At 45.7% G+C, this 57,047-nt stretch carries 57 protein-coding genes, 1 tRNA gene, 1 pseudogene and 1 riboswitch (2 of these 60 running past the window's edge); of the genes and pseudogenes, 23 read left to right on the top strand and 36 right to left on the bottom strand.

Features of this window, described 5'->3' with window-relative positions:
- The 6 genes from dapB to ribH form a co-directional block, all read right to left on the bottom strand.
- Positions 1-628, bottom strand: partial view of a 4-hydroxy-tetrahydrodipicolinate reductase gene (gene dapB, locus P7M01_RS01365; protein ID WP_317482813.1) — the 5' portion only. It extends 185 nt beyond the left edge of the window; only the first 628 of its 813 coding nucleotides appear in the window; its start codon is at positions 626-628; its stop codon lies beyond the left edge, outside the window.
- Positions 629-645: 17 nt separating this feature from the next.
- Positions 646-1,278 carry a LysE family transporter gene (locus tag P7M01_RS01360; protein WP_317482812.1) on the bottom strand — a complete coding sequence of 211 codons (633 nt, stop codon included), beginning with the start codon at positions 1,276-1,278 and terminating at the stop codon, positions 646-648.
- A gap of 3 nt (positions 1,279-1,281) precedes the next feature.
- Positions 1,282-1,776: a phosphatidylglycerophosphatase A family protein gene (locus tag P7M01_RS01355; RefSeq protein WP_317482811.1), complete on the bottom strand. Its 495-nt coding sequence runs from the start codon at positions 1,774-1,776 to the stop codon at positions 1,282-1,284.
- A 92-nt stretch (positions 1,777-1,868) separates the two neighbouring features.
- Positions 1,869-2,864, bottom strand: a complete 996-nt coding sequence (thiL, locus tag P7M01_RS01350; protein ID WP_317482810.1) for a thiamine-phosphate kinase — start codon at positions 2,862-2,864, stop codon at positions 1,869-1,871.
- A gap of 105 nt (positions 2,865-2,969) precedes the next feature.
- Positions 2,970-3,398 carry a transcription antitermination factor NusB gene (gene nusB / locus P7M01_RS01345; protein WP_317482809.1) on the bottom strand — a complete coding sequence of 143 codons (429 nt, stop codon included), beginning with the start codon at positions 3,396-3,398 and terminating at the stop codon, positions 2,970-2,972.
- A gap of 2 nt (positions 3,399-3,400) precedes the next feature.
- On the bottom strand, positions 3,401-3,874 hold the full coding sequence (ribH, locus tag P7M01_RS01340) for a 6,7-dimethyl-8-ribityllumazine synthase (protein WP_202937466.1): 474 nt from the start codon (positions 3,872-3,874) through the stop codon (positions 3,401-3,403).
- Positions 3,875-4,065: 191 nt separating this feature from the next.
- Between ribH and P7M01_RS01335 the strand changes: the two genes are divergently transcribed.
- On the top strand, positions 4,066-5,271 hold the full coding sequence (locus tag P7M01_RS01335; protein WP_317477465.1) for an aromatic amino acid transport family protein: 1,206 nt from the start codon (positions 4,066-4,068) through the stop codon (positions 5,269-5,271).
- A 133-nt stretch (positions 5,272-5,404) separates the two neighbouring features.
- On the top strand, positions 5,405-8,311 hold the full coding sequence (glnE, locus tag P7M01_RS01330) for a bifunctional [glutamate--ammonia ligase]-adenylyl-L-tyrosine phosphorylase/[glutamate--ammonia-ligase] adenylyltransferase (RefSeq protein WP_317482808.1): 2,907 nt from the start codon (positions 5,405-5,407) through the stop codon (positions 8,309-8,311).
- Positions 8,312-8,356: 45 nt separating this feature from the next.
- Here glnE and P7M01_RS01325 read toward each other — a convergent pair whose 3' ends face one another.
- The 5 genes from P7M01_RS01325 to P7M01_RS01305 all read right to left on the bottom strand — a co-directional run bounded on the left by P7M01_RS01325 (position 8,357) and on the right by P7M01_RS01305 (position 10,927).
- A complete protein-coding gene (locus P7M01_RS01325) occupies positions 8,357-8,809 on the bottom strand; it encodes a ClpXP protease specificity-enhancing factor (RefSeq protein WP_317477467.1) in 453 nt (150 codons plus the stop codon).
- On the bottom strand, positions 8,809-9,447 hold the full coding sequence (gene sspA / locus P7M01_RS01320) for a stringent starvation protein SspA (protein ID WP_202937462.1): 639 nt from the start codon (positions 9,445-9,447) through the stop codon (positions 8,809-8,811). Before sspA ends, P7M01_RS01325 begins: the two co-directional genes overlap by 1 nt.
- Positions 9,448-9,656: 209 nt before the next feature.
- The gene (gene rpsI / locus P7M01_RS01315; protein ID WP_202937461.1) at positions 9,657-10,052 is read right to left on the bottom strand and encodes a 30S ribosomal protein S9; all 396 of its coding nucleotides are present in this window, start codon (positions 10,050-10,052) and stop codon (positions 9,657-9,659) included.
- Positions 10,053-10,067: 15 nt separating this feature from the next.
- On the bottom strand, positions 10,068-10,496 hold the full coding sequence (rplM, locus tag P7M01_RS01310; protein ID WP_115637689.1) for a 50S ribosomal protein L13: 429 nt from the start codon (positions 10,494-10,496) through the stop codon (positions 10,068-10,070).
- Between the two features lie 345 nt (positions 10,497-10,841).
- Positions 10,842-10,927, bottom strand: a tRNA-Leu gene (locus tag P7M01_RS01305).
- 360 nt (positions 10,928-11,287) lie between these two features.
- On the opposite strand from P7M01_RS01305, the gene P7M01_RS01300 reads away from it, so the two are divergent.
- Together P7M01_RS01300 and ddc are read left to right on the top strand one after the other, a co-directional pair.
- Positions 11,288-12,652 (top strand): diaminobutyrate--2-oxoglutarate transaminase, encoded by a 1,365-nt coding sequence (locus P7M01_RS01300; RefSeq protein ID WP_317482807.1) that lies wholly within the window; start codon positions 11,288-11,290, stop codon positions 12,650-12,652.
- Between the two features lie 142 nt (positions 12,653-12,794).
- Positions 12,795-14,330 (top strand): L-2,4-diaminobutyrate decarboxylase, encoded by a 1,536-nt coding sequence (gene ddc, locus P7M01_RS01295; RefSeq protein WP_317482806.1) that lies wholly within the window; start codon positions 12,795-12,797, stop codon positions 14,328-14,330.
- A 118-nt stretch (positions 14,331-14,448) separates the two neighbouring features.
- On the opposite strand, the gene P7M01_RS01290 is transcribed toward ddc, so the two are convergent.
- The 5 genes and pseudogenes from P7M01_RS01290 to P7M01_RS01270 form a co-directional block, all read right to left on the bottom strand.
- Entirely contained in the window at positions 14,449-15,114 is a 666-nt protein-coding gene (locus P7M01_RS01290) for a HEPN domain-containing protein (protein WP_317482805.1), read from the bottom strand.
- 612 nt (positions 15,115-15,726) lie between these two features.
- Complete coding sequence (locus P7M01_RS01285; RefSeq protein ID WP_317482804.1) at positions 15,727-16,674, bottom strand: hypothetical protein; 948 nt, start codon at positions 16,672-16,674, stop codon at positions 15,727-15,729.
- Positions 16,675-16,684: 10 nt separating this feature from the next.
- Positions 16,685-18,268, bottom strand: a complete 1,584-nt coding sequence (locus P7M01_RS01280; protein WP_317485947.1) for a hypothetical protein — start codon at positions 18,266-18,268, stop codon at positions 16,685-16,687.
- A gap of 11 nt (positions 18,269-18,279) precedes the next feature.
- Positions 18,280-18,765 (bottom strand): annotated as a pseudogene (locus P7M01_RS01275) (SMI1/KNR4 family protein).
- Between the two features lie 13 nt (positions 18,766-18,778).
- Positions 18,779-19,675 carry a helix-turn-helix transcriptional regulator gene (locus P7M01_RS01270; protein ID WP_317482801.1) on the bottom strand — a complete coding sequence of 299 codons (897 nt, stop codon included), beginning with the start codon at positions 19,673-19,675 and terminating at the stop codon, positions 18,779-18,781.
- A 361-nt stretch (positions 19,676-20,036) separates the two neighbouring features.
- On the opposite strand from P7M01_RS01270, the gene P7M01_RS01265 reads away from it, so the two are divergent.
- Together P7M01_RS01265 and P7M01_RS01260 are read left to right on the top strand one after the other, a co-directional pair.
- On the top strand, positions 20,037-20,444 hold the full coding sequence (locus P7M01_RS01265) for a YhcB family protein (protein ID WP_317477470.1): 408 nt from the start codon (positions 20,037-20,039) through the stop codon (positions 20,442-20,444).
- Positions 20,445-20,568: 124 nt separating this feature from the next.
- Complete coding sequence (locus tag P7M01_RS01260) at positions 20,569-21,054, top strand: cupin domain-containing protein (protein ID WP_317482800.1); 486 nt, start codon at positions 20,569-20,571, stop codon at positions 21,052-21,054.
- A 95-nt stretch (positions 21,055-21,149) separates the two neighbouring features.
- On the opposite strand, the gene hypE is transcribed toward P7M01_RS01260, so the two are convergent.
- The 4 genes from hypE to ribA form a co-directional block, all read right to left on the bottom strand.
- Positions 21,150-22,163 carry a hydrogenase expression/formation protein HypE gene (gene hypE / locus P7M01_RS01255; protein ID WP_317482799.1) on the bottom strand — a complete coding sequence of 338 codons (1,014 nt, stop codon included), beginning with the start codon at positions 22,161-22,163 and terminating at the stop codon, positions 21,150-21,152.
- Between the two features lie 94 nt (positions 22,164-22,257).
- Entirely contained in the window at positions 22,258-23,370 is a 1,113-nt protein-coding gene (hypD, locus tag P7M01_RS01250) for a hydrogenase formation protein HypD (protein WP_317482798.1), read from the bottom strand.
- A gap of 1 nt (position 23,371) precedes the next feature.
- Complete coding sequence (gene hypB / locus P7M01_RS01245; RefSeq protein ID WP_317482797.1) at positions 23,372-24,163, bottom strand: hydrogenase nickel incorporation protein HypB; 792 nt, start codon at positions 24,161-24,163, stop codon at positions 23,372-23,374.
- A 102-nt stretch (positions 24,164-24,265) separates the two neighbouring features.
- The gene (ribA, locus tag P7M01_RS01240; protein ID WP_202937452.1) at positions 24,266-24,919 is read right to left on the bottom strand and encodes a GTP cyclohydrolase II; all 654 of its coding nucleotides are present in this window, start codon (positions 24,917-24,919) and stop codon (positions 24,266-24,268) included.
- An 83-nt stretch (positions 24,920-25,002) separates the two neighbouring features.
- Here ribA and P7M01_RS01235 point away from each other — a divergent pair, with 83 nt between their 5' ends.
- From P7M01_RS01235 to P7M01_RS01205, 7 genes are all read left to right on the top strand, one after another.
- Entirely contained in the window at positions 25,003-25,728 is a 726-nt protein-coding gene (locus P7M01_RS01235) for a phosphatase PAP2 family protein (RefSeq protein ID WP_202937451.1), read from the top strand.
- A 51-nt stretch (positions 25,729-25,779) separates the two neighbouring features.
- Positions 25,780-26,694 (top strand): N-acetylglucosamine kinase, encoded by a 915-nt coding sequence (nagK, locus tag P7M01_RS01230; RefSeq protein WP_202937450.1) that lies wholly within the window; start codon positions 25,780-25,782, stop codon positions 26,692-26,694.
- A 91-nt stretch (positions 26,695-26,785) separates the two neighbouring features.
- The gene (locus P7M01_RS01225) at positions 26,786-27,553 is read left to right on the top strand and encodes an MmcQ/YjbR family DNA-binding protein (RefSeq protein WP_317477476.1); all 768 of its coding nucleotides are present in this window, start codon (positions 26,786-26,788) and stop codon (positions 27,551-27,553) included.
- Between the two features lie 96 nt (positions 27,554-27,649).
- Positions 27,650-27,743, top strand: a riboswitch (TPP riboswitch).
- Between the two features lie 104 nt (positions 27,744-27,847).
- Positions 27,848-28,651, top strand: a complete 804-nt coding sequence (gene thiM, locus P7M01_RS01220) for a hydroxyethylthiazole kinase (protein WP_317482796.1) — start codon at positions 27,848-27,850, stop codon at positions 28,649-28,651.
- 10 nt (positions 28,652-28,661) lie between these two features.
- Entirely contained in the window at positions 28,662-29,465 is an 804-nt protein-coding gene (thiD, locus tag P7M01_RS01215; protein ID WP_317482795.1) for a bifunctional hydroxymethylpyrimidine kinase/phosphomethylpyrimidine kinase, read from the top strand.
- The gene (thiE, locus tag P7M01_RS01210; RefSeq protein ID WP_317486319.1) at positions 29,458-30,150 is read left to right on the top strand and encodes a thiamine phosphate synthase; all 693 of its coding nucleotides are present in this window, start codon (positions 29,458-29,460) and stop codon (positions 30,148-30,150) included. The genes thiD and thiE overlap by 8 nt, the downstream gene beginning before the upstream one ends.
- A 111-nt stretch (positions 30,151-30,261) precedes the next feature.
- Positions 30,262-31,266 carry an ornithine carbamoyltransferase gene (locus P7M01_RS01205; protein ID WP_317481945.1) on the top strand — a complete coding sequence of 335 codons (1,005 nt, stop codon included), beginning with the start codon at positions 30,262-30,264 and terminating at the stop codon, positions 31,264-31,266.
- Between the two features lie 119 nt (positions 31,267-31,385).
- Here the strand turns inward: P7M01_RS01205 and P7M01_RS01200 are convergent, their stop codons facing one another.
- From P7M01_RS01200 to dsbC, 4 genes are all read right to left on the bottom strand, one after another.
- A complete protein-coding gene (locus P7M01_RS01200; protein WP_317477481.1) occupies positions 31,386-32,078 on the bottom strand; it encodes a 5'-methylthioadenosine/adenosylhomocysteine nucleosidase in 693 nt (230 codons plus the stop codon).
- The gene (locus tag P7M01_RS01195; RefSeq protein WP_317481943.1) at positions 32,075-32,737 is read right to left on the bottom strand and encodes a thiol:disulfide interchange protein DsbA/DsbL; all 663 of its coding nucleotides are present in this window, start codon (positions 32,735-32,737) and stop codon (positions 32,075-32,077) included. The genes P7M01_RS01200 and P7M01_RS01195 overlap by 4 nt, the downstream gene beginning before the upstream one ends.
- A gap of 3 nt (positions 32,738-32,740) precedes the next feature.
- Positions 32,741-34,483 (bottom strand): single-stranded-DNA-specific exonuclease RecJ, encoded by a 1,743-nt coding sequence (gene recJ / locus P7M01_RS01190; RefSeq protein ID WP_317482793.1) that lies wholly within the window; start codon positions 34,481-34,483, stop codon positions 32,741-32,743.
- A gap of 204 nt (positions 34,484-34,687) precedes the next feature.
- The gene (dsbC, locus tag P7M01_RS01185; RefSeq protein ID WP_317486318.1) at positions 34,688-35,377 is read right to left on the bottom strand and encodes a bifunctional protein-disulfide isomerase/oxidoreductase DsbC; all 690 of its coding nucleotides are present in this window, start codon (positions 35,375-35,377) and stop codon (positions 34,688-34,690) included.
- Positions 35,378-35,555: 178 nt separating this feature from the next.
- Between dsbC and prfB the strand changes: the two genes are divergently transcribed.
- The 3 genes from prfB (at position 35,556) to hypA (ending at position 38,677) form a co-directional block, all read left to right on the top strand.
- Positions 35,556-36,654, top strand: a protein-coding gene (prfB, locus tag P7M01_RS01180) for a peptide chain release factor 2 (protein ID WP_317482791.1) whose coding sequence is annotated in 2 segments (ribosomal slippage) — positions 35,556-35,630 and positions 35,632-36,654 — 1,098 coding nt in all. Because the reading frame shifts where the segments join, the coding sequence is not laid out codon by codon here.
- A 106-nt stretch (positions 36,655-36,760) separates the two neighbouring features.
- On the top strand, positions 36,761-38,272 hold the full coding sequence (gene lysS / locus P7M01_RS01175; protein WP_317482790.1) for a lysine--tRNA ligase: 1,512 nt from the start codon (positions 36,761-36,763) through the stop codon (positions 38,270-38,272).
- Between the two features lie 63 nt (positions 38,273-38,335).
- Positions 38,336-38,677 carry a hydrogenase maturation nickel metallochaperone HypA gene (hypA, locus tag P7M01_RS01170; RefSeq protein WP_317480230.1) on the top strand — a complete coding sequence of 114 codons (342 nt, stop codon included), beginning with the start codon at positions 38,336-38,338 and terminating at the stop codon, positions 38,675-38,677.
- A gap of 53 nt (positions 38,678-38,730) precedes the next feature.
- Here the strand turns inward: hypA and yedF are convergent, their stop codons facing one another.
- From yedF to P7M01_RS01140, 6 genes are all read right to left on the bottom strand, one after another.
- Positions 38,731-39,000 carry a sulfurtransferase-like selenium metabolism protein YedF gene (gene yedF / locus P7M01_RS01165; protein ID WP_317477488.1) on the bottom strand — a complete coding sequence of 90 codons (270 nt, stop codon included), beginning with the start codon at positions 38,998-39,000 and terminating at the stop codon, positions 38,731-38,733.
- Between the two features lie 18 nt (positions 39,001-39,018).
- The gene (yedE, locus tag P7M01_RS01160) at positions 39,019-40,236 is read right to left on the bottom strand and encodes a selenium metabolism membrane protein YedE/FdhT (RefSeq protein WP_317477489.1); all 1,218 of its coding nucleotides are present in this window, start codon (positions 40,234-40,236) and stop codon (positions 39,019-39,021) included.
- A 267-nt stretch (positions 40,237-40,503) separates the two neighbouring features.
- Complete coding sequence (fdhF, locus tag P7M01_RS01155; protein ID WP_317482789.1) at positions 40,504-42,657, bottom strand: formate dehydrogenase subunit alpha; 2,154 nt, start codon at positions 42,655-42,657, stop codon at positions 40,504-40,506.
- A 149-nt stretch (positions 42,658-42,806) separates the two neighbouring features.
- Positions 42,807-43,265, bottom strand: coding sequence for a hydrogenase maturation peptidase HycI (gene hycI, locus P7M01_RS01150; protein ID WP_317482788.1), 459 nt, complete (start codon positions 43,263-43,265; stop codon positions 42,807-42,809).
- Positions 43,265-43,675 carry a formate hydrogenlyase maturation HycH family protein gene (locus P7M01_RS01145; protein ID WP_317482787.1) on the bottom strand — a complete coding sequence of 137 codons (411 nt, stop codon included), beginning with the start codon at positions 43,673-43,675 and terminating at the stop codon, positions 43,265-43,267. Before P7M01_RS01145 ends, hycI begins: the two co-directional genes overlap by 1 nt.
- Positions 43,676-43,812: 137 nt before the next feature.
- Positions 43,813-45,051, bottom strand: coding sequence for a Zn-dependent hydrolase (locus P7M01_RS01140; protein ID WP_317482786.1), 1,239 nt, complete (start codon positions 45,049-45,051; stop codon positions 43,813-43,815).
- Positions 45,052-45,188: 137 nt separating this feature from the next.
- Between P7M01_RS01140 and pepE the strand changes: the two genes are divergently transcribed.
- The 3 genes from pepE (at position 45,189) to P7M01_RS01125 (ending at position 48,544) form a co-directional block, all read left to right on the top strand.
- On the top strand, positions 45,189-45,893 hold the full coding sequence (pepE, locus tag P7M01_RS01135; RefSeq protein WP_317482785.1) for a dipeptidase PepE: 705 nt from the start codon (positions 45,189-45,191) through the stop codon (positions 45,891-45,893).
- A gap of 11 nt (positions 45,894-45,904) precedes the next feature.
- The gene (dcuC, locus tag P7M01_RS01130) at positions 45,905-47,200 is read left to right on the top strand and encodes a C4-dicarboxylate transporter DcuC (RefSeq protein WP_317475377.1); all 1,296 of its coding nucleotides are present in this window, start codon (positions 45,905-45,907) and stop codon (positions 47,198-47,200) included.
- Positions 47,201-47,275: 75 nt separating this feature from the next.
- Positions 47,276-48,544, top strand: a complete 1,269-nt coding sequence (locus tag P7M01_RS01125; RefSeq protein WP_317482784.1) for a M20 family metallo-hydrolase — start codon at positions 47,276-47,278, stop codon at positions 48,542-48,544.
- A gap of 273 nt (positions 48,545-48,817) precedes the next feature.
- Here P7M01_RS01125 and P7M01_RS01120 read toward each other — a convergent pair whose 3' ends face one another.
- A complete protein-coding gene (locus P7M01_RS01120) occupies positions 48,818-49,435 on the bottom strand; it encodes a cation diffusion facilitator family transporter (protein ID WP_317477496.1) in 618 nt (205 codons plus the stop codon).
- A 90-nt stretch (positions 49,436-49,525) separates the two neighbouring features.
- Between P7M01_RS01120 and P7M01_RS01115 the strand changes: the two genes are divergently transcribed.
- Positions 49,526-49,897 (top strand): MerR family transcriptional regulator, encoded by a 372-nt coding sequence (locus P7M01_RS01115; RefSeq protein ID WP_317475380.1) that lies wholly within the window; start codon positions 49,526-49,528, stop codon positions 49,895-49,897.
- Positions 49,898-50,029: 132 nt separating this feature from the next.
- Here P7M01_RS01115 and P7M01_RS01110 read toward each other — a convergent pair whose 3' ends face one another.
- The 5 genes from P7M01_RS01110 to deoC all read right to left on the bottom strand — a co-directional run bounded on the left by P7M01_RS01110 (position 50,030) and on the right by deoC (position 55,034).
- Positions 50,030-51,112 carry an extracellular solute-binding protein gene (locus P7M01_RS01110; protein WP_317482783.1) on the bottom strand — a complete coding sequence of 361 codons (1,083 nt, stop codon included), beginning with the start codon at positions 51,110-51,112 and terminating at the stop codon, positions 50,030-50,032.
- Positions 51,113-51,139: 27 nt separating this feature from the next.
- Positions 51,140-51,988, bottom strand: a complete 849-nt coding sequence (locus P7M01_RS01105) for an ABC transporter permease (RefSeq protein WP_317475383.1) — start codon at positions 51,986-51,988, stop codon at positions 51,140-51,142.
- Positions 51,985-52,854 (bottom strand): ABC transporter permease, encoded by an 870-nt coding sequence (locus tag P7M01_RS01100; RefSeq protein ID WP_317475384.1) that lies wholly within the window; start codon positions 52,852-52,854, stop codon positions 51,985-51,987. Before P7M01_RS01100 ends, P7M01_RS01105 begins: the two co-directional genes overlap by 4 nt.
- Positions 52,851-53,924 carry an ABC transporter ATP-binding protein gene (locus P7M01_RS01095; protein ID WP_317481044.1) on the bottom strand — a complete coding sequence of 358 codons (1,074 nt, stop codon included), beginning with the start codon at positions 53,922-53,924 and terminating at the stop codon, positions 52,851-52,853. Before P7M01_RS01095 ends, P7M01_RS01100 begins: the two co-directional genes overlap by 4 nt.
- A gap of 468 nt (positions 53,925-54,392) precedes the next feature.
- On the bottom strand, positions 54,393-55,034 hold the full coding sequence (gene deoC, locus P7M01_RS01090; RefSeq protein WP_317481045.1) for a deoxyribose-phosphate aldolase: 642 nt from the start codon (positions 55,032-55,034) through the stop codon (positions 54,393-54,395).
- A 42-nt stretch (positions 55,035-55,076) separates the two neighbouring features.
- On the opposite strand from deoC, the gene P7M01_RS01085 reads away from it, so the two are divergent.
- From P7M01_RS01085 to P7M01_RS01075, 3 genes are all read left to right on the top strand, one after another.
- Positions 55,077-55,328: a hypothetical protein gene (locus tag P7M01_RS01085; RefSeq protein WP_317481046.1), complete on the top strand. Its 252-nt coding sequence runs from the start codon at positions 55,077-55,079 to the stop codon at positions 55,326-55,328.
- Complete coding sequence (locus P7M01_RS01080) at positions 55,325-56,173, top strand: AraC family transcriptional regulator (protein WP_317481047.1); 849 nt, start codon at positions 55,325-55,327, stop codon at positions 56,171-56,173. Before P7M01_RS01085 ends, P7M01_RS01080 begins: the two co-directional genes overlap by 4 nt.
- Positions 56,174-56,549: 376 nt before the next feature.
- A protein-coding gene (locus P7M01_RS01075; RefSeq protein WP_317481048.1) for an Acg family FMN-binding oxidoreductase crosses the window boundary here: on the top strand, positions 56,550-57,047 show its 5' portion. The gene runs 468 nt beyond the window's last position; the window shows 498 of its 966 coding nt (coding positions 1-498); it begins with the start codon at positions 56,550-56,552; its stop codon lies off the right edge, out of view.

Raw genomic sequence — 57,047 nt, 5'->3', positions numbered from 1 at the left:
CACGAATGGTGGAAAAACCGATTTCATCACGTTTACGTTCGCCGGTAATCCCTTCGCGACAAAACACGCCGTGGGTTTTTAAATCGCGACCAAGGGTTTTGGCGATATGTTCGCCCATAGATAGGGCCGTACCGGAAGGCGCATCCACTTTATGACGATGGTGAGCCTCGATAATTTCGATATCGCAATAATCTCCCATCACTTTCGCCGCTTTTTCCAACAGTTTGAACACTAAATTCACGCCTACGCTGTAATTGGAGGCGAATACAATCCCGATCTTCTCCGCCGCCGCCTGAATCGCCGCTTTGCCTGCATCATCGAAACCGGTAGTGCCTAAAATCACGTTTTTGCCTTTTTCTACGCAGCACGCCAAATGTTCAAGGGATCCTTCCGGACGAGTAAAATCAATCAATACATCAAAATTATCGGCACAAGCCGCAAGGCTTTCCTCCACGCTAACGCCGATATGACCGATTCCCGCCAATTCACCGGCATCGGAACCAATCAATGTCGAGCCTTTACGTTCAAACGCCGCCCCCAGCTCTACGCCGTCCGCAGCCTGTACCGCCTGAATAAGCTGGCGTCCCATGCGACCGCCGGCGCCTACTATACCAATTCTTAATGCCATGTTTTGTTTCCTTCTAATTACAGATGACTAAAAATACTGACAATTCCCTGATAAATTAAGTCTGTGCCGAATAATAAAAAAATCACGCCGGCAAAGTTATCAATATATCGGGTATATTTTGTATAAAAATCACGCACCAACTTGCGGGAAAAGAAAAAAGCAATCAAGCAGAAATACAGAAAAGTCTCGACACCGAGCAGAAAAATCACAACATAACTTTCCAGCAGTGAACTAATCTGTGCGGTAAACCCGGATAAAACGCTGGTAAAAAACACCACCGCTTTACCGTTACTCAAATTAATCATTAATCCTTTGCCGATTTCTTTCACCAGATTCGTGCGTTGTTCATAGCGATTGCCATTGAGCTGAAGCGGCGTATTTTGAGTGATTTGCAACATTTTAATGCCGGAATAAGCCAAATAAGCGCCGCCCAAACACATGATGATATAACTGGATAAAGGCGTAATATCATTCAGCACGGATAACCCGAAAACCGCAATAGTCGCCCAAAACCAAATGCCGATACCAATCCCGGCTGCGCCGGCAATAGCATTAGGCGTCGTATCCGAGGCGGCTTTACGGCTCACATAGAAAAAATCCGGTCCGGGAGTGGCAAGCCCCACTAAATTCACTAACAATACCGCCCACATAAGTTACATTACCACCCCGGCAATCAATCGTAACACAATCATAGCATAAACCGCCGCCAGTATATCATCGATCATAATACCGAATCCGCTTTCCAGTTTTCGGTCAAAAATTTTGATTGGATAAGGCTTCAGAATATCGAAAAAACGAAAAACCGCAAATGCCGCCGCGACCCAATACCAACTTAATGTCGGCACCGCCAGCAAACAAAGCCACATGCCGACAAATTCATCCCACACGATGGAACCGTGATCATGCACGCCCATATCCTCTGCGGTTTTTTGGCAAATATAGCACCCTAAAACGAAAGAAAGCGCGGTCAAAATTAAGAAAGAATTTGGTGTTAAGAAGTGTAAAAAAATTACGCCCGCTATTGCTCCCGCCGCACTGCCCCAGGTGCCGGGCGCCTTACGAATCAGGCCGGTTCCAAAACCCAAGGCCAGCAAATGAACGGGATTGGTTAAACGAACGCGTGATAAAGGATGATTAGAATCTGTCATAAGAAATATCGGTGAAAAGCATTGCGTTTCATACTACTACAAAGCGGATGGCCTTTCAAACGCCTATCCGCTCAAATTTCAGATGATGAAAATCAGAAAAAATGTTCGAAACTTGAAATCTGTAATTCGATATCTTTTCCCTGACGCCGAAACCGAATAGGCTTCTCCTCGTTTGCGGCGACAATGCGACCAATGCGAGTGAGCGGCACATCAAATTCCTGGGCGTATTGTTCCAACAACGGCTTTTTATCCGGCGACAAAGTAAAGCATAATTCATAATCTTCGCCGCCCTGCAACGCCAACCGCTCCGCCTGCTCTCTCCCGTATAAGCGTATCAAGGCGTCGGAACAAGGCAAGGCATCCAGATCCAAGATGGCGCTTAGCCGGCTGCGTTCTAAAATATGTCCAAGATCGCCCACCAAGCCGTCCGACAAATCCAACGCGCAGCGGGAAATCCGACGGCGCGCCAATGCTTGTCCTAATTGAATTCGGGGCGTCGGATGAAGATTTCGGCGAATCAAAAATTCTTCGTAAAAATCGACCGCACTTTTGCGTTCGTGAAACAAATCGGAAAGTAAATGAAAACCGGCTAATCCGTCTCCCAACGTGCCGGACACATAAATTTCGTCGCCTTCCCGTGCCTGATGACGACAAAGTTCGGTCGATTTTTCCACAAATCCGTGCGCCGTAATGGTCACGCTTAACGCCGCACCATAAGTCGTATCGCCGCCAATCAACTGAATCTGGCGGGCGTTTAACAGTTCAAACATCCCGCGCGAAAACTCCGACAACCAAGTTTCATCGGCACGCGGCAACGTTAACGCCAGTGAAATCCAGGCCGGCTCCGCGCCCATTGCCGCCAAATCGCTCAAATTCGTCGCCACCGCTTTATAACCCAAATCATAGGGAGCAATATTCGGATAAAAATGCGAATTTTCCACCATGGTATCCGTCGTCACCACCAGCGTTTTGCCCGCCGGGACGGTTAACATGGCGCAATCGTCACCGATGGACAACGCCACATCGTCACGCCGCACGGATTGCGGTCGTTCAAAAAACTGCCGAATAAGATTAAATTCCGAAGGCATAGATTTCTCAATGAAATTATCGCTTAGACCAGACTTTACATCCTTAAAACAGGTTGCCAAGAGTGATAAAAATAGCGGGCCGGAAGCCCGCTTTACGAATATTGATTATTTACGACCTAGCGCCGGCGCAATTCGGTCTAACACACCGTTGATATATTTATGGCTGTCTTCCGCACCGAAGGTTTTTGCCACCTCAATGGCTTCGTTGATAGCCACTTTGTAAGGCACATCCGGTTCGTATTTCAGCTCATAAGTCGCCAAACGCAACACGGCTTTTTCAATGGGTGTCAGTTCGTCTGCGGCACGATCTAAAAACGGCGCGATTGTGGCGTCAATCGGCTCTAAGTAAGCGACCGTATTACGGAATAATTTACGAAAATAAGGCACATCCGCACCTTTTATGTCCTGCTCGGCGATAAAATTTAATTCTACTTCCGCCGCGTCGTTATTAGATATCGCCCAGGAATATAACGCCTGAACGGCACATTCGCGCGCCCGGCGACGCGGTGAAGATTTTTTCTTTTGTTCTGTCATGTTTATGCCGTTTTGATTTGATTTAACAGGTTCACCATTTCTAACGCAACCATTGCCGCTTCCGCGCCTTTGTTACCCGCTTTGGTACCGGCGCGCTCAATCGCCTGTTCGATGTTTTCGGTGGTGAGCACACCGAACGCTACCGGAATATCGGAATTCAGCGAAACGTTGCCCAATCCGCTGCTGGCTTCACCCGCTACGTATTCGAAATGCGCCGTGCCGCCGCGAATCACGGTGCCTAAGGCTACAATCGCGTCGAATTTTTTCGTTTCCGCCAAACGGCGCACGGCCAGAGGTAATTCGTATGCGCCCGGCACTTTTACTAAGGTAATGTTTTCGTCTTTCACTTCGCCCACGCGTTTTAACGCATCAACGGCGCCTTCCACCAAACTGTCGTTAATGAAATGATTGAAACGCGCAACCACCACGGCGATTTTGGCTGTCGGTGCGGCTAATTTACCTTCTAAAATCTTCATATTCTTTCCTTTTTTCTCAAATGGGACAATTAGGGCTGGATTCTATCATAAAAAAATGGCTCTATCAGCAGTTATCTTCGCGGCGGCGCGTTTCCGGCAAAGATTATTGCCAAGCCTGTAAAATTAAGGTTACAACTTAAAAAATTCCCGCTAAAATAACCGCACTTTAACACTCTATAAGGAACCGCTTTATGCGTAATAAAACTTTTGGTAGCGCCTTGATTGTTGCAGGCACCACCATCGGCGCGGGCATGGTATCAATGCCGCTGACTTCGGCGGGAATGGGCTTCGGTCTCACCTTGTTGCTGCTAGTGATTCTATGGGCGTTACTTGCTTACAGTGCGCTGCTTTTTGTTGAAGTCTATCAAAAAGCGGAGCGTCGCGATGCCGGGATCGCCACACTGGCAGAACAATATTTCGGCATGGCCGGTCGCGCCCTGGCAACGGTCGCACTTGTGGTATTTATGTTTGCAATCTTAACCGTTTACGTGTTGATGAGCAGCGATTTGATTTCGACCGTTCTGCCTTCTTTACGGGAATACGGACAGGAAATTTCCATTATTTTCACGGTTTTCTTCGGTATTTTTATCATCGCCGGAACCGGTAAAGTGGATCTGGCAACCCGCATGCTGTTTATTGCCAAACTGGCGGCATTAGTGGTGCTGCTGTTCTTCATGCTGCCGAAAGTAACTATGGAAAACCTGATGGCCCTACCGTTAGATAAAGCTTTATTAATTTCGGCCAGCCCGTATTTCTTCACGTCTTTCGGCTTTCATGTGGTTATTCCAAGCATTAACAGTTATCTCGAAGGTGACATCAAACGCCTGCGCATTGCCATTCTGGGCGGTACGGCATTGCCTTTATTTGTTTATATTTTATGGCAAATGGCGACCCACGGCGTTCTGAGCCAAACGGAATTCATCCAAATTCTGAATAACGATCCGACTTTAGGCGGTTTGGTCAGTGCCGTCACCCAAATTACCGGCAGTGAAATGATCGGTTGGTCCGTGCGTTTGTTCTCATTATTCGCTTTAGCAACCTCGTTTTTAGGCGTTGCATTAGCCCTGTTCGATTGCCTGGACGACTTACTTCAACGGGTCAATATCCGTGCGGGACGTATCGCCTTAGGCATGTTCACCTTCCTGCCGACGCTCTTTTTCGCCTTATTCTATCGCGATTTTTTAGCCGTGTTAGCCTTGGCCGGTCAAATGTTCACTTTCTACGGCTTAATATTGCCGGTGGGCATGGCGTGGATGGTGCGTAAACGTTATCCCGATTTGCCTTATCGGGTAAAAGGCGGCAACATCACGTTATTGCTCGCCCTGATTCTCGGCTTGCTCATCATGAACGTGCCGTTCTTAATCGATATGGGTTATTTGCCGAAAGTTATCGGTTAATCGTTTTAAAGCCTCAATGTTCGTTGAGGCTTTTTATTGTTCGCCGTTCATAAAAAAACATGCGATTTTTTGACCGCACTTTTCCGATCCGTTACAATCCCAGAACGTCTTTTTTGCTTTTTAAGAAATTCTTATGCTTTCACTTTCCGCTTTCGAACCATCACTCAATCGACTCGCCGCCGGCTTAACCGAACGTTTTCCCGAACAGTTTCCGGCGGATTTTGCCGCCCGAAACGCCAATACTCCGCTCATGCTACAAACCATTGCCATGTCGGATTTCGTGGAAAAAGTGTGGCAAAATCAACCGCACTTTTTAGCCGAATGCTGGCAAACGCTTCCCACTTTGGCGGATTGCGAAAAATATTCCGAACGCTTATCGGCCTTGCTGGCGCAGACGGAAACGGAAGAACAACTTTATCGCGTTTTGCGCCGGTTCCGTAATCGAGAAATGGCGAAACTCAGTTTATGCCAAAGCCTGAATCGCGGAACGGTGGAAGAAATTTTTATTCGCTTGTCTCAGCTGGCGGAAAGTCTGATTATCGGCGCGCGAGACTGGCTTTACGCGCAAGCCTGTTCGGAAATGGGTACGCCGACGGATCAACACGGACATCCGCAACGACTTTATATTTTAGGTATGGGAAAATTGGGCGGATTCGAGCTGAATTTTTCTTCCGATATCGATTTAATTTTCACCTATCCGGAAAACGGCGAAACCCAGGGCGCGCGCCGTTCGGTGGATAATCAACGCTTTTTTACCCGCCTCGGACAACGTTTAATTAACGCCTTGGATCAATTCACCGCCGATGGTTTCGTTTACCGCACCGATATGCGTCTTCGACCTTTCGGTGACAGCGGCGCGCTGGCCTTAAGTTTTGCCGCCATGGAAACTTATTATCAGGAACAAGGGCGGGATTGGGAACGTTACGCCATGATCAAAGGCAGAATTTTAGGCGCAGATGAGGCGGATCCGAATGTCAACGCTCTGCGTCAAATGTTACGTCCGTTCATTTACCGCCGTTACATCGATTTCAGCGTGATTCAGTCATTACGCGAAATGAAAGGCAAAATTGAACGAGAAGTTCGCCGGCGCGGATTAGCGGATAACATCAAATTAGGCGCGGGCAGCATTCGCGAGATCGAATTTATCGTGCAGGTTTTCCAGCTTATCCGCGGCGGACGGGAAGTGGCGCTGCAACAGCACGCTTTATTAAATCTATTGCCTGAAATCGAAAAACTACAATTATTAACCGCGCAACAACGTCAGGATTTAACCCAGGCCTATTTGTTCTTACGGCGAGTGGAAAATGTGTTACAGGCAATCGACGATAAACAAACTCAATTATTGCCGACGGAAGAAACGGATCGCCAACGTTTGATTGCGGCAACGGCGGAATTCACCCGATGGGATGAAAACCGACAGGCTACCGTTGTGCGCTATCCCATCCGCGATTGGCAAAGTTTTTATACCGTTTTGCAGGAACAACAGCAAAAAGTGCGGTCGGTTTTTAATCAATTAATCGGTGATGAAAACGATACGGAATCCAATACGCAAAACAGTGATTGGGTGGACTTTTTAGAAATCGACAATAATGAAATCATGACGATTCTGGCGGAAAATCAAATTCCGGAAAGCGAGACAGAGGAAATCTGTGAAAAGCTGATTCAGTTCAAGGACAGTCTGGCACGCCGCCCCATCGGCACGCGCGGTCGGGAAGTCTTAAGCCAATGGCTGCCTTACTTGCTGTCGCAAATTTTTGCCCATTCCTCATATCGCGTCTTGTTGCCGCGGATTTTAAATATCGTGGAAAAAATTGTCACACGCACCACTTATCTGGAATTATTACAGGAAAACCCGCAAGCTTTAGAGCAGTTGATTGAACTTTGCGCGCAGTCACAAATGATCGCCAAACAAATGGCACGCCATCCGATTTTATTGGACGAATTATTGGATCGTAAAGCATTGCTGGATTTACCGTCATTTGAAAATTATCCGGCCGAATTGCAACAATATTTGCTGCGTCTGCCTGAAGATGACGAAGAACAATACATCAATGCTCTGCGTCAGTTCAAACAAACGACCTTGTTGCGTGTTGCCGCCGCGGATATTTTAGGTGCGCTGCCGGTGATGAAAGTCAGCGATCACCTCACTTATCTGGCGGAAGCCATTATTGCGGCGGTGGTTAATCTGGCCTGGCAGCAAATGACAACGCGGTTCGGGGTACCGGAACATTTGGCGACGGGCGAAAAAGGATTTTTGGTGATCGGATACGGCAAACTCGGCGGCATTGAATTGGGATATAAATCCGATTTGGATCTGGTTTGTCTGTACGATGGCCGCGAAGGCTATACGGTCGGAGGCAAAAAACAAATCGATATTAACCAATTCTATCTTCGTCTTACCCAGAAAGTTGTCAGTATTTTCAGCATGAAAACCAGTGCGGGGATTTTGTACGAAGTCGATATGCGCCTGCGTCCTTCCGGCGAAGCCGGCGTATTATGCAGTTCGCTGAAAGCTTTCGAGCATTATCAACATAATGATGCCTGGACATGGGAAACCCAGGCGTTGGTTCGCGCCCGAGCGGTTTACGGCGAACCGAATCTGCGCCGGGAATTTAACCGCATTCGTCGGGAAGTGCTGTCGGCCGCCCGCGATTTGGATAAGCTCAAAACCGATGTACGGGAAATGCGCGAAAAAATGTATTTACATTTGGCGAATACGGATAAAACCCGTTTCAATATTAAAACCGATGCAGGCGGCATTACCGATATTGAATTTATCGCGCAATATCTGGTGCTTGCCAATGCGCCGCAAAATGTTGATCTGGCTTATTGGTCGGATAATGTCCGAATTTTTGATGTGATGGCAAGCAACAATGTGATGTCGTTGGATATGGCGGAAAACCTGAAAGACTGTTATACCAGTCTGCGCAACCGAATTCATCATTTGAATCTGCTCGGTGAACCGTCTGTTGTGCCCGCTTCCGAATTTTCGGAAGTGCGGTCATTTATCCAACAGGTTTGGAAACAGTTGTTTACATAAAAATAAAGAGGCAAACGCCTCTTTTTATTTTAATCCGCAACTAGATTATTTAATAATACGCAAATGCGATGCGGACTTTTTATCCGATGACGTTTTTTTCGCTACGGATTTTTCTTTCGATTTTTCTACCGCACTTTTCACCGGTGTAAGCTGCGTTTTATCCAATTCGTCATAAATCGATTCCGGTTCAAACATCACGCCGTCACCGTTTTCACGGGCATAGATCGCAATCGCCGCCCCCATGGGAATATATAAATTACGGGGAATACCCTGGAAACGCGCGCTGAATTCAATGGCGTCATTGCCGAGCGCCAGATTGCCCACCGCGCCTTCCGAAAGATTCAACACAATTTGCCCGTCTTTAACATATTCCTGCGGCACATCCACACCATAATAAGTGGCGTCAACCACAAGATAAGGCGTAAATCCGTTATCCAGCAACCAATCGTAATAGGCGCGTAATAAATAAGGGCGCTTCGGCGAAGATTTGAATTCCATTATTTGTCATCCATTAAATTTTTAGGGGCGACGCTGCCGATAGATTGCATGAAAGAATCGCGGGTGAAGATACGTTCCATATAACCTTTCAACGCCTTACTGCCGGCGCCGGTAAACTCCACGCCCATTTCTTTTAATTTCCAAAGTAACGGCGCAATGTAGCAATCAACCAAACTAAATTCATCATTCATAAAATAGGAATATTGATTAAAAATCGGAGCGATTGCCAGAAATTCTTCTTTTAGTTGTTTTAATGCTTCCGCACGTTCCGCCGCTGTGCCGTTTTCCGCTTTTTCAAGCGTCGGATACCAATCCTGTTCAATACGCATCGTTAACAACCGTTTTTTACCGCGATCAACCGGATAAACCGGCATTAACGGCGGATGCGGGAAACGTTCGTCCAGATATTCCATAATAATGCGCGAATTATAAAGCACCAGGTCGCGATCAACCAATGTAGGCAGTGAGCCGTACGGGTTCAATTCCATTAATTCTTCCGATACAGCTTGGGGATCGACATTTTCCGTCTCATAAGCGACACCTTTTTCCGCTAAGACAATACGCACTTGATGGCAATAAATATCCGATTTATTAGAAAAAAGAGTCATTATTGAACGTTTATTTGCCGCACTGGTCATTTATTCCTCCGCTGACGATATAAAAATAAGTTAACAGCCTCTCTCCGGCCGTTCTGAAATCAGGTTAAAAAATATCTTGCTATTTTAGCATAAACTACCGATTGATTTCCAAGTTATCCAAGTTATTTTTGAATTTATCCTGAATTAAATATAAAAAAATTGCAGCCCTTCCGGACTGCAATTTCTTGAAATACAAACGTAATATAAAATTAACGTTTTGAGTATTGCGGGCGACGACGTGCTTTGTGCAAGCCCACTTTTTTACGTTCAACACGACGGGCGTCGCGGGTAACGAAACCTGCTGCGCGCAGCGCCGGACGTAAAGACTCATCATATTCCATTAACGCACGCGTGATACCGTGACGGATCGCGCCTGCCTGACCTGAAATACCACCACCTTTAACAGTGATGTAAAGGTCTAATTTATCAGTTAATTCAACTAATTCTAAAGGTTGACGAACGATCATTCGAGAAGTTTCACGACCGAAGTACACCTCTAAAGAACGTTGGTTAATGGTGATGTTACCATTGCCCGGTTTGATAAATACACGAGCTGAAGAGCTTTTGCGGCGACCTGTGCCGTAGTTTTGATTTGCTGCTGTCATTTTTCTGCTCCGTGATTAGATATCTAAAACTTGTGGTTGTTGCGCAGCGTGTTCATGTTGTGAACCTGCGTATACTTTCAGTTTGCGGAACATTGCACGGCCTAACGGACCTTTCGGCAACATACCTTTAACCGCAATCTCAATCACCGCTTCCGGACGGCGAGCAATCATTTCTTTAAAAGTCGCTTGTTTGATGCCGCCTACATAGCCTGTGTGCCAGTAGTAAACTTTATCGGTTTCTTTACGACCGGTTACCGCGACTTTGTCCGCATTGATCACGATGATGTAATCACCGGTATCTACGTGCGGAGTGTACTCGGCTTTATGTTTACCACGAAGACGACGCGCTAATTCGGTTGCTAAACGACCTAACGTTTTACCTGTCGCATCTACTACATACCAGTCACGTTTAACCGTTTCCGGTTTTGCTACAAAAGTTTTCATTAATTTAATTACCAATATTTGATATTAATACCCAGTACTCTCACGAGTACAACCATGATCTTAATCAGCACCCCTTCGAGTGTGATCTCGACAAAATAACGGGCGGCGGGAAAACCGCACCGTTCACAGGGTCGCGTGATTATACATAAAACGGCGGACGAATGCCAGCCATAAAATAAACAATTCGACAAAAGTGCGGGCAAAATTCGCTTTATTTTTTAAACGGTTCAATTTTCGGAACATTTCGCCGGAATGCGATAAAGTTCATATAAAAAACGTCACCCGCGGTTTATGTCGCCTCAAAACAAAAAAACCGCTTAACAAGCGGTTTTCTTTTTTGTGATTTGGTGCTTCGGGCGAGACTCGAACTCGCACATCCTGAGGACACTGCCACCTGAAGACAGCGTGTCTACCAATTCCACCACCGAAGCGATATACGGCGCGCATTGTATCGGGGATTTGAACCACTGGCAAGTAGTTTTCTACAAAATTTTTCTTTTATTGCCGTGAAGGGTGAAATCGACGTCGTATTAACGTAAAAGATCAAAAAACGCTTTCCTTTCCCCTAAAAGTCGCTATCATATGACCGTTTAAAAAATGCGGTCAATTTCGACCGCACTTTAAAAACTATCTCATCCAACGTCCTGTTGGGGAAAGATAAAAAAGCTGAAACGCTTTTTTTAATAAGTAGCGAGTCAAATGCCCCATGGCGTCTGTTTTTACAGAAAGCTTAGGCTTCCCGCAAGGCACCCGACTTATTTTTTTCACCTCTCGTAGAAGGTTTATATTAAATGACAATTATCACGCCAGTTCAAGCCGTTCTTGCTTCCAATCAACATTTCTTAGATCGCCAGGATGCAATGGAATCCAACGTTCGCAGCTATCCGCGCAAACTTCCTTTTGCTTATGCCAAAGCGCAAGGTTGCTGGGTCACGGACGTTGAAGGCAACGAATATCTCGACTTTTTAGCCGGCGCAGGAACATTAGCATTAGGCCATAATCACCCGGTGTTAATGCAATCCATTAAAGACGTGTTAGACAGCGGTTTGCCGTTGCATACTTTGGATTTAACCACACCGTTGAAAGACGCTTTCACGGAGGAATTATTATCGTTCTTCCCGAAAGATCAGTATATTTTACAATTCACCGGCCCGTCCGGCGCCGATGCCAACGAAGCGGCAATCAAATTGGCCAAAACCTATACCGGCCGCGGTAATATCATCGCTTTCTCGGGTGGTTTCCACGGCATGACTCACGGCGCCTTATCCCTAACCGGTAATTTAGGTGCCAAAAATGCCGTACAAAACCTCATGCCGGGTGTGCAATTTATGCCATATCCGCACGAATACCGCTGTCCGTTCGGCATCGGCGGCGAAGCGGGTGCTAAAGCGGTTGAACGCTATTTCGAAAACTTTATCGAAGACGTAGAAAGCGGCATGGTTAAACCGGCCGCCGTCATCTTAGAAGCCATTCAAGGTGAAGGCGGCGTCGTGCCGGCGCCTGTTTCATTCTTACAAAAAGTCCGTGAAGTCACGCAAAAACACGGTATTTTGATGATTGTGGACGAAGTCCAGGCCGGTTTCTGCCGCAGCGGTAAAATGTTCGCCTTTGAACATGCCGGTATCGAGCCGGATATTGTGGTGATGTCCAAAGCGATTGGCGGCAGCCTGCCGTTAGCGGTTTTAGCCATTCGTAAAGAATTTGACGCCTGGCAGCCCGCCGGTCACACCGGAACGTTCCGCGGCAATCAATTAGCCATGGCGACGGGTTACGCTTCGCTGAAAATCATGCGTAAAGAAAATCTGGCGCAAAACGCCCAGGAACGCGGTGAATACTTAACCGGCGCATTGCGCGAATTAAGTCGGGAGTTCCCTTGTATCGGCAATGTGCGCGGCCGCGGTTTGATGATGGGTATCGACATCGTGGACGAACGCAAGCCCGCAGACAACGCCGGCGCCTATCCGCAGGACACCGAATTAGCGGTGGCGATTCAAAAAGCCTGTTTTAACAATAAATTATTGTTGGAACGCGGCGGACGCAACGGTAATGTGGTGCGAATTCTCTGCGCGGTAAATATTAATCAGGCGGAATGCGAAGAATTTATCAAACGCTTCAAACAATCCGTGGCGGATGCGCTTAAAGCGGTGCGCGGTTAATTAAAAGTGCGGTCGAATTTTCGCAAGTTTTTTGCGGAAATCCGGCCGCTTGTCATTGTTGCGGGCGGGCTTGCCGGCTCGCCTTTTATTATGAATCGGCAGGCTGATAAACGCCTGCGACCGAAATACGGAATTCTATAATATGGCAGATATTTCGAAACACAGACAATCGCTTTTTTGCAGAGATCCGCAATCCGTCGCGGATTATGAAACGGCGATGAAGGACGCGGTAAAAGCGGTTTCCCACTGGCTTAAAAACGAAAAAATGTACACCGGCGGTTCAATCAAAGAATTACGCGCGACTATCGGCGGTTTTAACCCAAGCAAAGACGGCCTGGGCATAAAAAAATCGCTGGATCATTTGGTGGAAATCTTTTTGAATCCGAGTTTGAAAGTGCACCATCCGCATTCGCTCGCCCATTTACACTGCCCGACTATGGTGACCAGCCAAATTGCGGAAGTGTTAATCAATGCGACCAATCAATCCATGGATTCCTGGGATCAAAGCCCGGCCGGTTCCATTATGGAAGAGCATTTAATCGACTGGCTTCGTCAAAAAGTCGGCTATGGCAAAGGCACTTCAGGCGTATTTACTTCGGGCGGCACCCAATCCAACCTGATGGGCGTGTTACTCGCGCGCGATTGGGCGGTGGCGAACAACTGGAAGAATGCAGACGGCAGCGAATGGTCCGTTCAACGCGACGGTTTGCCGGCAGACGCATTGAAAAAAATCAAAGTGGTTTGCTCTGAAAACGCCCATTTTTCCGTACAAAAAAATATGGCGATGATGGGCATGGGCTTTCAATCCGTCGTCACGGTGCCGACCAATGCCAACGCGCAAATGGATATCGCCGAGCTTGAAAAAACGCTGAATCAGCTTAAAACGGAAGACAAAATCACGGCTTGTATCGTGGCAACCGCAGGCACCACCGATGCAGGCGCCATTGATGATTTGAAAGCCATCCGCAAACTGGCCGACCGACACAAAGCCTGGTTACACGTAGACGCGGCCTGGGGCGGCGCTTTGTTGTTATCAAAAGATTATCGCCGTTTGCTAGACGGTATCGAACTCACCGATTCCGTCACGCTGGATTTTCATAAGCATTTCTTCCAAACTATTTCCTGCGGTGCGTTTTTATTGAATGATCCGGCGAACTATCGTTTCATCGACTACAAAGCGGATTACCTGAATTCCGAATACGACGAACAACACGGCGTACCTAATCTGGTGTCTAAATCGCTGCAAACCACCCGTCGCTTCGACGCCTTAAAATTATGGTTCACGCTGGAAGCTTTAGGCGAAGATTTGTACGCGTCCATGATTGATCACGGCGTAAAACTCACCAAACAAGTGGAATCCTACATTCACGCCGCCGAAGGCTTGGAAATGCTGGTTCCGACTCAATTTGCCGCGGTGCTGTTCCGGGTAAATCCGAAAGGTTATCCGACGCAATGGCTGGATGCGTTAAACCAAAATGTGGCGGATGAGCTGTTCGCCCGCGGCGAAGCCAATATCGGCGTCACCAAAGTCGGCGATAAACAATCGCTGAAAATGACGACTTTAAGCCCGATTGCCACGCTGGAAGACGTGAAAGCGCTGCTGGATTTGGTGTTAGCGGAAGCCGATCGGATTAAAGACGCCATCGCCGACGGCACTTATATTCCGCCTATTGATTAAAAGTAATAATCTTTATAACCAAATAATGGAGAAACAATTCACTATAATGTGAACGACTAAACTATTAGGATTGATTGCTAAACAATCTTCCACAAGAAATGGCGCAAATGCGCCATTTTTAGTTTACAACAGGATAAAACGGTTTACCCCAATCAATAGCGTTATGATTGCGTAACATAATTTCTAACATAGTAGGAATTAAGCTTGTCAAAATATCGTTACTGTCACGAATTTGATCGCGATTTACTCGGCTGTTAAATGTAGCTCCACCGTGTAAAATTTGATTCCGTAATGTATATAAACGCTCAAATAGCACCGACAGCAAACGTTCCGTATTCTTTGTTTTAAAGGATAATAACAACTTTTCACGATCTTTATTTCTGGCTTTACCATACTCTTCTTCACTAATTTTTTGGTTATGAAAATCCCAAAACGGCTGAAAAACATATTTATTGGATGTTAACAAACGAATGGATCCTGTGAATTTTGCCCAAATTAAATGATAGATCTTTTGAGCTTCATCATGAGCACAAATCCGCAATAAAAATTCATTAAATACCACGCGATCTTTTGTTCCCATATTATTCAATTCACGCGCATAAGCCGCATTAAATGCAATCCAAAGATAAATAAATTTCGTATCCAAATCTTCCGTTTCCGCAGCTTTGCGCAACCAACTTAATGAACGGTGAATACGCAATGAAAAGTCATCATTCAACAATTTGGCATTCTTTTTTTCTTGAAAAAGTGCGGTTAAATTTTCTGTTATTTTTAACAAACACATTTGATGACCTCTTGTTTAAAGAAAGGTTAAATCTAATTGCATAAACATACTGCAATATATAAGCATAAAGCATAATACACAACAAAATAGCTTTCACACTTTACGTCACCAATAAAACAGGATTACACTCTAGAATTCACGGAAGTAAAAATGAAAAATATGAACACGTATTCTAGAACCTAATTATTAAAACAACGTTCAATGAAAACTCCAATTTTACATAGTTTTTTAAATATCGCTCTTATATCGAAACAGGCTAATTTGTCAATGTGGGTTTATTGATGATGAACCTAACACACAAAAACTCACTTATCATCTTGTAGCAAAAGACGATTAACGTGTAAACCAATTTTTCTATAATAATCACATCTTTGAGAATGTTAGAGATGTGATTGATAAAGAACTGGCTGATACAGCTTATCGTGAATATCAATTTAAATCTGAAGGAATAGCACGTTTTTCTATCATTCATTTTACTGATGTAAAAAAGCAGCGTGCAATATAGCACAATCGATGTCGATCTCGCTGATGAACCACAGGCATTTTAATAACTTTTATAAAAATTATATTTCGATAAATTTAAAAGAAAAGCAGGCTATACCCGCTTAGTTACTAAAAATTAACTGCAATACCTTTTACTAAGCAGTAACTTATTCCACTTAGAATAATTACCATCATAAATAATATTAGTAATAGCCAAGAAAACATTTTATATCTTTTACTATTCTTAGCCACTAAATCATAAATTATTTTCTTGCTTTTTTTAATATTTTCTAACTGGTTATTTATTGATGTTATGTCTTGTATTATATTTGGTAATAGTTCAAATGTAATTTTATCATTTTTATTATCAATATAACTGATTAATGATTTTTCAATTTCTTTTACAGTGTTATTTAACTTTTCATGTAATTTTACATTGGAATTATTAATCTCATTTACATTATTCTCAAAGTTTTCTTGGAATATGGAAATTTTAGCATTAAAATCATCTTCCAGGGCTTCGGTTCTTTTAACAATATTGACTAATTTTAATGCTTGCTCTTGAGTGATTCCCTTAGCTTCCATTAACCCTTTGTTTGCTTCATTTATTTTAATTTGTTGTTCTGCCAGTTCTTGATTAGCTAGATCGAGTTTTGCTTGTTGCTCGGCAATTTCATAATTTTGTTTTTCGATTTTATAAGCTTGCTCACTTAATCTCATTTGCTGCTGCTCAAGTTGAGATTGTTGCTCAAGTAAAACTTTAGAAATTGCAGTATTAACTACCATTAATTTTGATGAATTAGATGATAAATCACCAACTGCCATAGACAGGTTTTCATTCGCTTGTTTAATTGCATCATCTCGATTATACCACCAGTTTTCCCAAAAACTACCTTTTTCTTTTTCTTCTCTAGCATTAACAAGCGCATCTTTACTAGAAACAACATCTTGCTGACTTTGATGTATTTCACGTACAAGTTCTGAAATATTCACTTGCTCTAGAATATTTGATGGAATATCAATATTTGAAAGAGCAGTTACTACCATATTGCTTTTTTGAGTTGTCAGTTGAGTCATATCAGTATTCCTAATAATTGGCTAAAAATATTTCTATATCTATTTGGCTGGATTCAATAGAATTAACAGTTTCTATGGATTTAGTTATTTGTGATTTTGTTTGCTCAGTTACTTTTTGAATTTTCTTAACTGATTGACTTATGCCTGAATGTATTACAGTATTATTATTTTCTATGGTTGCAAAATTTTGACAAATAAGTTGATTGCGTTGAATTATGTGAGTATAAACCTGGACACTTTTCTCGCTAGTATTTATGAACGTAATTAGATCTGTAACCAGTTTTTCTCTTATTTCGCTTTGTTCTAGCAACATATCCATCATTTGTTCATCATGCCGATCTATAAATTTATCTAACAATGAGTCAATAAGATAGCTAATTAAAGCACTTGCTAAACCACTTATGATTCCTATAAATACAGATGCTATTACATCAGCAATAGGTGTCAATATTGGTAAGTTAACAGTTAAGAAAGCTGCAATTGTATCTGTAAAAGTTAATGCAAATGTCGTAATAAGCGTAGTTGATAGTAATTTTATAGCATTAGCCCATATTTCTGTTTTGCTCATACCTTCCGGTGGAAAAAATATCATTTTAAATACTCGGTAAATAGCTCGAAAGCCTTCACGTATCATGGTAACTATTTTTTTAGCAGTTGAAATAAAGTTATTTATAATAAACGTAAATAGATTACTCAGAAAACCACTAATTCCACCTTTTATACTATCTTTCAATATATCGGGAACTTTACAGATAAAAGCCCTTATATTTCTTTTTATTCTATTATTGAACTGTTTTAGTGATTTCTTATCTAAAATATTTTCATCTCTTACAATAATTTTAACTTCATTAAATGTGATATTTATAACTTCAATCATTAGTGAGCTGAATGCTTGCTTAACTCCCATATCTATGGCTTGTTCTCCACCTGAGGAAAGGATTTCTTTTGTTTGTTTTTTTAATAATTCTTTGTTACCTTGAGATTCAATATATTTTTGAGATTTTTTTTCTTCTTTTTTCATTAATTCATCATTTACACCTAATTCTTTTTTTCTTTCGATCGGTGTAGATTCAAGGAATTCAGAGTTAGTTTTCTTTCCTTTACTTCTATTTATTGAGGCATTGGTAGGTGCAAGATTTTGGTCATTATTTGCAATATCTCGCAATCTTTCTCTACCGCTATCCGTACCTGTATTATATGCAAGATGATATTTCTTATTTGAATCAATTTTTTTTAATGGAGTAATATGATCCAAATCTACACTTGTAGAATCCTCAAACTCTTTCCCAGTATATTTGTCAATGCCACCTGCTTTGTACTTTGCTTTTTTCTCATTCCAAGCGCGATCAGTATAATCAGAACGTTCAAACTTCTTGTTTGCCTGTTCATAGCTAGCATGATCTCGTTCATGAACGTAACTATTATCTTCTCGCTTAAAATTTTTTAGTGTAGTTACATTACCTCCATCACGATCGGTAAACATACCTTTGCACAATCCTAGAGCACTAAGAGTTTGCGAAATAACAGTATCCTGGCATTCTTGAAATAATTGCTCTAATCGCTTTTGTTTTAATGTTTTTTCTTTAGTATTCATATTTTATTCCTTCAAATGAGGGACTTTAGCCATTCAGTAAAATTATTTGTCAGAATCTGTCTTAAATCATCATCATGCCAAATTTCTATTATTTGTCCTTTATGTCCTAGTTCAGTAGGAGAAAGATCAATACATATATTGTTACCATAGCCATGAGTTGTAATTGGAATCCAAGATATATTCCACCAAGAATTTTTAATCTCAGGTGAACTATTTCCTATAACATCTTTAAATTCTCCAGCATCTAATAGGTCTTTCCATATTTGCTACTCTTTTTGAATTCGTTGTGTAGATAATGCTTGTAACCAATTAAATATCCCCACGGCATTTCTTTTTTGTCCATTATGTATTTTCAAATATGCCTTAAAGTCTGCTGGTAGTTTTACCCCAATAGATAACTCTAATATGGCAATTTCTTTTTCAGTTGCAGCTGGATTTAGATCAGCAATAGTGTTTTGAGAACAAGTGGATTTTAATTTTTCAATTAATAGGTTCATATATTTAATAAATTTATTTTCTGAATATTCTGCCAATCGTTAAATAGTTACGCAGTTTTTGTTCAATTTGTTGCTGCAATTCCTGCGGTGAAATAATCACCAAATGCGGAATCCAATATTGCACCAAAGGAATAACATCCATTTCATTTACATTGGGACAGGCGAGAATTAATCCGCCGTAGTCGAGTTTTCTCACTAATTCTTGATTGGGCAATAAATTGCGACGTAAGAAATAAGGTGCAGCAAATTTTGATACTTGGATAATTACTTCAGCGAGTTGGTTACCGTGGGATAAGCTGTCGTTTTCTTTGATGCTTCGTACCAAATTTTCGTCGGGCGTAAAGGTTTCGGGAAGCTCGCGCAACAGACTCATTTGAGTGAAACAAAAGGTTTTTTGTTTGCCTTGGTCGGTACCGATGACATACCACACACCGTTTTTGTTTAGAAGCGAATAAGGTGCAATTTGGTAATGTTTGATTTCGCCATTGTTTTTGCTGTATTTGAATATCAAAACACGATGATTTTCCACCGCACTTTTCACCATATCAAATTCTCTTCCATAATGGCTGATGTCTTCATATTGCAAGCCTTTCACTTGCACGGATTGCAACAATTTTTCTTCATAAAAAGTGCGATCGATTTTAGGAAATAATTGGCTGATACTGGCAAATTTAGCAAAACGTTGAATATCGTCAGGTGTTAAATGCCCGAGTTTTTTACGATCGAGTTGATAATAAGGATGCTTATCTTCATTCCAATTCAGAAATGCAAAACGTTCCGTTAAATCGCGACGAATCGTTCTTTCGGAAATGCTATATTGTTCGGCGAGTTTTTTTGCATTAAGCCGTTCGCCTCGGTTAAGACGAATTAGTATATCGGCTAGTCGAAAAGCAAGTTTTTCATCAGCCATATTGGTTCCTATTGGATTAAAATTTTCTAAATTTTAGAAAATGAAATTGACAGGTTATGTCAGAAAAAACTGTTTTTAAGATTTTAAAAAATTAGCTTAACTATAAAGTAAATTATAACAAAGTAAAGTAAACTAATGTAAAGTAATTGTAAGTTTTTACGAAATGTATATCAAATGATTAATATATGAGCAGATATTTTTTAATAGGCTAATCGCATTTCCTAGAAAATTCACCTTAAGTTCGGGCGGTTTACGTTTCATTCGGCGGAAATGTGATCTACCGCAAATAACCCACAAGTCAGACAAGACAAACGCCGATTTTCCCGTTATGATAAAACAAAAATAAAAAAAGGAGGCATTTATGCAAACCTGGACGACTGAAATGTGGCAAGCCGCAGGCATTGGGCTCGGCGTGGGCGTTGTCATAACTTATCTCATTTTGCGCCTCACCAAAGGTTCGGTTAAAAAACAGGCGCAAACCGAAAGCGAATTGCAACAAACCAAATCCGCCCTGCAAAAACAGGAAGAATTGCTGGAAAAACACTTTGCGGAAAGTGCCGATTTATTTAAAGTGCTGGCGCAGGATTATCAGAAAATTTACCGTCATATGGCGAAATCTTCCGACGAATTAATGCCGGATGCCAAAACTAAAGGATTGTTCCTGCAAAGTTTTATGAATTCCGATAAATCCACCGCCGCCGTTGAGAAAGATCATCAGCCGCGGGATTATTCGGAAGGTTCTTCCGGTCTGTTTAAAGCGGAACGCTAATCAAATCAAGAGAAAAAGAGCGGGTATTTTATCGGCTCTTTTTTATTCTCCGTCGAAAAAACAATGAAAATTTTGCCCGCACTTTGATCGAAAAATGTTATTCCAACGCCCGCAGGAGGCTCATATGAAAAATAAAATATCTTTATATTTAATCGCTGTGATTGCCGCCGGCTTCGTCCGTTTTGCTGCGGCGGAAGCAAACGGTGCAAACGACGTCAAGTTGAATCGCGCCGTTCAGGTGTACAAAAAAGCGGATTTGCTTAAATGGAATCGTGAGAAAACCGCAGGCGGCGAAGGCGAATTGTTAGGAGATTTCGCTTTCACTCGCCACCAAACAGACAGTCGGGATGCGTTCAAAGAAATCGGCTGGCTTACCCTGCCGAAAGGAGCGTCAATCGGTTTGCACAAACACAATGACAACGAAGACGTTTACATTATCGTATCCGGCAAAGGGTTATTTACTGACGGAAACGGTAAAGAAACGGCGGTAGAAGCCGGCGACATTACCATCGCCCGGCCGGGGCAATCTCATGCCTTGAAAAATATCGGCGACGAACCTTTAATATTCCTCAACCCCGTCGCTAAATTGACGAACATGCCAACAAAATAATCACAAAAACAATGAAAAAACTGACCGCACTTTTTTATCTGCGTCTCAAAGCCGGTATGCTTTCGACGAATGGCGACGCAGATTTTAATGAAATCTTAACAAATTCTCGGCAACGGTTCGTTGGTGGGTAAATCCAGTAAACGGCTTTGTCCGAAAATTCCCGCCAAACGCACTTTTTTGTCTTCGGTCACCTCGCCGATGAGGGCGGCATTTTGGCCTAATTGATGGCTGTGAAGTGCGGTCAGAATTTCCGCTGTTTTTTCAGCTTTGGCAATAATCACCAACTTCCCTTCGTTGGCGAAATTTAACGCTTCCAGCCCCAGAATTTCACAGATTCCGCGAACTTCGCTGCGAATCGGTAACGCCGCTTCTTCAATGCGCATGCCCAGGTCTCGAGCTTGCGCATATTCGTGCAACACGGCATTCACGCCACCGCGCGTGGCATCGCGCACGGCTTTTATTCCGTCAATCGGACGAAGCAAATCAATTAACGGCGTCAGCACGGCGCAATCGCTTTGCAATGCCGTCTGAATGCCGAGATTTTCCCGTAAGTTTAAAATCGTCGCGCCGTGATCGCCGATGGTGCCGCTAATGATAATTTGATCGCCCGCTTCAATGCGGTGAGCGCCCCAGTCAAGATTTTCGGGAATCACGCCAATGCCGCCGGTATTGATGAAAATTTTATCCACGGCGCCTTTTTGCACCACTTTGGTATCGCCCGTTACCACCTGAATGCCGGCTTTTTGACAGGTTTCCGCCATAGCCTGAATGATGGTTTTCAATTCACTCAACGGCAAACCTTCTTCCAAAATAAATCCGCAGGATAAATATTTTGGCACCGCGCCGCCCACGGCGATGTCATTCGCCGTGCCGCAAACCGCTAATTTACCGATATTGCCGCCGGGGAAAAAAATCGGATCGATAACGAAACTGTCGGTAGAAAAGGCTAATTTTTGACCGCGCTTTGTCAGTTCATCTAAAGGAATGCGGGCCTGATCTTCTCCTTGCGCGAGAATGGGATTGTTAAACGCGTCGAAAAAATATTCCCGGATCAGTTTTTGCATTGCCGCACCGCCGTTGCCGTGCGCCATGGTGATAAAATCAGTCATAAGAATCCTTTTGTGATTGACTGCAATAAAATTGAAACCATTGAGGCATACCTTTCGTATGCCTCATCAACCTTTGTTTTAACCCGGCGGGCGCTTATTCCCGGCGGTATTGATAATATGCCGCACAGGCGCCTTCGGAAGACACCATTAATGCGCCGTAAGCGTTATCAGGATTACAGCCCGTCCCGAACAACGGACAATCGGCGGGTTTGCATTTGCCCGTCAGCACATCGCCGCAGCGGGAATCGGGATCGTCCGCCACGCGTTGGGGCTGACTGTGAAAATAAATTTCCGCATCAAATTGACGATATGCCGGCGTCAATTCCACGCCCGATTCTTCGATTTCGCCCAATCCGCGCCATTCGCTACGGGCTTTCGGTTGAAAAACCTCCGCTATGGCGCGTTGCGCCAAAGCATTACCGTTCTCATGCACGATACGTTTGTACTGATTCTCTACTTCGCAACGTCCGTCCGCAAATTGCTGCACCAACATCACGATAGATTGCAAAATGTCCAGCGGTTCGAAACCGGTAATAACAAAAGGTTTATGAAATTGGTCGCACAACGTTTGATAAGGTTGCGAACCAATCACCATGCTAACATGTCCCGGCGCGATAAATCCGTCTATTTTGATTTGATCCTGCGACAGCAGACTGCGCAGAGTCGGAATAATCGTGATGTTCTGACACACAATACGAAAATTCCGTACGTCCTGTTTTTTTGCCTGTTGCAGCGTGACTGCCGTACTTGGCATGGTAGTTTCAAAACCCAGGGAAAAAAACACCACTTGTTTATCCGGATTATTCCGCGCCAGAGTTAAAGCGTCCAACGGCGAATACACAATACGAACGTCCGCACCTCGCCCTTTGGCTTCCAGCAACGAACCTTTGCGTCCTTTCACCCGCATAGCGTCGCCGAAGGTACAGAAAATCACATTCGGTTTTTCCGCGATTTCAATGCAAACGTCAATCCGTCCCATCGGCAACACGCAAACCGGGCAACCGGGGCCGTGAATAAATTCAACGGACGGCGGCAACAGACGATCCAGCCCGAATTTGAAGATCGTATGGGTATGACCGCCGCAGACTTCCATTAAATATAACGGATTTTCCGCCGTAAAGTGCGGTAAATTTTTCATGAGTTTTTTCAGCCGTTGTACCAGACTTGCGGCCAGTTCCGGAGCGCGGAATTCATCAACAAACCGCATGTTAATTTCTGCCTAACCAATTCAGCCAATTCTGCATGCCTTCGCCGGTGACGGATGAAAGCCGAATCACTTCGATATTCGGATTAATGCGTTTGGCGTTTTCGATGCATTTGTCCACGTCGAATTTCAGATATGGCAACAGATCGATTTTGCTTAAAATCATCAAACCGGACGCCGCAAACATATGCGGATATTTCAACGGTTTGTCTTCGCCTTCCGTCACGGATAAAATCACTACTTTTGTTTTTTCGCCCAAATCAAATTCGGAAGGACACACCAAATTGCCCACGTTTTCGATAAACAGAACGGAATCCGCCTGCGGTTTTAATTTCACCAGCGCATCGGCAATCATTTTGGCGTCCAAATGACAACCTTTTCCCGTATTCACTTGAATTGCCGGCACACCGGTTTCGCGGATGCGTTCGGCATCGTTTTCCGTTTGCTGATCGCCTTCAATTACGTAACAAGTGCGGTCGTTTTTTAACGCGTTTAAAGTGGCGGTTAACAGCATGGTTTTGCCGGAACCCGGACTGGAAACCAGATTTAAGGTCAAAATATGATTTTTTTCAAATAATTGACGATTTATCTCCGCCAGTCGGTTATTTTCTCCCAACACGTCCTGCTCGACCTTAAGCAATCGTTTTTGATGTTCGTCCGGCTCGGTCGAATGAAAATGTGAATGCGAAAAGTTCGGTAATTTGACCGCACTTTGCTCATGCGAATGGTCGTGCGAATGAGGCAATTCGCCTATTCGAACTTGATCCGGGTGACCACAACCACAGGTCGTACACATAATGCTCTCCCACGTTATGAACGTTGTTATAAAATTGTAAAAACAAAAACGGAGTTAGCATAGCACTAACCCCGTCGGATGGAATTGACCGAGATCAATTCCCTACTCATCAGCGGGAATTTCAGCTTGACAATGCGGGCAATCCAAAAAATGTTTTTCGTTATTATGTACGATGTAATGCCCCATTTTCTTGGCTTTGGTATCAAGATAGCCCACGTTATAGCGATTTTCGCCTACGTTCAGCGGCACTCTTTCCACCACATTGATTCCCGCCGCTTTCATGGTTTCGATTTTTGCCGGATTATTGGTCAGCAACCGCACCGCTTTCACGCCCAACTGCTCAAAAATATCGGCACACACGGAAAAATTGCGTTCGTCCGCTTTAAAGCCGAGCGCCAGATTCGCTTCAATGGTATCCATTCCCTGATCCTGCAAGGCATAAGCGCGGATTTTATTAATTAATCCGATACCGCGCCCTTCTTCACGATGATAAACCAACACACCGCGACCTTCCTGGCTGATTTGGCGCAAAGCGCTGGCAAGCTGAAAACCGCAATCGCATTTCAAACTGTGTAAAGCGTCGCCGGTTAAACATTCGGAATGAATGCGCGCCAGCACGGGTTGTCCGTCTTCCACGTCGCCCATGACCAAAGCCACATGTTCTTTTTTAGTGTCGGGAAATTCAAATCCCACAATTTTAAAAATACCGAATTCCGTGGGTAAAGTGGCTTCAGTCACACGCTGAATTTTTGCCATAAATAAATTCCTTATTCTGATTTTGCCGCACTAATGATAGAATGCCGAATTTGATTAAGACGTCATCATTAGGAGCTGTATTTATGTTAAAACGCCTGTCATTATATACGTTTTTACTCTGTCTTGTGCCAATTTTTGTATGGATTTTTTCCTGGAAATGGGCCGGAGACGCTCATCTTACGCAATTTGATCATTTTCTTTATTGGCTAACGGAAACCGGCAGTTCGCCTTATGCCGTCATCACTTGCGCTGTGTTTGCGTTGCTTTTCGCTCCAATTTTCCCGACCCGTCAAAAGTGGATTCTGGCGGTCGTTGTGATGGCGCTCGCCACCTGCGTCACCCAAGGCATTAAAAGCGTTTCCAAATCCGTTTTTGCCGAACCCCGTCCGTTTATTATCGAACTTACGGAAAAATCCGGCGTTTCCGCGGAATATTTCTATGATCACCCGCGTCAACAGCGGGAAGTGCTGGTGAATCAATTCTATGCCGACAAACCGGAAACCCCGGATTGGTTAAGCCGTCACCGCGAAAACGAAACCGGCTACTCTTTCCCTTCCGGTCATACTATTTTTGCCGTCACCTGGCTGTTACTGGCGGTCGGTTTCACGGAAATTTACGGTCGATGCAAATCCACCTCCAAACTCTTAGTGGCGGGAACCTTTCTCTGGGCGTTATTAATGCTTGTCAGCCGTTTACGCCTCGGCATGCACCATCCTATCGATCTGTTGGTCAGCACCTTGATTGCCTGGATAATTAATTGCAGCATTTTCTGGTATTTACGAAAAAAAGCGATCTTCGTCAAAGAATAAAACGGAAAGTGCGGTTAAAATTTTCAAAGTTTTTTATATAAGGAGAGATGTATGTTATACGGATTTGATATCGGCGGTACAAAAATCGAACTCGCCGTATTCAATGACAAATTGGAAAAACAATACAGCGAACGCGTGCCGACCCCGCAGGAAAGCTATGAAGACTGGTTGTCCGCCATTGTGAATCTGGTACAAAAGGCCGATGCTAAATTCGGTTGCAAAGGCTCCGTGGGTTTAGGTTTGCCGGGTTTCGTCAATCGCGAAACCGGCATCGCGGAAATCACCAATATTCGTATCGCCGATAACAAACCGATTTTAAAAGATCTGTCCGAACGATTGGGACGCGAAGTTCGGGCGGAAAACGACGCCAACTGCTTCGCCTTGTCCGAGGCCTGGGACGAAGAAAATCAACAATATCCTTTCGTGTTAGGATTAATTCTCGGCACCGGTTTCGGCGGCGGTTTGGTGTTCAACGGCAAAGTTCACTCGGGCAATATCGGCATGGCGGGCGAATTGGGCCATATTCAGTTGAATTATCACGCGCTGAAACTGCTCGGTTGGGATAAAGCGCCGATTTACGAATGCGGTTGCGGCAACAAAGCCTGTTTAGACACCTATCTTTCCGGCCGCGGCTTCGAAATGCTGTATCGCGATCTGCAAGGCGAAGCTTTATCCGCCAAAGAAATTATCGATAATTTTTACGCAGGCGATAAAAGTGCGGTCGAATTTGTCGAACTTTTTGTAGAATTGGCGGCAATTTCCATCGGAAACATTATCACCGTGTTGGATCCCCATTTAATTGTGCTCGGCGGCGGTTTATCCAACTTCGATTATCTCTACGAAGCGCTGCCGAAAGCGCTGCCGCGCCATTTAATGCGCAGCGCCAACGTGCCGACCATTAAAAAAGCCAAATACGGCGATTCCGGCGGCGTACGCGGTGCGGCGGCGTTGTTTCTGGAAAAATAATACGTTTCCTCAAAAAGTGCGGTTAAATTTGACCGCACTTTTGTTTTTTAGGCGTAAAATATTATTGTCGTAATCGGTTACGGAGGAAAACATGGCAAACAAAAGTCTAACACGGCAAATATTCGACTATGTGCTGACACAATACGGTTCGCAGCCGGAATATTTATGGAAAACCTATCCCGATTACGCGGTTTTGCGCCATCAGGATAATCGCAAATGGTACGCCATTGTCATGAACGTACCGAAAGCCAAACTGGGACTGGCGGGAACGGAGGCCATCGATGTCATGAACGTAAAATGCTCGCCGGAAATTCTCAGCACATTCCTCGCCCAGGACGGCTTTCTGCCTGCCTATCACATGAATAAATCCCATTGGCTGACCGTCCGCCTCGACGGTTCGGTGGATAATGACACAATTTTCTTTTTACTAAACGCCAGCTTCGATTTAACCGCCACCCGGCAAACCAAAAAACGGCTCGGTATCGCCCGTTATACGGAATGGATCGTGCCCGCCAACCCGAAATATTATGATGTGGAAAAAGATCTGCGCGAAGGCGGCGAAATTCTTTGGAAACAAAGCAATAATGTGGCGCCGGACGACATTGTGTATATTTATGTCACCGCGCCGACGGCGGCAATCCGTTACAAATGTTTGGTGTTGGAGGTAAACATTCCGTATCGCCGACGCCATGATCATTTGCAAATAAAACGGGTGATGAAAATTCGCTGCTTAAAAGAATACGACAAAACATTGATTCCCCGCGCCAAAATGGCGCAATTCGGCGTTTCCGCAGTGCGAGGCCCGCGTCATATGCCTTACGGCTTAAAGCAGGAAATTGATTTGATAAGCGATGAGTAACGTAAAAGTGCGGTCAAATTTTTCATTGTTTTTGTGAGCCGTCTCACAATTTTTACAAGTCGTTTTGCCTTTTCGCTCAAATCGGATTAAACTGAGCGCCATTAGTCGGGGTGCTGCATTTTGCGGCTGAGATAATACCCGTGAACCTGACACAGCTAATACTGGCGTAGGAAACTAATTGCAACCTTCTAAGGTCGGATTTCCGGCAGAATCGCCTGCCGCCTTCCATTAAATCAATTTTTCCTTTCCCCCAGATTGCCGGTCAATTTCATTTTGAATACGAAAGGAAACGCTATGCAATCCCATTATTTACCTCTTGTTCGCAGCCAAACGCCGCTTGTTCACTGCATGATTAATCTTGTAGTCACCAATTTTTCCGCCAACGGTTTGCTGGCATTGGGCGCTTCGCCTTTTATGTCCGTTACGCCGGAAGAAATTGCTGAAATTCAGAATTTCGCTCAAGCGCTATTGATTAATATCGGCACAATCAACGAAACCGATGCCAAAGCCATGCTGATTGCAGGCAAGGCCGCTAACAAAGCGGGTGTGCCCGTCGTATTAGATCCCGTAGGCGTCGGAGCCACCGCCTTTCGGCAAAAAATCATCAAACAACTGCTGGCCGAAATTAATTTTGCCGTAATCCGCGGGAATGCGGCGGAAATCGCTTTTCTGGCCGGAATAAACTGGCAAGGAAAAGGCGTCGATGCCGTAACCGGCGGCGATGCTGCCGATTTAAGTCGTCTTGCGAAAACCGTTGCACAAAAATATCGATGTATTACCGCTTTAAGCGGTGAAATCGATTTTATTAGTGACGGTAAAAATGTTCGCCAAATTCAAAATGGTACACAGTTATTCCGGAAAGTGACAGGGTCGGGATGCTTATTGGGCGCCGTAATCGGTGCATTTTTAGGCGTTGCGCAACCCGCCGATTATTTTGCCGCCAGCATTGAAGCCTGTGCGGTGTACGCCGTCGCCGGCGAACTTGCCGCTCGGGATCTGAGCCGTGAATCCGGCACCTTTGCAATAAATTTTATCAATCGGTTAGGGACAATTGATGCGCTCCAACTTGCCGATAAAGCACGAATCAGTGAAATATAAGGAGCAAAATATGACCATACCGCAAGTTCTGACTATTGCCGGTTCCGACAGTGGCGGCGGCGCCGGTATTCAGGCGGATCTCAAAACGTTCCAAATGCGCGGCGTATTCGGCACTTCAGTCATTACCGCCGTTACCGCACAAAACACTTTAGGCGTTTTCGCGATTCATCCCGTTCCGCGGGCGATCATTCAGGCTCAGCTAAAAGCGGTGGCGGAAGATTTCACTCTTTCCGCAGTGAAAATAGGTATGCTGGGCAATGCCGAGATCATCGACTGTGTAGCGGAAGGATTAGAACAATATTCGTTGCCGAATATTATTTTGGATCCCGTCATGGTTGCCAAAGGCGGTTCGCCGTTGTTACAACGAAACGCCGTAACGACTTTAAAAAAACGGTTGATTCCCAAAGCGCATGTCATCACGCCGAACATTCCCGAAGCGGAAATCATTACCGGCATTAAAATCCGAAACGAACAGGCCGTTTTCGATGCCGCAGAAATTTTACACGAACTGGGCGCAAAAACAGTGATCATTAAAGGGGGCCATCTTGAAAATTCGCAAAGCGAGCGGTGTAAAGATTGGTTTTTTTCGCCGCAAAATCATTTCGTGCTGGAATCCCCGCGCATTGATACCCGACATACCCACGGCACAGGTTGTACATTTTCCGCCTGCCTCGCCGCGGAAACGGCAAAAGGCAAAGGCATAGAACAAGCCGTCCGCATAGCGAAAGACTACATTTCCGCCGCGATTGGCCATTCGTTAAACATCGGTCATGGACACGGACCGACAAACCATTGGGGCTATCAAGATGAATAACATCAGATCCATGCTGCCCGTTTATTTTATTGCCGGAACGCAAGATTGCCGCCATTTAACCGGTTCGCCGGCGGAAAATTTGCTCAATATTCTGCAGCGGGCGTTAACGGCGGGCNNCTTTCAGTTCCGCGAAAAAGGTATAAATTCGCTGGCGCAAGATCCGCCGTTAAAACGCCGGCTTGCACGACAATGTCAGCAATTATGTCGTCAATTCAACGTTCCCTTCATTATCAACGACGATATTGAACTGGCTTTGTCCATTCAGGCGGACGGCATTCATGTGGGACAACAAGATACGCCGGTGGAAAGCATTTTAGCCCGCGCCGCTTATAAACCCATTATCGGCTTATCTATCAATACGTTAGAACAGGCGATGGCCAATAAAGATCGCCCGGATATCGACTATTTCGGTATCGGGCCGATTTTTGCCACTCAATCTAAAGCGGATCATGCGCCGATTGTCGGTTTGGAATGCATTCGTCAGGTTCGCCGAGTTGGCGTGACAAAGCCCTGCGTTGCTATCGGCGGCATAAACGAAACGAACGTATCGGACGTGCGAGATTCCGGTGCGGACGGCGTTGCGGTGATTTCCTCCATTAGTCAATCTGCGGATATCGCCCGTACCGTTCGGGCGCTCGCTTTACAACAACAAACGCCGCTTAATAAAAGTGCGGTCAAAATTTAAGAAGTTTTTTGCGCTAAAAAAACGTTTAAAATTCCGCCCGCACTTTTCGCTTTAATCCCTTCGGCAAAAACGATAAGATATCGCCCATATTCAATACAAGGAGCAAACGCAATGCCATTTAATTTAAAAAACCGTCATTTATTAAGCTTAGTTCATCATACGCCCCGTGAAATCCAGTTTCTGCTCGACTTGGCGCGGGATTTAAAACATGCCAAATACAGCGGGACGGAACAACCTCGCCTGAAAGGCAAAAATATTGCGCTGATCTTCGAAAAAACCTCAACCCGCACCCGCTGTTCCTTTGAAGTTGCGGCCTATGATCAGGGCGCGAACGTGACCTATCTCGATCCCGTTTCTTCCCAAATCGGACATAAAGAAAGCATTAAAGACACCGCGCGCGTGCTGGGCCGTTTATATGACGCCATCGAATATCGCGGCTTCAGCCAGCAAATTGTGAACGATTTAGCCAAATATTCCGGCGTGCCGGTATTTAACGGTTTGACCGACGAATTCCACCCGACTCAAATGCTGGCGGACGTGCTAACCATGCTTGAACACAGCACCAAACCGCTCAATGAAATCAGTTACGTGTACATTGGCGACGCCCGTAATAATATGGGAAATTCCTTGCTGTTAATCGGCGCAAAATTAGGCATGGACGTACGCATTTGCGCACCGAAAGCTTTGTTACCGGAAGACAATTTGGTCGCAATGTGCCGGGAATTTGCCGAAGAAACCGGCGCGCGCATTACCGTGACGGAAAATATTGACCGCGCGGTATGCGGCGTGGATTTTGTGCACACCGATATTTGGGTGTCCATGGGTGAACCGATTGAAGCCTGGGGCGAACGTATCGATTTACTGATGCCGTATCAGGTGACGCCGGAATTGATGAAACGCACGGGCAATCCTAACGTGAAATTTATGCATTGTTTACCGGCGTTCCATAATTGCGAAACTACAGTGGGACAGGAAATTGCGGCAAAATATCCGGCGCTGGCAAACGGCATCGAAGTGACGGAAGACGTATTCGAAAGCCCGATGAATATTGCCTTCGAGCAAGCGGAAAACCGTATGCACACCATTAAAGCCGTGATGGTTGCCTCGTTGGCTTAATCTTAATCTTCCGCTAAAAAAACTCGACAAAAAATCACCGCACTTACATAACCTAAGTGCGGTGATTTTCTATTTTAATCATTAAAATGCAACAGGCTTTATTTTTAATAAACCGATTGCTATTCCAATTCCGCCAACATTCCCAAAACCATATCGGAAGATTGTTTGGCGGCGATGGGCAAAAATTCTTCGAAGGACATGCCGGCTTCGCCGTCTCCCGCATCGGAAATGGCCCGCACCACCACAAAAGGCACGCCGAAAACATGGCAAACATGGGCGATCGCCGCCGCTTCCATTTCTACTGCCGTCACTTGCGGAAAATCCGTTTTAATCTGCGCTAAACGTTCACCGCCGGCAATAAAACTATCGCCGGAACAAATTAATCCTTTTTTCACATTATGCCCTTGTTTTTGCGCGATTTTTTCGGCAAGTGCGGTCAATTTTTCGTGCGATTTGAAGGTGGCGGGACAAGCGGGCAACTGCCCTTTGGCATAACCGAACGCCGTCACATCCGCGTCGTGGTAAGCGGTTTCCGTGGAAATCACAATATCGCCTACTTTCAAGCCTTGAGCCACGCCGCCGGCAGAACCGGTATTGATAATCACATCGGGGCGGAAACCCTGTAACAATGCGGTTGTACCGATTGCAGCCGCAACTTTGCCGATTCCGGACTGTAACAATGCCACGGATTTTCCCTCAATTTTGCCTTCAAAAATGACCGCACTTGCCACTTTAGTTACGGTTCTATCGGTCATTAAACCGGCTAAAATTTCCACTTCCTGTGCCATAGCACCGACAATCCCTATTTTCATTCCGCTTTTTCTCTCGTTAATTCTTTAATTAAATAATCCATCACCGCAAAGGTGTAATCGTCATTATATAAAGTACTGTTCGTTAAGGCATATTTCCCTTGAATCACCACAAAAGGATAGGTAAACACGCCGTATTTTTCCGTCATTTCCACCATATCGTTCAGGGCGGCGGCAATTTCCGGCGAATTATACATTTCTTTGAACGTTCGCCCGTCCACACCTTTTTTTTCCAGCCATTTCAATAAATTATCCATTTTTGATAATTTATTGTACATTTGCTTATCGGAAGTTTCCAGCAACAGACTGTCCGCCACATCCTCCCGTCCAACCGCCTGAAGACTGTAAAAGGTACGCGCCGAAAACTGCGCTTTCGGTAACGCAACCGGGTAATTTTTTACCATGACGCTGTTCGAATTAAGTTGGGCGTAAAGTTCCAATACATCCTGAACGTCGGAACAATTTCGGCAATCGTAATCAAAAAAAGACTGTACTAAAATTTTATTGTCCGTTTTTTCATCAATTTTAACCGGCGAACTGTAGGAAAAATAATCTTTTCCGTCCTTAAAGCGCGGATTTTCAAAACGAGAAGACTCCGCCGCATTTTTGGCAAAGGCGGTTGGAATCAATAACAGTAATAAAAAATAAGGCCAGAACTTCATCGTTTATTTCGCCTGATTTGCTCCGTTAAACTCATTCGCCACGGGTTCGATATAATCCACCAACAACTGCACGTCGCGATTACCGCGGAATTCGTTAATATCCAATTTATAAACCAATTTTGCCGCATGCACCGAAAGGTCGGGATAACTGCGAGTATCGATATTAAAGGCAATGGCGTCCAATAATTGCCCGCCTTGCGCAGGTTCCACCAACATTTTGAGATGCCGCTCCCCTACCAGCCGTTGCTGGAGAATTTTAAATTCACCGTCAAACACCGGTTCCGGAAAAGCCTGTCCCCAAGGGCCGGCGGCACGCAATATTTCGGCGGTTTGGATACTCAATTGCGGCGGCGTTAATTCACCGTCCGTCCACAGCGTACCTTTTAGTTCGTCATCGCCGAGCCATTCTGTCACGACTTCATTGAAAACCTGCTGGAAGCGCTCAAATAACGGTTCGCGAATGCTTAATCCCGCCGCCATGGCATGTCCGCCGAATTTCAGAAGCATATCGGGATGGCGACTGTGAACGCGTTCAAGCAAATCGCGCATATGCACGCCGTCCACCGAACGGGCGGATCCTTTCAATACGCCGTCGCTATCCTGCGCGAAAGCAATCACGGGACGGTGAAACTGATCTTTAATACGCGAAGCCAGAATCCCCAATACTCCCTGATGCCAATCCGCCTGATACAGCACGACACCAAGCGGTAATTCCTGCCGAAGTGCGGTCAGATTTCGGCAAATATCCAGCGCTTCCTGCTTCATGCCTTGCTCGATTTCTTTGCGGGTTTGATTTAAATCGTCCAGCTCTAACGCCAAAGCGCGCGCCTGTTCCATGGAGTCCGCCAGCAATAATTCGACACCGATGGACATATTATCTAACCGCCCCGCCGCATTTAAACGCGGCGCAATGGAATAGCCCAAATCACCGGCCGTCAGTTGACGGATGTCTTTATTCGCCACTTCCACCAATGCCTGAATGCCGTAACGACAACGTTGCGCCCGAATTCTGGCCAAGCCTTGATAAGCTAAAATGCGGTTATTTTGATCCAACGGCACCACATCGGCGATAGTGCCCAATGCCACAATATCCAGAAGTTCCGTGAAATTCGGCTGAGTTTTGCTATCAAATTGTCCCATTTCCCGTAACTTAGTGCGCAACGCCAGCATGACATAAAACGCCACGCCGACACCCGCCAGCGATTTAGACGGAAATGTGCAACCGTTCAGATTCGGATTCACAATCGCATCGGCGGCGGGCAAAGTTTCCGGCGGTAAATGGTGATCGGTTATCAGCACTTTTACGCCGTGCCGTTTTAAATAATCCACGCCCTCATGGGAAGACACGCCGTTATCCACGGTAATAACCAATTCGGCGCCCTGTCGCACCGCCATTTCCGCCACCGCAACACTGAGCCCGTAGCCTTGTTCAAAACGGTTTGGAATTAAAAAATGAACATCGGCGAAACCCAGACTGCGCAAAGCCAATACCGTCAATGCCGTACTGGTGGCGCCGTCGGCATCGAAATCACCGACAATCACAATCTTGCGTTGTTGAAATTCCGTTAATAAATTGACCGCACTTTCCATGCCGGACAGCAAATTCGGGTTCAGCATAGAGGCTAAAGTGCGGTCCAATTCTTGTGCGTTTTGGATATGACGGGAACGGTAAAGCCGATCCAGCAAAGGATCGCTACAAACGGATATTCCGTTCGGCAATGGACGTCGTTGAATAATTTTTTTCACGAATGGTTATAACTCTTAAAACAAAAAGCCGTTGAATACAACAGCTTTTCTCAATCTTCTATTCACAATGCTGCATACCTAAGATTGTTCCGCCGAAATTTTATCAAACGGAAAAACCTTCCCTTTCATACCACAGCAAAAAAGAACTGTTTCCCGCCCATTATAGGCGGTGCTGACTTTTTTTCAAGCCAAAGGCGGTAAGGGCTATTCTTTCAGTGCCGCCAGCAACTGCGCGGGCGGCAAATATCCGCCGATTAATTCGCCGCTTGCGGTAACGATACTCGGCGTACCGCGTACGCCCATTTTCACGCCCAACTCATAATGCTTTTTCACCACATCCGGCATTTTCAGCTGTTTAGGAAAATTACCGTTTTCGGCATCATTAAACGCCTGAATCTTATCCGGCGCGGTAAAAACCGCTTCCATTCTGTGCGCGTTTTCATCCATGCCTCCGCGCGGGAACGCCAAATAACGGACGGTAATGCCTAAGTCATTGTATTCTTTAATCTGTTCATGCATTTTGCGACAATATACGCATGACGTGTCGAAAAAAAACGTCACCACGTGCTTTTCCTGTTTAGCCGGATAAACAATCATGCTGCTTTTGTAGCTTTCCAGCGTGCCCATCAGGGATTTCGCCGTCACGTCCACCGGCCCTTTGTCGGTTAATTCGAACAATTTTCCCTGCAGTACGTATTTGCCGTCTTCGCTGACGTATAACATTCCTTCTTCCGTATTTACGGCTTTTAACCCTTTGATCGGCGAAGGTTTAATCTCAATTTGTTTCGCGCCTAATTTTTTCAGATTTTTGTGAATTGCCGCGTCGTCCGCCATCGCATTGACGGACAGCGTCAGCGCCGAAAGTGCGGTCAAAAAAAATGAAGTTTTTCCCATGATTCGTTTCCTGTTTTGTGCCTGAATCCGCCTGAATAAATTCCCGAATTATAACGGGATTGCATAATTGTACAAGGAAAGATTCATTAATATCCGCGATTTAAACCGCAAACGGTGTAGAAAAAACGCCTGAAATAGCCTATAATCACGCCTTATTTTTCTCAGTGAAATCAAGACAATGTTTGAAATTAATCCTGTAAAACACAAAATTGCAGACTTAACCTCCCGCACCGATGTGCTTAGGGGGTATCTTTGACTTCGACGCTAAAGTCGAACGTTTAGAGGAAGTCAATGCCGAACTGGAACAGCCGGATGTATGGAACGAGCCGGAAAAAGCGCAGGCTTTGGGTAAGGAACGTTCTTCCTTAGAAGCGGTTGTGGATACCATTAAAAAGCTCGATCAAGGGCTGGAAGATGTGGACGGTCTGTTGGAATTAGCCGTTGAAGGCGAAGATGAAGAAACCTTTAACGAAGCCGTCGCCGAATTAGAGGAACTGGAACAACAGTTAGCCAAATTAGAATTCCGTCGCATGTTCAGCGGCGAGCATGACGCCTGCGATTGTTACGTGGATCTACAGGCGGGCTCCGGCGGTACGGAAGCGCAGGACTGGACGGAAATGTTGTTGCGGATGTACTTGCGCTGGGCGGAAAGCAAAGGCTTTAAAACCGAATTGATGGAAGTGTCCGACGGCGATGTGGCGGGGTTAAAATCCGCGACGGTAAAAATATCGGGCGAATATGCGTTCGGCTGGCTGCGCACCGAAACGGGTATTCACCGTTTAGTGCGTAAATCGCCGTTCGACAGCAACAACCGTCGCCATACTTCTTTTGCGGCGGCTTTCGTTTATCCCGAAATTGACGATAATATTGACATCGAAATCAATCCCGCGGATTTGCGTATCGACGTATATCGCGCCTCCGGCGCCGGCGGTCAGCACGTCAACCGGACCGAAAGTGCGGTGCGAATTACCCATATTCCAAGCGGTATTGTGGTGCAATGTCAAAACGATCGTTCTCAGCACAAAAACAAAGATCAATGTATGAAACAGTTGAAAGCCAAGCTGTACGAAATGGAATTGCAAAAGAAAAACGCCGATAAACAAGCTCTGGAAGATTCTAAATCCGACATCGGCTGGGGCAGTCAAATCCGTTCTTACGTGCTGGACGATTCCCGCATTAAGGATTTGCGTACGGGCGTGGAAAATCGCAATACTCAAGCGGTGTTGGACGGCGATTTGGATCGTTTCATCGAAGCCAGTTTGAAAGCGGGCTTATAGCCTCAGGGCGGATCAATCCGCCCATACTCTATCTCAATTCAATCAAATATTTAAAAAATGTAAACGGCGAGGCGGCAAGCCCGCTACAAATACAAGGTAACCAAAAATGTCAGAACAACAAAATACAGAATTAGATTTTCACGGTGAAATGGCGGTCCGTCGCGAAAAATTGGCGGCATTGCGCGCCAAAGGTAACGCCTTTCCGAACACCTTCCGCCGTGATGCGTTAGCGCAGGATTTACATAGCCAATACGATGAAACGGACGGCGAACAATTAAAAGAAAAAGACCTTCATGTCGCCGTTGCCGGTCGTATTATGACCCGTCGTACCATGGGCAAAGCCACATTCATCACCATTCAGGATATGAGCGGTAAAATCCAGCTTTATGTAGCCCGTGACAACCTCCCCGAAGGCGTTTATGCGGAAGATGTAAAAAACTGGGACTTAGGCGACATCGTGGGAATCAAAGGTACCTTATTCAAAACCAAAACCAACGAACTCACCGTAAAAGCGCATGAAGTGCAATTATTAACCAAAGCCCTTCGCCCGTTGCCGGATAAATTCCACGGTTTAAGCGACCAGGAAACCCGCTATCGCCAACGCTATCTGGACTTAATTTCTAACGAAGAATCCCGTCGAACTTTTGTGATTCGTTCAAAAGTCATCGCAGGCATTCGCGAATACTTCATCGGCAAAGGCTTTATCGAAGTGGAAACCCCGATGCTGCAAGTGATTCCGGGCGGCGCGGCGGCACGTCCGTTCGTGACGCACCATAACGCGCTGGACATCAATATGTACTTGCGTATCGCCCCGGAACTTTACTTAAAACGTTTAGTGGTGGGCGGTTTTGAACGGGTGTTCGAACTCAACCGCAACTTCCGCAACGAAGGGGTTTCCGTGCGTCATAACCCTGAATTCACCATGATTGAATACTATCAGGCCTATGCGGATTACCACGATTTAATGGATAACACCGAAGAATTATTGCGCAAATTAGCCGTTGATATTTTAGGCACCACAATCGTGCCTTACGGCGAATACGAATTCGATTTCGGCAAACCTTTCGAACGCATCACCATGCACGATGCCGTACTCAAATACGGCGCGGAAAAAGGTATCGTCAAAGAAGATTTATACGATTTCGAGCGCGCCAAAGCGGCGGCGACCAAACTCGGCATCGAAATCCAGAAATCCTGGGGATTAGGTTCGATCGTCAATGCGATTTTTGAAGAAGTGGCGGAACATCATTTGATTCAACCGACTTTCTTAACGGCGCATCCGGCGGAAATTTCGCCTCTGGCGCGCCGTAACGACGAAAATCCGGAGGTGACCGATCGTTTCGAATTATTTATCGGCGGTCGCGAAATCGGTAACGGCTTTTCGGAATTAAACGATGCGGAAGATCAAGCGGAACGTTTCGACGCGCAAGTGGCGGCGAAAGATGCGGGCGACGATGAAGCCATGTTCAAAGACGACGACTTCGTAACCGCACTGGAACACGGTCTGCCGCCAACGGCGGGCGAAGGCTTGGGAATCGACCGCCTGGCCATGCTTTTCGCCAACGCGCCGTCCATTCGTGATGTCATTTTATTCCCGGCGATGAAGCACAAAGGATAAAAAAACTCATCAAAAATCGCCCGCACTTTATACAAAAAGTGCGGGCAATTTTAAGGAGATTTTATGCACGAAATGTCTCTTACTCAAAACATCATGGAAATTATCGAGCAACAACACCGGCAGCACGGTTTTCGTGAAGTTACGGATATTTGGCTGGAAATCGGCGCGTTATCCTGCGTGGAACAAAGTGCGTTGGAATTTTGCTTTGAAATTATGCGCAAAGATACGGTTGCCGAGCATTGCCGCCTGCATTTCGTTCATCTCCCCGTGCGCGCATGGTGCTGGCAATGCCAGCAGGAAGTAGAAGTCGCGGCTTATCAGGATTGCTGCCCGCGTTGTCAAGGCGTACATCTGCAGCGCCAAAGCGGCACCGAATTCCGAATTAAGGAAATGGCCGTCAAATAGCATTGAGATAATGACAGCCAAGGTGAAAACCTATAATCCGCTCTCCGATTTGTTTAGCGCTGGATCAAGTAACGTAATTTCGTGCCGTCCTGTTCCACGCTCAGTAAGGTATAACCGTGATTTTTAGTATCGATCGGAATATTATTGATCGATTGAGCACAATCGCTTAGCAATTCCAGAATTTCGCCTTTTTGCAATTGCGGCATGGTTTCCAGCATGACGATCGCTGGATAAGGACAAGGTTCGCCCAAAGTGTCCAACGTGTAATCAGGAGTAATCTCCCGCGGATCTTTATCCAATTTCTGTATAACGGTAAACGCCATAGTAAGTTCTCCTCTCGGTTAAGTTAAATTTATTGATGCGTTGGCAATTTTGGCTTTTGCTTTGGCTAAGAAACGTTTTTCCCACCACAGCACGGCAATTAGGCAAGCGATCAATAACGCATAATTCACCAGCAATCCGCCCACCGGGCCGAATTCTTTCAGTAAATTAAGTTTTTCATAATCCAGCGCCAATGCAGGCGCAATATCGTCCCATAGATATGCCAGCAGCGTCGAACCGGCCACATTGCCTACGCCGACCCACATAAAATGCACTTGCCCTTCCATTGAGCGATACATCCAACCCGTTTCGCAACCGCCGGCCAGTACGATGCCGAAGCCGAACAATAATCCGCCGATAATTGCGTTCGGCCCCGCCCACATGATTTTCGCAGGCACGCCAAGCTGAATATAAGAAAATACGCCGACGGTACCGGCGAGAATGCCGAAAATGATCGCTTTCGCCATATATGCCCGTCCGGTTACCCACAAATCCCGGAAGGCGGAAGTGAAACAAATTTGCGCCCGCTCAATCAATAAACCGAACGCCAGACCGCACAGCATGGCAAATCCCAATTTAACGGAAGACTGCATCACATACAGCGAAGCGATAAAATAAGCGAAGAAAACCAGCATGCCAAGCCGAAAACGGCGGGACGCCCGTTTCGGATCCGTTTCATCCAGTTTTGCCGCACCTTTTTTCAGCTGCAATTTCACTCGAAACATCGGCAACAGGGTAAATTTAACCCCGAAATATGTTCCTATCGCGGTGGCAATAGTAAAAAACCAAGCGTGTACGGAAAACTGCGGAATACCGGTAAACAATGAAGCCAGATTACAGCCCATCGCCAGACGCGCGCCGAATCCCGCCAACGCACCGCCGACCAACGCCTGAAAAATACGGCGTTTATGCGGCTGATTGCGCCATTTGATGTTATTCGCCCATAGCGCCGCCGAAATACAGCCGGCAAACATCCCCAAAATCATCAGGCCGTCAACACGCGTAAACACCGTACCGTCCATGCCGATAATTTTGTAGTAACTCCACTCCGTAACATCCACGCCCAAAGCCTGCAGCATGTGCCCGCCCCAACGGGTAAATTCGCCGGTCACTGCCCAATAAGTGCCGGTCACGCCGAAATAATAGGCGGAAATCAATCCGGCTGCGATCACGGCCGCGACGGGATTCCAATATTTAATCAGATAGTTTTGTTTGAACTGTTGCCAAATCTCTAACATAGGTTCTTAAATCCTAAGAAAAGTTAACGATTTGCAAGAAAGGTATATGATGAAAAAACTGAAATTGAGTGCGACAAACAATTTGATTTGCTCATTTCCTATACACAAAACTTGCGATATATTAATGATATGCGGTTAAGCAGCCAGATTATAACCAAATTTGCAATCGGGGCAAATAACTAAATAAATGAATTAACGGATCTTAATTTGTCGTTAAAAAAGCGGGCGAACATAAAAGCTCGCCCGCTAATCGACCGAAGACTAACGTCAAACCGCAAGTGCGGTCTCTTTTAAGCGAGTTTTTAACTTGGTGTATTCGTTAACAACATATTGTTCCGCCCAACGTTGATCCTCGATTTTATCGATACGCACCGCGCTGTATTTGTATTCCGGCGTTCTGGAACCCGGATTCAAATGTTCCGCGGTTAATTCGTTACATTTACCAATCCACCATTGATAGGTCATGTAACAAGCGCCTTTATTGGTACGGCTGCTCACATCCGCACGGGAAATCACTTTTCCGCGCGATGAGGAAATCCAAACCAAATCGTGATTTTTAATGCCCAGTTCTTTTGCGTCCTGATCGTTCATCTGAACATACCCCGGCTCATCCGCAAGCGCGGCTAATGCGCGGCAGTTTCCGGTCATGGAACGGCAGGAATAATGCCCGACTTCACGCACAGTGGACAGAATCAACGGGAATTCCTCCGTTAACGATTCCATCGGCGGTTCCCAATCGCAGGCGAAAAATTCCGCTTTACCGTTCGGACGGTCAAAAATCTGGTTCTTATACAAATAGCTGGTGCCCTGATCTTCAGGGCCTTCATCAGTACAAGGCCATTGAATATAACCCAGCCCTTCCATTTTTTCGTAAGTGGCGCCTTTGTACAAATCACATAACGAGCGCAATTCATCCCAAATTTCTTTGGTGTTATTGTAGTGCATCGGATAACCCATGGCCGTCGCGATTTCGCTGATGATTTGCCAGTCGTCTTTCACATTGCCGACAGGTTCCACCGCTTTGTAGAAACGTTGAAAACCCCGGTCCGCCGCGCTGTACACCCCTTCGTGTTCGGCACAGGATGTCGCCGGCAATAACACGTCCGCCTCCGCCGCCGTTTGCGTCATGAAAATATCCTGTACAATCAGAAATTCCACTTTTTCGAAGGCTTTTTTCACCGCATTAATATCCGGCTCGGTTTGCAAGGTATCTTCGCCCATAATATAGAAAGCTTTGATTTTATCTTCCATAATGGCTTCCGGTACTTCACTCAACGGAACGCCCGGTTTCGGATTCATCGCGGGAATGCCGTAAGCTTTGGCGAATTTTGCCATGGCGACCGGATCATCCAAGCGTTGATAGCCCGGTAACGTGTTGAACAGTGCGCCCATGTCGCACGCGCCTTGTACGTTATTTTGACCGCGCACCGGATTCACGCCCACATTCGGTTTACCCAGATTACCCGTCAGCATGGCAAGACTTGCCAGAGCGCGCACGGTTTCTACACCCTGTTTGAACTGACATACGCCCATGCCCCAAAGAATGGTTGCGGTTTCCGCTTTAGCGTAAGTGCGGGCGATTTCACGCAACATTTCAGGTTCAATACCCGTGATGTGTTGAGTGGATTCCGGCGTGTAAGATTGAATGATTTCACGAAATTCATCGAACTTTTCCGTGTGTTCGTCAATGAATTTTTGATCCTGCAAGCCTTCTTCAATGATCACATTCATCATAGCATTTAAAAATGCGACGTTACTTGCATTATTGAGCGGTGCGTAAATATCCGCAATACGTGCGGTTTCGATTTTACGCGGGTCACAAACGATGATTTTCGCGCCTTTTGCTTTGGCGTGATTAATCCGTCTCGCCACAATCGGGTGAGAAGTCGAAGCGTTATAACCGAAGATAAATACACATTTGGTGTCTTCAATCTCAACGATTGAATTAGACATTGCGCCGTTTCCGACCGATTTGAGCAGACCTGTTACAGAAGGGCCGTGTCAAACGCGCGCACAACAGTCGATATTGTTATTTCCTAACACCGCACGAGCGAATTTCTGCATCACATAATTCACTTCGTTGCCCGGTCCGCGGGAAGAACCCGTTACCATAATGGATTCATTGCCGTATTTGTTTTTGATTTCGGAAAGGCGTTTGGCGGTGTAAGAAATGGCTTCGTCCCAACTTACCGGCGTAAACGCTTCGCCTCTTTTATAGCGAATCATCGGTTGAGTCAGACGAGGAGTTAAAATTTTAGTATCGTGAACAAAGTCCCAACCAAAATATCCTTTAAGGCAAAGTTCGCCTTCATTGGTTCTTCCGTTCGCGCCTTCGGCTCCTACGATTTTGTTGTTTTCCACCAACAAATTGATCTTACAACCCGAAGCGCAATACGGACAAACCGTGATAACTTTTTTCATAGCGATGTCCTTGTTACTGCTTAATGTTAACAATAAGTTAATCACTCAAAATGATTAGCCGACAAAAGTTATCATACTCTTAAATTCGAACCATTCACCCACAAATTGTAGGCTTTTTGATTTAACGCAAAGTTTTTTCAATTTAAACCTTAAAGCGATTCGATTTCATGCAGACGATTTTCTTTCAATAAAACGTACAAATTTTCTACCGCACTTTTCACTTTTTCCGAAATCGGAAACATAAAAGACACCAAATCCGGCTGAACGCCTACAAACATAATATGCGGAATATCCTGCTCTAATTGCTCGATTAAAAAATTCAGCGGCATATTGTGAGTGCTCATAAAAAACATCTCGCCGATTAACGTTTTATCCACAATTTTCAGCGCGCCCGCTTCCAACTCCATGTCCGTAGCATCCACAATCAGTAGCTTTTCCGGTTGCAACGCGCGCACCACATGGACCGCATTTTCCGGCGCAGAACCGCCGTCCACCGCTTCCCAGCCTTCAATCGGATTATCCCGGAGCAGTTGATACAGCAACGGACCGGCGCCGTCGTCGCCCATCATGCTGTTGCCCACCGTGAGCACCACATTCTTCGCCGCCATTATTCGTCTCTCCGTTTTACCATCACATACATCACCGGTTCGCGCTGAATGGAGACCAGCGTGTCCAGTAAAATTTCCGCCCATTCGCGATGAAGTGCGGTCAAATTCGGCTTAATTTCATCCAACGCCCGCGCCAGTAAATTCACATGGCTGCTGTCGATGACGATTTCGCCGAATTTCATTAATCCCGCCAGCTTGCGGCGCGCTTCACCGTTTTCGGGAAAGCAATTCACAAATTGGCGATAATCGTCATAATCCGCCGTGATCAATTTTTTAAAGCAATCAATCACGCCCACATGATGCCCGATAGCTAACGAATAATACATTACGTCTTTCGCTTCTTCGGGGATTTTGCTTTCATTTTCCACAAAACGTTGATTTAACAAATAGAAAATTACCTTAGTCGCCATGTCGATTTCCTCAAATTTACGCCGAATCCGGTGAGCGGATGAAATATCTGTCGCCGATTATACGCCGATTCTTCGGCGCCAATAAAAAGTGCGGTCAAAAATTTAAACGTTTTTTGATAAAAAACAGCGGTTAATTTTTAATCCGCCGCTTCCGCCTGTTCCAACACCACTTTTTGTAACACATTGATGCCCGCTTCAATGTCGTCCCATGAAGTGAATTCGAGCGGATTGTGGCTGATGCCGTTTTTGGACGGCACGAAAATCATGCCGGTCGGACACAGTGTCGCCATATGCATGGCGTCATGTCCGGCGCCGCTCGGCATAATTTCATAGCGATATCCTAAGTCTTGCGCCGCCCGACTGATTTGTCGCACCATTTGCTCAGGCAATAAAACCGGTTGGTCTTTGGAAATCAGTTGCAATTCAATCGATAAACCTCGTTTGGCGGCGACTTGTTCGATTTGTTGTTGCAACGCGCTGAACACCGATTCGCGGGCTTGCGTATGAATTCCGCGAATATCCACCAGCAATTCGCAATAACCCGGCACCACGTTCATCACGCCCGGTTTTGCCGTCAGATTACCGACGGTGGCAACGGTGGAATGTCCCGCTTCAATCGCCGCCCGTTCGATTGCCAGCGCCAGTTCCGCACCGCCTAACAGCGCATCGTGGCGATAATGCATTGCGGTGGCGCCGGAATGATCCGCCTGCCCGTTGATTTTGACGACACTGCGAATCGGCGCGGCAATGCCCGTTACCACGCCGATGGTTTTATTTTCCTTTTCCAAACGCGGACCTTGCTCAATATGCAGTTCAAAAAAGCATTTAAATTCTTCCGCTTTACGTTTGGCTTGATTCACCTTGGCAAAATCCAATTCGATTTCCGCCAAAGCTTCTTCTACACCCTTGCCCTGTTTATCGCGCAGTTTGCTTAAACTTTCCTGATCAGCGATACCGCACATCACTTTGCTGCCTAAAGTCGCATAATTAAAACGGCTGGATTCTTCGCAGGTAAAAATGATCAACTCCAGCGGATAGCGGGTTTGCACGCCTTGTTCGCATAACCGAAACAAGATTTCCAGCCCCGCGACCGAACCTAAAGGGCCGTCAAACTTGCCCGCATTGACAACGGTATCGATATGAGAACCGAACGCCACTGCAGGCAGATGATCTTCGATTCCCGCTTTACGAATAAACAAATTACCGATTTCATCACGGCGCACATCCAAATCATATTGACGACATAATTCAATCACATAATGATGCGCCTCTTCATCTTCACGGCTGAACGCTAAACGGGTTAATTCTCCCGTTTCGGACGAAATTGAGGCTAATTTTTCCAGGATGGACTGCACGCGCGGCAGATTAATTGACATACGACTCCTCCTTATTCAATTAATTTTGTGACCTTTATCACGGAAATAACATCTTCTTTTTCACCTTTCGGGCGTTAACTTGCATAATAACTTTGCCCTACATTACAACAAAATAACACTAAAATAAGGACTAAAATATGAAAAATATGTTACTTATGAGTAGTTCGAAATATAAGGATACGGATTATTTAATTCACACTATTCCCTGGTTGCGGCAATTTTTATCCGCTTATCAAGGCAAAAGCATCGCTTTTGTGCCTTATGCGGGTGTTCGTCAATCCTATGATGAATACGAGCAAAAAGTGCGACAGGTGTTGAGCACATTGAATATGGAGATTATTTCCGTTCACCGAAGCGCCAAACACGCGGAGATTATCGAACGAACGGATGTCGTTGCTATCGGCGGCGGCAATACATTCTGTTTATTGAAAGGCTTGTACGATAATCACTTGTTGGAACCGATTCGAGCCAAGGTGAATGCCGGCACGCCTTATTTCGGTTGGAGCGCCGGTGCGGTCGCGGCGGGCCGCTCCATTATGACCACCAACGATATGCCGATTACTTATCCGCCATCCTTCAATGCGTTAAATCTGTTTCCGCATCAAATCAATCCGCACTTTATCTCCGGTAAAATGCAAGGTCACAACGGCGAAAGTCGTGAAGAGCGTTTGCAAGAATTTTTAACCGTTAATCCGAGCGCACTTGTATACGCCTTGCCGGAAGGCACGGCTTTACATATTCAGGGCGATCAAGCCCGCGTGTTGGGCGAACGGGCCGTTTTAAGATTCAGCGGCAAAATGTCAATGGACACCCTTGCTACCGAGACGACATTTCATTACTAAGGAAAATAATTATGACCGAATTAAACTCTTTGATAGCCATTTTAGGCATTATCGCTACCGTATATTTATTGATAAAAAAATATGAAACCCGTACCGTGTTAATCGGTGTCGGTTTACTAATGTCCATTCTCACCCTCAATCCGATGGGCGCGTTAGACGCCTTTGCCAAATCCATGACCACTGGCGGATTGATTATGGCGATCTGTTCCAGTATGGGCTTTGCTTACGTCATGAAATACACCCAATGCGATACCCACTTGGTGCATTTGCTGACCAAACCCTTAAGCGGGTTAAAATTCTTTTTAATCCCGATTGCAACCGTCATCACTTTCTTTATCAACATCGCGATTCCTTCCGCGGCAGGCTGTGCGGCGGCAGTGGGCGCCACCTTGATACCGGTGTTAAAAAGTGCCGGCGTGCGTCCTGCCACGGCAGGGGCGGCAATTTTGGCGGGAACCTTCGGTTCCATGATGAGCCCTGGCTCTTCTCACTCGGCGATGATCAGCGAAATGTCCGGTTTAACCATCGCCGAAGTCAACCTTTCCCACGCGCCTTATACCATGATCGCCGGCGCCATCGGAGCGGTTATGCTCACCTTGCTGGCGATTTTATTTAAAGATTACGGGGAAGAACACAAACAAGCCTATTTGAACGAAAACAAAGAATCCGAAACCCAATTTGCCAAAGTGAATCCGCTATTTGCCTTAGCGCCGTTAGTCCCGTTAGTGATCCTGGTTATCGGCGGAACTTCATTGCAAAAAGACGTATCCTGGTTGGCGTGGACGAAAATGGGCGTGCCGCAAGCAATGCTAATCGGCGCCATTTACGGCATTATCGTCACCCGCATCTCACCGGCGAAAATCACCGAAGAATTCTTTAACGGTATGGGCAACGCCTACGCCAACGTGTTAGGCATTATCATTGCCGCCAGCGTGTTCGTGGCAGGCTTGAAATCCACCGGTGCCATTGATTCCGCCATTGAATTCCTCAAACAATCCAACGAATTCGTGCGTTGGGGCGCCACTATCGGCCCGTTCCTGATGGGCTTGGTGACAGGTTCCGGCGATGCGGCGGCGATTGCGTTTAACACCGCGGTGACGCCGCACGCCATTGAACTCGGCTATACTCACCTTAACCTCGGTATGGCGGCGGCAATCGCAGGCGCTATCGGACGTACCGCCTCACCGATTGCGGGCGTAACTATCGTGTGCGCCGGTTTGGCTATGGTCAGTCCGGTCGAAATGGTGAAACGCACCGCGCCGGGCATGGTGCTCGCCGTCTTATTCCTTGCGTTATTTATGTTATAAAACAACGCAAAAACGCACCGCACTTTTCAAAAGTGCGGTCGATTTTTATCATATTTTTTATTTAAGGAGTCTCTGATGAACGTTGATTTATCCCAACTTACAGAATGGCGCCGCGAATTCCACCGTTTCCCCGAAATCGGCTGGTCCGAATTCTGGACGACTTCCCGCATCGCCGACTATCTGGAACAAATGGGCTTTGAAATTCTGCTGGGCAAACAAATTATCAATGAAGATTTTGTGCGCGGACGCCAATCCACCGTGGTAGAACAAGGCCTAGCCAATGCGCTGGCATACGGCGCTAAGCAAAAATGGCTGGATAAAATGGACGGTTACACCGGCTGCGTTGCCGTGCTGGATACGGGCAGAGCGGGCAAAACCGTGGCATTGCGTTTTGATATTGATTGCGTCAATGTCAGCGAAACCCAAAATCCGCAGCACATTCCGAATCAACTCGGCTTCCGTTCTCTTAACGACGGCTTTATGCACGCCTGCGGGCACGATGCGCATATCACCATCGGCTTAGGCACGGCGCTTTGGCTGTCGCAAAATAAAGATAAGCTCAACGGCAAAGTAAAAATCGTGTTTCAGCCGGCGGAAGAAGGCGTGCGCGGTGCGGCGGCCATTGCGGCCAGCGGCGTAATTGACGACGCCGATTATTTCGCCGGTTCGCATATCGGTTTTTGCGCTGACAGCGGCACAGTGATTTCCAATCCGAAAAACTTTCTTTCTACGACGAAAATCGATATCCGCTATAAAGGCAAACCGGCGCACGCCGGCGCCGCGCCGCATTTGGGGCGTAACGCCCTGTTGGCCGCCGCCCACGCCGTAACTCAACTGCACGGCATTGCCCGCCACGGCGAAGGCATGACGCGAATTAACGTCGGTGTGCTGAAAGCGGGAGAAGGTCGTAACGTCATTCCTGCCGGCGCGCAAATCCAGCTGGAAGTACGCGGTGAAAATAAAGCCATCAATCAATATATGGCGGATCAGGTCATGCAAATTGCGCAAGGCATTGCGATCGGCTTTGATGTCGGCTATGAAACGGAAATTATGGGCGAAGCGGTGGATATGAATAATGATCCCGAATTGGTCAAATTAGTGGAAGAAATCGCGTTGGCGCAACCCGAAGTGCACAGCACCAACGCAGATTATGCCTTTAATGCCAGCGAAGACGCCACGATTTTAGGCCGACGGGTGCAGGAACAGGGCGGTAAAGCCGTTTATTTCATTCTCGGCGCCGACCGCACCGCCGGACACCACGAAGCGGAATTCGACTTCGACGAAAAACAATTACTAACCGGCGTGAAGATTTATACCGCCTTGGTGCAACGTTTATTGGGTTAAAAAAACTTCCCAAAAATCGACCGCACTTTGAGCGCTATCGGCTGAAAGTGCGGCAAAAAAACAACGCAAAATTCTCCCGCACTTTTCCGGTATTATGTAGTAGCAGTTGCACAAACATTTAATGTTTCCGTAGGGGCGGGTTTTATCCCCGCCCGTAAGCCCTGATATTTGAATGAGATTCGGGCGGGGATAAACCCTGCCCCTACATAAATTTTCCTAAAATTGACTTTTGTGCAACTGCTACATAATACTGCACTTTTCCGCTTTCCGACCTTATTTAAACGTCGTCAAAACTTCCCGCATCACACTGATGCCGCTTCGCAAAATGAACAGACTTAATAGCGCACTGGCCGCCACATCCACCCATTGCCAGCCGAGAAAATAGGCGCTCAGCCCCGCCAAAATGGCAACCACGGAACCGAACAAATCCGCCATTACATGCAAATATGCCGCTTTCACGTTAAGATTTTCCTGATTGCTTTTCAACATAATCCACGCCACTAGAACGTTCACCAAAAATCCGATAACCGCAACGCCGAGCATAGGCAGCGCCCGGATTTCAGGCGGCGATTGCCATCGTTGAACGGCTTCCGCCAGAATCAGCACCGCCACCACAATCAGCGAAGCGGCGTTAAGCAGCGCAAACCACGTCTGTTTTCGTTCGGATAAAAACAACGCAATCAGCGCAAGAAGCAGCGACAAACTGTCGTTTGCCATATGTCCGGCATCCGCCATCAGCGTCAGGCTGTTAAATAACCAACCGCCGACGAATTCCACCACCATGTAACCGCTGATAACGGCAAAACTCCAGGCCAGAATTTTGCGATCCTGCGGAATGTGATTATGATGATCCTGTTCGTGATGTTCTGTGCAATGATGTTGATGAGCCATAGCGACCTCGCATTGTCGGAAATTTCAGCTTGGGCTACAATATAAAGGTCGTAGCGACTACAGGGTCAAGCTTTTTTATGCGGAGAAAATATGACGGTCAACGAACTCAGTAAACAAAGCGGAATTCATCCGGAAACCATTCGTTATTACGAAAAAACCGGCGTTCTGCCCGCGCCGAAACGGCAGGCCAACGGTTATCGCTGTTATGACGAAACCACGTTAGTACTGCTCCGCTTTATTAAAACCTGCCGTTCATTAGGGTTTTCCGTGGAAGAAATCAAACAACTCAACCACATTAAAAATCATCCGCACCAACACGGTATCGCGGATCAAATGATTGTGCGACAGTTAGCCACTGTGGAAGAAAAAATCGCGCGTCTGAATGAAATCCGACATTTTTTACAGGATTTGGTGATGGAAGAAGCGCACAGCGAAGCGGATTGCAAAGCGCTTCTTTTGTGAGGCGGGACGATCTATAAATAACTCGCCGTCAGACATTTCCGCAAATGATACCAGAATAATGGCAATGCCGGACAATAAAAAATAAATCTCCACATGCATGGAGATTTCGGTTAGATTTCGTAGAAATATGCGTTATCTGGAAATCACTTCTTTGGTGAAATATTCCATTTCCGCTTTCCGCCACGGAGTTGAGAAGAATAAAGTATCTTTTTTACCGGATTCACTATCCAACGGTCTCACCCCGAATTCCTGACTTAACTTCCGTTGCGTTTCCGGTGAGGTAATCCAATGCACAAAAAGCAGAGATGCGGCTGGATTCGGCGAATTTTTCGCAATCGTCAGCACGTTACCGCCGCCCGGCATGCCGAATTCGGGCACATAAAATTTTAACCGCTCCGTTATCGCCCCTTGTTTTTGCAGACTGAATAAATGATCTTGCCACGCCGAAACGATGATTAACTCACCATCGTTTAAACGAGTCAGACTGTCGGCGTTTGAAGCGGTACGAATCAATGCATCTTTACGTTCATTAAACCATGCCCATGTTTTTTTCCATGCGGCAATTTGTCCTTCGTCAATTTTCTCCGTGCGATAGTCGTAATCGCCATTCACATAGACTAAAGCGCGTTGAATAAACGCATTACCGGAACTGCCGCCGTTAGGATCCGAATAACCGAATTTTTTCGGATTTTCCCGAATGTATTTTTCCACATCCTGCCAGCTTTGCGGCAGCTCGTTTTCTTTAATTCGCAACGGATCATAAGCGAAACCGGTTTGGTTTCCCCAATAGCCGACGGAAGTTTCGCCTAACTCCACACCTTGCAGAAAATGGTTCAATTTTTCAAAATTCGGCAATTGTTTTAAACTTGTCAGAATGTCTCTATTGGCCACATTCGCGACTCGATCGGCATTAAGCGCTATCACGTCCATTTTGCCTTTTTCCAGATTTTTTTCCGCAATCAATTTATTGATATTACCGTCCTGAGTTCCTTCCGGCACTTTGACCTTAATGCCGTATTTATTTTCAAATTCTTTGACAAATCCGCGGAATTGAGGCTGCAAATACCACACGCTAACCGTTACTTTCCCTTCCCGCTTTGCCTGAGCTTCAATATCCGCCCAGGATTTTCCGCTTAAATCTTCAGCCTGCACCGCAGTTGAAAATGCGAAAGCAACAACGGTCGCCGAAAATAATTTGGTAAAAATTTTACGCATAAATAACTCCTTAATTCACGATGAAAATCATGCTTTTCCCGTAGATTGTGAAAGATAATTCCCTTTTAATAACCGTTCAATAATCATCATAAGAATGATATTCGGCACTAAAAGAATAATAGAAACGACGGCGGCATTCGGTCGGATAAACGAATAACCGAGGAACGAATAAAGTATGGTCGGCACCGTAATAAAATCCGGTGAGCCCACCACAAAGGAAATGGCAAATTCCTCAATACTTTTTACCAGACAGAAGATGATCGATGCCAGAAAACTCGGTTTCAACATCGGCATGTACACGTCTTTGAATACGGTCAGTCCGGAAGCGCCCAAATCCCGGCTGGCATCAATTAAATCCTGCGGAACCGATGAAAAACCCGCCGATAAAATACGAATGGCGTAAGGCAAAGTCAAAACCACGTGCCCGATAACAATACCGATAAACGGATTGTTAATGTTTAAATCCAGCAACATACGGCTGAAAAATAACGCGATAATCATCCCGGGAATAACCAACGGAATAAGCGTCAGCAATTCTGCGATTTTTTTACCGCGAAATTCCATTCGCCCGAATGCATAGGAAGTCGGCAACGCCAGTAAAATAGCGACTAAGGCAACCGTCGGCGCGATGGTGTAACTGTTAAACATGGCATCAGGCAAAGACGTGGTTTGCCACACGATTTTCCAACGCTCTAAAGAAAGCGATTGCGGCAAAATATCCGGATAGCTCCAAGGTTTGGCCGGATCCACCAAGGACCACAACCCCGCCATCAAAAACGGTAAAAACAACCAGACAAAATTGACCAGAACAAAAAATACTAAAGAAATCCGAGCAATTAATTTGCCGTTTTTAGTGGTAATTTTCACTGAACTCATTTGATGTCTCCCCGTTTTACCGCTAACGGTTTGATAATCATTGAAACCAACACAGTGACAAAGGCGGATGTCAGCATAATCATCATCGCCATCACGGCACTTTGGTTCCATTCCTCAAATTCATAGGCGGACATTTGCATCAGTCGCGCCAAAGAATAAGTACTTCTCGGACCGGCAATGCTGTAAAACGCAAAATCGCCCAGCGCGCCGATAAAGATCAAAATAAAAGAAACCTGTACCGCACTTAGCGTAAGCGGAAAAATCACATAACGGAACCGTTGCCAGGCATTGGAACCCAAATTTGCCGCCGCATCCAACAAATCCGTTTTTAAGGAATTCACCGCTCCGCCGATAAGAATCAGCGCAAAAGGAATGTTTTTCCACATTTGCAGAATCACGACGCCCCAACCGAATTCATCGTTCTGTAAAGTTTTAGGTTCATCCCAAATGCCTAAAAACACTAAAGCTTCATTCAAAATACCGTGATAAGAAATCATATTGACGAACAGAAACGCGGCAACTAAACCCGGCACTAACATCGGCGCGCGCAGAATAGTGACAATCGTCACTTTGGCGGGTAATTCGTTGCGTAACCACAATGCAATCGGATAAGAAACGATGATAGAAAACAATGCGCCTAATAACGATACCTTAACAGAATAAAGATAAGCGCTCTGAAAAACCGAATCCGACAACACGTCTTGCCAATATTCCAAGGTAAAACCGCTTTCCTCGCCGCCCATGCTATATAAACCCAGGCTTTGCGTCACGACAATAAAAAACGTCGAGCCCATTAAAAATAAAATGGTGCCCAGTCCGGTGCAAAGCAACAGCCAGGCTTTTACGTCTTGTTTGATGCTTTTCATTTGACGGACTCCAAAAACTTAACGGCAGTACGCGGAATAGCAAAGGAGAAAGTATTATCTGCGCTCAGTTTCGGCGCTTTGGTCAGTTGCAAACGCACTTTCTGAGAACTCGCTTCTCTGCCGATCATCGCCTGAACTTCGGTAATATTGCCCATAAACGCCGTTTGAAGCACATCCACCGTCAGAACATTTTCCTGTTGGGAATCCGCGCCGACGGGCTCAATATCTTCCGGTCGGAAACAAATATAAATATGCTCCGATTGCGGCCGTTTTTCCGAATAAACGGTCAAATCGCCGAATACGGATTGAACGGAATAGAGATTTTCACCGATATTTTTCACTTTCGCTTCCGCGATATTGGCCACGCCGATAAAGTCCGCGACAAAACGATTAATCGGTTGATGATAGATTTCCTGCGGCGTACCGATTTGCTCGATAGCGCCTTTATTTAACACAATAATTTTATCCGACATCGTCAAGGCTTCCGCCTGATCATGAGTCACATAAATACTGGTCAGTTTATATTGCTTAGAAAGCTGCTTAATTTCGAATCGCACGCTTTCCCGCAATTTTGCATCCAGATTTGACAAAGGTTCATCGAACAAAATCACATCCGGACGCGTCACCATCGCCCGCGCCAACGCGACACGCTGCTGCTGGCCGCCGGATAATTCATTGGGCAATTTCAACCGGTGAATTTCCAAATCCATTTGCTTAATCACCACGTCTAACCGCCGTTTTTGTTCTTCTACGGCAATATTACGCTGTTTCAAACCGTAACAGATATTGTGAGAAACATTGAGATGAGGAAATAATGCATAAGACTGAAAACACATGGCGGTATTGCGTTTTTCTGGCGGCACTTCATTAACGTTTTTACCGCCAATCAGAATATCGCCTTCATCGGCGACATGAAATCCCGCAATCAATTTCAGCAATGACGTTTTGCCGCAACCGCTGGGACCAAGCAACGTCACAAATTCCCCTTCTTCTGCGGTGAAAGAAATATTATTGGCCGCATAAAAATCGCCGAATTTTTTTGTGATATTTCTGACTTCCAGTTTTGCCATGTTATTTTCCTTACAGTACAACAAGTTAAATTAAAAGTACTCTCGGAAGGAAATCACTGTCAATATAAATAAAAAACGGAAATTTGATTTTGTGAACTTCGTCACAATCTGTTGGTTTATCGCGTCTTCGCACGTAAAGTGCGGTCAAAAAAACGAAAGTTTTTTTGAATCTCAGGTCTGTTGAAAAGCGGACAAACAGGGAAACGACGATAAATGAAACCACCAGCGCGGCGGATTTTGAAAAAACTGTTGAAAATCCGACCGCACTTTTATGCCTGCTAATACGCCGTTTTATTCTTCGCGCTTCTTGTTAAGCCGTCCGGCCACAAGTTTTCTTTTATGAACCGCTTTGATTTCAGCATTTTCAATCCCGTGAAATTTACAACGGTTAAAGCCGAAAGCTTATCTTTCAGACAATTTGAATAACAATCAGCGATAGAATTAAATACGAAAAGCGCAAGTTATCGTTTATACTTCCTCAACGATTTTGGCTGTTGCGCTCAAACCCAAACGTGTCGCGCCCGCTTCAATCATCGCCAAAGCATCGGCCCCGGTACGAATGCCGCCGGAAGCTTTAACGCCCAAACGGCCGCCAACCGTATCCGCCATTAATTTAACCGCATGAACCGTTGCGCCGCCTGCAGGATGAAAGCCCGTTGAGGTTTTGACAAAATCCGCACCGGCCGCTTCAGCAGCCCGGCAGGCCGCAATAATGGTTTCATCGTCTAAAACGGCGGTTTCTAAAATCACTTTCAACACTTTATCCGGACAAGCGGATCGAACCGCACGGATTTCCGCTTCCAACGCGTCAAATTGACCTGTTAACGCCAATGCCAAATTGATAACCATATCAATTTCGTCCGCACCGTCGGCAACCGCCCGAGCGGTTTCGGCCGCTTTAATTTCCGCTTTCATCGCACCTGAAGGGAAACCGACCACCGTTGCTATTTTCAACGAATCCGGCACGCTAACCGGTAATAGCGAAGGTGAAATACAGATCGAATAAGCTCCTAAACGAACCGCGGTATCGATTAATTGGCGAATATCCGATTCGGTGGCTTCCGGTTTTAAAAGCGTGTGGTCGGTTATGGCGGCTATTTTATTTCGCATTTTATCATTTCCTTTCATTAAAGTTAGTGAGCAAGAGAATGTTTGTCCGCTACAGAAGACGTTTCTGTGCGAGCCATTGGCACCATATTACCCCACAAAAATTATATTTTTTTGACTTTTATCAATTATTTATTAACTGCAAAAAGCCAATATAAAACTTTAAGAACGGGCAAACGTTTGCATATCGTTAAAATTAAAAATTGTTTAAAACACCATCCCAATGGTACAACGGATATAGGGTTTATCCGTTTAAATCTCGCTAAGCTATATCGGACAGGAGAGGAAGCAAGATGAATATGATCCGCGCGTTTAATCGAACCGTCGATTATCTGGAAAAATCGTTATCTCAAGAACCGGACGAAAAAGAAATCACACGATTGTCCGGATATTCTTTCGCCATGTTCAGTCGATTATTTTCCATATTGACGGAGATGACGTTATCGGAATATCTTCGCCGCCGAAAACTGACCGAAGCCGCGATTCGATTGCGCGAAACCGATGACAAAATCATTGATATTGCCTTGGATTACGGCTATGAATCACCCGATTCATTCGGCTTGGCGTTTAAGAAGTTTCATGGTTGTTCTCCTTCTTCTGTTCGGAAGGGCGAACGATTCAATATCGTTTCCCGCGTACAACTATCATTAAGTATTACCGGAGGATCAAAAATGAACATATCCATTCAAAAGAAAGCCGCGTTTACCGTCGCCGGAATCGGCGCAAAATCCGTTTCCTCGGCAGAATGTGCGGGCATTTGGGAAAAATTATACCGTACCGTTGACGAAGCTCACTTAAAAGCCCTCGGCAGCGGGCAATGCTACGGCATGTGTTACGATGTGGAACAGTGCAATTCGATTAACTATTTAGCCTGTTATCACGTTGAAAACGGCAACGAAGCCTCGGCGGAAAAATTAGGCTTACAAGTCGTGGCGATTCCGGAAGCGGAATACGCCGTCGTCGAATTAGTCGGCGCGGTGCCTCAATCCATTCACAAAGGCTGGAAGTATGTGACGGAAGTCTTTTTCCCCGAAAGCGGTTATAAACATTCCGGCAAACCGGATTTTGAAGTGTATTCCGGGACGGATATTCATAATGAACAGTATAAGATGGAATTATGGATCCCCGTTGAAAAAGACTAACCCGGGTTTTCCCTCGTAAATAAAAAGTGCGGTAGGATTTCAGCGAGTTTTTGCTTTTGCAAAATGATCCTGAAATTTTACCGCTTGTTCATTTAGCTGAAATAATACACCCGCTTGACACCAATTTGCTGAACACTTTTTACAATTGTGTGGAAGTGTTCCCAAAAGAAGCTGACGACTGGACAGTGGTGCAATCCTCATGATCGCCAATCCGCCCGATAGATTGGGATTTCAGTGGCATTACAGATCTGAAAGATGTATTGTAAGATGCAGGTTGCTTGAAAACAGACAAACGTACTAACCAATTCACACCTTTTGCGGGCTATTAATTGATAGGTTTCAGGCTGCTTGAAACTTCATAAAACGGAGGCTCACTATGCCCACTCACTCATTTCTCCCACTCATCACCCAAGCCATACACGCTCCGTCTGGGCACAACACCCAACCATGGCGGTTTAGCATACAAGGCGACACCATTTGCATTGCGCCCGACTTGCGTCGCGCTTTGCCCGTGGTGGATAGTGACAATCGCGAACTTTTTATCAGTTTGGGGTGCGCTGCTGAAAATCTCGTATTAGCCGCCAGCGAACAGGGTTATGCCACCCAAGTTCACAGCGATGAAACCACTGGCAATATCCGTATTCAACTCACCCGACAAGACATCCCGAGCAATCCGCTCGCCACCCAAATCACGCGCCGCCAAACCAACCGCAGCCTCTATTCCGCCCAACGCATTCCTGATGACGTTATTGCCCAGTTGCAGCAAACGCCTAGCGAAGCAGGGGTGCAGATTTTTTTATATGCCAACGGCACGCCGTCTTACACTCAAATCGGGCATCACATCTTACAAGCCAATGCCTTGCAAATGAAAAAT

It is taken from the genome of Exercitatus varius (assembly GCF_029577735.1).
Classification (GTDB): Bacteria; Pseudomonadota; Gammaproteobacteria; order Enterobacterales; family Pasteurellaceae; genus Exercitatus; species Exercitatus varius.
Note: the sequence above shows the minus strand (reverse complement) of the source record. Positions and strands in the feature narration are given on the sequence as shown.

What these genes read in the sequence shown, in the direction of transcription:
- P7M01_RS01360 (WP_317482812.1), bottom strand. Translation starts at nt 1,278, where the DNA reads ATGTGGGCGGTATTGTTAGTGAATTTAGTGGGGCTTGCCACTCCCGGA.
- P7M01_RS01355 (WP_317482811.1), bottom strand. Translation starts at nt 1,776, where the DNA reads ATGACAGATTCTAATCATCCTTTATCACGCGTTCGTTTAACCAATCCC.
- thiL (WP_317482810.1), bottom strand. Translation starts at nt 2,864, where the DNA reads ATGCCTTCGGAATTTAATCTTATTCGGCAGTTTTTTGAACGACCGCAA.
- nusB (WP_317482809.1), bottom strand. Translation starts at nt 3,398, where the DNA reads ATGACAGAACAAAAGAAAAAATCTTCACCGCGTCGCCGGGCGCGCGAA.
- ribH (WP_202937466.1), bottom strand. Translation starts at nt 3,874, where the DNA reads ATGAAGATTTTAGAAGGTAAATTAGCCGCACCGACAGCCAAAATCGCC.
- P7M01_RS01335 (WP_317477465.1), top strand. Translation starts at nt 4,066, where the DNA reads ATGCGTAATAAAACTTTTGGTAGCGCCTTGATTGTTGCAGGCACCACC.
- glnE (WP_317482808.1), top strand. Translation starts at nt 5,405, where the DNA reads ATGCTTTCACTTTCCGCTTTCGAACCATCACTCAATCGACTCGCCGCC.
- P7M01_RS01325 (WP_317477467.1), bottom strand. Translation starts at nt 8,809, where the DNA reads ATGGAATTCAAATCTTCGCCGAAGCGCCCTTATTTATTACGCGCCTAT.
- sspA (WP_202937462.1), bottom strand. Translation starts at nt 9,447, where the DNA reads ATGACCAGTGCGGCAAATAAACGTTCAATAATGACTCTTTTTTCTAAT.
- rpsI (WP_202937461.1), bottom strand. Translation starts at nt 10,052, where the DNA reads ATGACAGCAGCAAATCAAAACTACGGCACAGGTCGCCGCAAAAGCTCT.
- rplM (WP_115637689.1), bottom strand. Translation starts at nt 10,496, where the DNA reads ATGAAAACTTTTGTAGCAAAACCGGAAACGGTTAAACGTGACTGGTAT.
- P7M01_RS01300 (WP_317482807.1), top strand. Translation starts at nt 11,288, where the DNA reads ATGACAATTATCACGCCAGTTCAAGCCGTTCTTGCTTCCAATCAACAT.
- ddc (WP_317482806.1), top strand. Translation starts at nt 12,795, where the DNA reads ATGGCAGATATTTCGAAACACAGACAATCGCTTTTTTGCAGAGATCCG.
- P7M01_RS01290 (WP_317482805.1), bottom strand. Translation starts at nt 15,114, where the DNA reads ATGTGTTTGTTAAAAATAACAGAAAATTTAACCGCACTTTTTCAAGAA.
- P7M01_RS01285 (WP_317482804.1), bottom strand. Translation starts at nt 16,674, where the DNA reads ATGACTCAACTGACAACTCAAAAAAGCAATATGGTAGTAACTGCTCTT.
- P7M01_RS01280 (WP_317485947.1), bottom strand. Translation starts at nt 18,268, where the DNA reads ATGAATACTAAAGAAAAAACATTAAAACAAAAGCGATTAGAGCAATTA.
- P7M01_RS01270 (WP_317482801.1), bottom strand. Translation starts at nt 19,675, where the DNA reads ATGGCTGATGAAAAACTTGCTTTTCGACTAGCCGATATACTAATTCGT.
- P7M01_RS01265 (WP_317477470.1), top strand. Translation starts at nt 20,037, where the DNA reads ATGCAAACCTGGACGACTGAAATGTGGCAAGCCGCAGGCATTGGGCTC.
- P7M01_RS01260 (WP_317482800.1), top strand. Translation starts at nt 20,569, where the DNA reads ATGAAAAATAAAATATCTTTATATTTAATCGCTGTGATTGCCGCCGGC.
- hypE (WP_317482799.1), bottom strand. Translation starts at nt 22,163, where the DNA reads ATGACTGATTTTATCACCATGGCGCACGGCAACGGCGGTGCGGCAATG.
- hypD (WP_317482798.1), bottom strand. Translation starts at nt 23,370, where the DNA reads ATGCGGTTTGTTGATGAATTCCGCGCTCCGGAACTGGCCGCAAGTCTG.
- hypB (WP_317482797.1), bottom strand. Translation starts at nt 24,163, where the DNA reads ATGTGTACGACCTGTGGTTGTGGTCACCCGGATCAAGTTCGAATAGGC.
- ribA (WP_202937452.1), bottom strand. Translation starts at nt 24,919, where the DNA reads ATGGCAAAAATTCAGCGTGTGACTGAAGCCACTTTACCCACGGAATTC.
- P7M01_RS01235 (WP_202937451.1), top strand. Translation starts at nt 25,003, where the DNA reads ATGTTAAAACGCCTGTCATTATATACGTTTTTACTCTGTCTTGTGCCA.
- nagK (WP_202937450.1), top strand. Translation starts at nt 25,780, where the DNA reads ATGTTATACGGATTTGATATCGGCGGTACAAAAATCGAACTCGCCGTA.
- P7M01_RS01225 (WP_317477476.1), top strand. Translation starts at nt 26,786, where the DNA reads ATGGCAAACAAAAGTCTAACACGGCAAATATTCGACTATGTGCTGACA.
- thiM (WP_317482796.1), top strand. Translation starts at nt 27,848, where the DNA reads ATGCAATCCCATTATTTACCTCTTGTTCGCAGCCAAACGCCGCTTGTT.
- thiD (WP_317482795.1), top strand. Translation starts at nt 28,662, where the DNA reads ATGACCATACCGCAAGTTCTGACTATTGCCGGTTCCGACAGTGGCGGC.
- P7M01_RS01205 (WP_317481945.1), top strand. Translation starts at nt 30,262, where the DNA reads ATGCCATTTAATTTAAAAAACCGTCATTTATTAAGCTTAGTTCATCAT.
- P7M01_RS01200 (WP_317477481.1), bottom strand. Translation starts at nt 32,078, where the DNA reads ATGAAAATAGGGATTGTCGGTGCTATGGCACAGGAAGTGGAAATTTTA.
- P7M01_RS01195 (WP_317481943.1), bottom strand. Translation starts at nt 32,737, where the DNA reads ATGAAGTTCTGGCCTTATTTTTTATTACTGTTATTGATTCCAACCGCC.
- dsbC (WP_317486318.1), bottom strand. Translation starts at nt 35,377, where the DNA reads ATGGGAAAAACTTCATTTTTTTTGACCGCACTTTCGGCGCTGACGCTG.
- lysS (WP_317482790.1), top strand. Translation starts at nt 36,761, where the DNA reads ATGTCAGAACAACAAAATACAGAATTAGATTTTCACGGTGAAATGGCG.
- hypA (WP_317480230.1), top strand. Translation starts at nt 38,336, where the DNA reads ATGCACGAAATGTCTCTTACTCAAAACATCATGGAAATTATCGAGCAA.
- yedF (WP_317477488.1), bottom strand. Translation starts at nt 39,000, where the DNA reads ATGGCGTTTACCGTTATACAGAAATTGGATAAAGATCCGCGGGAGATT.
- yedE (WP_317477489.1), bottom strand. Translation starts at nt 40,236, where the DNA reads ATGTTAGAGATTTGGCAACAGTTCAAACAAAACTATCTGATTAAATAT.
- hycI (WP_317482788.1), bottom strand. Translation starts at nt 43,265, where the DNA reads ATGGCGGCGAAGAATGTGGTGCTCACGGTGGGCAACAGCATGATGGGC.
- P7M01_RS01145 (WP_317482787.1), bottom strand. Translation starts at nt 43,675, where the DNA reads ATGGCGACTAAGGTAATTTTCTATTTGTTAAATCAACGTTTTGTGGAA.
- P7M01_RS01140 (WP_317482786.1), bottom strand. Translation starts at nt 45,051, where the DNA reads ATGTCAATTAATCTGCCGCGCGTGCAGTCCATCCTGGAAAAATTAGCC.
- pepE (WP_317482785.1), top strand. Translation starts at nt 45,189, where the DNA reads ATGAAAAATATGTTACTTATGAGTAGTTCGAAATATAAGGATACGGAT.
- dcuC (WP_317475377.1), top strand. Translation starts at nt 45,905, where the DNA reads ATGACCGAATTAAACTCTTTGATAGCCATTTTAGGCATTATCGCTACC.
- P7M01_RS01125 (WP_317482784.1), top strand. Translation starts at nt 47,276, where the DNA reads ATGAACGTTGATTTATCCCAACTTACAGAATGGCGCCGCGAATTCCAC.
- P7M01_RS01120 (WP_317477496.1), bottom strand. Translation starts at nt 49,435, where the DNA reads ATGGCTCATCAACATCATTGCACAGAACATCACGAACAGGATCATCAT.
- P7M01_RS01115 (WP_317475380.1), top strand. Translation starts at nt 49,526, where the DNA reads ATGACGGTCAACGAACTCAGTAAACAAAGCGGAATTCATCCGGAAACC.
- P7M01_RS01110 (WP_317482783.1), bottom strand. Translation starts at nt 51,112, where the DNA reads ATGCGTAAAATTTTTACCAAATTATTTTCGGCGACCGTTGTTGCTTTC.
- P7M01_RS01105 (WP_317475383.1), bottom strand. Translation starts at nt 51,988, where the DNA reads ATGAGTTCAGTGAAAATTACCACTAAAAACGGCAAATTAATTGCTCGG.
- P7M01_RS01100 (WP_317475384.1), bottom strand. Translation starts at nt 52,854, where the DNA reads ATGAAAAGCATCAAACAAGACGTAAAAGCCTGGCTGTTGCTTTGCACC.
- P7M01_RS01095 (WP_317481044.1), bottom strand. Translation starts at nt 53,924, where the DNA reads ATGGCAAAACTGGAAGTCAGAAATATCACAAAAAAATTCGGCGATTTT.
- deoC (WP_317481045.1), bottom strand. Translation starts at nt 55,034, where the DNA reads ATGCGAAATAAAATAGCCGCCATAACCGACCACACGCTTTTAAAACCG.
- P7M01_RS01080 (WP_317481047.1), top strand. Translation starts at nt 55,325, where the DNA reads ATGAATATGATCCGCGCGTTTAATCGAACCGTCGATTATCTGGAAAAA.